The sequence below is a fragment of the Thioalkalivibrio sp. ALMg9 genome, from assembly GCF_000380625.1.
Classification (GTDB): Bacteria; Pseudomonadota; Gammaproteobacteria; order Ectothiorhodospirales; family Ectothiorhodospiraceae; genus Thioalkalivibrio; species Thioalkalivibrio versutus.
On sequence record NZ_AQYC01000009.1, the window covers coordinates 741,416 to 799,086 of the forward strand.

At 65.2% G+C, this 57,671-nt stretch carries 47 protein-coding genes and 1 tRNA gene (1 of these 48 cut by a window edge); 27 read left to right on the forward strand and 21 right to left on the reverse strand.

The window, feature by feature from the left end:
• The first annotated feature begins 232 nt into the window (after positions 1–232).
• Positions 233–1,003, forward strand: a complete 771-nt coding sequence (locus F792_RS0112605; RefSeq protein ID WP_018169904.1) for a hypothetical protein — start codon at positions 233–235, stop codon at positions 1,001–1,003.
• Positions 1,004–1,216: 213 nt separating this feature from the next.
• Positions 1,217–1,717 carry a heme-binding protein gene (locus tag F792_RS0112610; RefSeq protein ID WP_018145527.1) on the forward strand — a complete coding sequence of 167 codons (501 nt, stop codon included), beginning with the start codon at positions 1,217–1,219 and terminating at the stop codon, positions 1,715–1,717.
• 73 nt (positions 1,718–1,790) lie between these two features.
• Here the strand turns inward: F792_RS0112610 and F792_RS0112615 are convergent, their stop codons facing one another.
• Positions 1,791–2,423, reverse strand: coding sequence for a MarC family protein (locus F792_RS0112615; protein WP_018169905.1), 633 nt, complete (start codon positions 2,421–2,423; stop codon positions 1,791–1,793).
• Between the two features lie 144 nt (positions 2,424–2,567).
• Between F792_RS0112615 and F792_RS0112620 the strand changes: the two genes are divergently transcribed.
• Positions 2,568–4,676, forward strand: a complete 2,109-nt coding sequence (locus F792_RS0112620) for a TonB-dependent siderophore receptor (protein WP_018169906.1) — start codon at positions 2,568–2,570, stop codon at positions 4,674–4,676.
• Between the two features lie 44 nt (positions 4,677–4,720).
• A complete protein-coding gene (locus F792_RS0112625) occupies positions 4,721–5,800 on the forward strand; it encodes a lipoate--protein ligase (RefSeq protein WP_018169907.1) in 1,080 nt (359 codons plus the stop codon).
• Positions 5,801–5,903: 103 nt separating this feature from the next.
• Here F792_RS0112625 and F792_RS0112630 read toward each other — a convergent pair whose 3' ends face one another.
• Positions 5,904–6,257: a metalloregulator ArsR/SmtB family transcription factor gene (locus F792_RS0112630; RefSeq protein ID WP_018169908.1), complete on the reverse strand. Its 354-nt coding sequence runs from the start codon at positions 6,255–6,257 to the stop codon at positions 5,904–5,906.
• A gap of 255 nt (positions 6,258–6,512) precedes the next feature.
• Here F792_RS0112630 and F792_RS0112635 point away from each other — a divergent pair, with 255 nt between their 5' ends.
• Entirely contained in the window at positions 6,513–8,468 is a 1,956-nt protein-coding gene (locus F792_RS0112635; protein ID WP_018169909.1) for a DEAD/DEAH box helicase, read from the forward strand.
• Between the two features lie 76 nt (positions 8,469–8,544).
• Here F792_RS0112635 and F792_RS0112640 read toward each other — a convergent pair whose 3' ends face one another.
• On the reverse strand, positions 8,545–9,063 hold the full coding sequence (locus F792_RS0112640) for a DUF302 domain-containing protein (protein ID WP_018169910.1): 519 nt from the start codon (positions 9,061–9,063) through the stop codon (positions 8,545–8,547).
• Between the two features lie 181 nt (positions 9,064–9,244).
• Positions 9,245–9,865, reverse strand: coding sequence for a methyltransferase domain-containing protein (locus F792_RS0112645; protein WP_018169911.1), 621 nt, complete (start codon positions 9,863–9,865; stop codon positions 9,245–9,247).
• 72 nt (positions 9,866–9,937) lie between these two features.
• On the opposite strand from F792_RS0112645, the gene F792_RS0112650 reads away from it, so the two are divergent.
• Both F792_RS0112650 and F792_RS0112655 read left to right on the forward strand, forming a co-directional pair.
• The gene (locus tag F792_RS0112650) at positions 9,938–10,645 is read left to right on the forward strand and encodes an MBL fold metallo-hydrolase (RefSeq protein ID WP_018169912.1); all 708 of its coding nucleotides are present in this window, start codon (positions 9,938–9,940) and stop codon (positions 10,643–10,645) included.
• Positions 10,646–10,919: 274 nt separating this feature from the next.
• Positions 10,920–11,420: a PRC-barrel domain-containing protein gene (locus F792_RS0112655; protein ID WP_018169913.1), complete on the forward strand. Its 501-nt coding sequence runs from the start codon at positions 10,920–10,922 to the stop codon at positions 11,418–11,420.
• Positions 11,421–11,670: 250 nt separating this feature from the next.
• Here the strand turns inward: F792_RS0112655 and F792_RS15030 are convergent, their stop codons facing one another.
• Complete coding sequence (locus F792_RS15030; protein WP_026304820.1) at positions 11,671–11,883, reverse strand: CsbD family protein; 213 nt, start codon at positions 11,881–11,883, stop codon at positions 11,671–11,673.
• A gap of 384 nt (positions 11,884–12,267) precedes the next feature.
• Between F792_RS15030 and F792_RS0112665 the strand changes: the two genes are divergently transcribed.
• The 4 genes from F792_RS0112665 (at position 12,268) to dinB (ending at position 15,622) form a co-directional block, all read left to right on the forward strand.
• Positions 12,268–12,822: an outer membrane beta-barrel protein gene (locus F792_RS0112665; protein ID WP_026182098.1), complete on the forward strand. Its 555-nt coding sequence runs from the start codon at positions 12,268–12,270 to the stop codon at positions 12,820–12,822.
• A 522-nt stretch (positions 12,823–13,344) separates the two neighbouring features.
• Positions 13,345–13,896 carry a hypothetical protein gene (locus tag F792_RS0112675; protein WP_018169916.1) on the forward strand — a complete coding sequence of 184 codons (552 nt, stop codon included), beginning with the start codon at positions 13,345–13,347 and terminating at the stop codon, positions 13,894–13,896.
• Between the two features lie 272 nt (positions 13,897–14,168).
• Positions 14,169–14,245, forward strand: a tRNA-Arg gene (locus F792_RS0112680).
• A 120-nt stretch (positions 14,246–14,365) separates the two neighbouring features.
• Positions 14,366–15,622: a DNA polymerase IV gene (gene dinB, locus F792_RS0112685; RefSeq protein WP_018169917.1), complete on the forward strand. Its 1,257-nt coding sequence runs from the start codon at positions 14,366–14,368 to the stop codon at positions 15,620–15,622.
• Positions 15,623–16,313: 691 nt separating this feature from the next.
• Here dinB and F792_RS0112690 read toward each other — a convergent pair.
• The gene (locus F792_RS0112690; RefSeq protein WP_018169918.1) at positions 16,314–17,207 is read right to left on the reverse strand and encodes a response regulator; all 894 of its coding nucleotides are present in this window, start codon (positions 17,205–17,207) and stop codon (positions 16,314–16,316) included.
• A gap of 304 nt (positions 17,208–17,511) precedes the next feature.
• Between F792_RS0112690 and F792_RS0112695 the strand changes: the two genes are divergently transcribed.
• From F792_RS0112695 to F792_RS0112710, 4 genes are all read left to right on the forward strand, one after another.
• Positions 17,512–19,275 (forward strand): EAL domain-containing protein, encoded by a 1,764-nt coding sequence (locus F792_RS0112695; RefSeq protein WP_018169919.1) that lies wholly within the window; start codon positions 17,512–17,514, stop codon positions 19,273–19,275.
• Positions 19,275–20,645, forward strand: coding sequence for an ATP-binding protein (locus tag F792_RS0112700; protein ID WP_018169920.1), 1,371 nt, complete (start codon positions 19,275–19,277; stop codon positions 20,643–20,645). The genes F792_RS0112695 and F792_RS0112700 overlap by 1 nt, the downstream gene beginning before the upstream one ends.
• A 46-nt stretch (positions 20,646–20,691) precedes the next feature.
• Positions 20,692–21,198, forward strand: a complete 507-nt coding sequence (locus tag F792_RS0112705) for a transposase (protein WP_018169921.1) — start codon at positions 20,692–20,694, stop codon at positions 21,196–21,198.
• A 381-nt stretch (positions 21,199–21,579) separates the two neighbouring features.
• On the forward strand, positions 21,580–23,331 hold the full coding sequence (locus F792_RS0112710; RefSeq protein WP_018169922.1) for an EAL domain-containing protein: 1,752 nt from the start codon (positions 21,580–21,582) through the stop codon (positions 23,329–23,331).
• 101 nt (positions 23,332–23,432) lie between these two features.
• On the opposite strand, the gene F792_RS0112715 is transcribed toward F792_RS0112710, so the two are convergent.
• The gene (locus F792_RS0112715) at positions 23,433–26,054 is read right to left on the reverse strand and encodes a PAS domain-containing sensor histidine kinase (protein ID WP_026305975.1); all 2,622 of its coding nucleotides are present in this window, start codon (positions 26,052–26,054) and stop codon (positions 23,433–23,435) included.
• Between the two features lie 806 nt (positions 26,055–26,860).
• Here F792_RS0112715 and F792_RS0112720 point away from each other — a divergent pair.
• The 4 genes from F792_RS0112720 (at position 26,861) to F792_RS0112740 (ending at position 38,905) form a co-directional block, all read left to right on the forward strand.
• Entirely contained in the window at positions 26,861–35,503 is an 8,643-nt protein-coding gene (locus F792_RS0112720; protein WP_018169925.1) for a GH36-type glycosyl hydrolase domain-containing protein, read from the forward strand.
• Between the two features lie 408 nt (positions 35,504–35,911).
• Positions 35,912–37,681, forward strand: a complete 1,770-nt coding sequence (locus tag F792_RS0112725) for an EAL domain-containing protein (RefSeq protein WP_018169926.1) — start codon at positions 35,912–35,914, stop codon at positions 37,679–37,681.
• Between the two features lie 638 nt (positions 37,682–38,319).
• The gene (locus F792_RS14735; protein WP_018145506.1) at positions 38,320–38,478 is read left to right on the forward strand and encodes a DUF3309 family protein; all 159 of its coding nucleotides are present in this window, start codon (positions 38,320–38,322) and stop codon (positions 38,476–38,478) included.
• Positions 38,479–38,590: 112 nt separating this feature from the next.
• Positions 38,591–38,905: a BON domain-containing protein gene (locus F792_RS0112740; protein WP_018169928.1), complete on the forward strand. Its 315-nt coding sequence runs from the start codon at positions 38,591–38,593 to the stop codon at positions 38,903–38,905.
• 419 nt (positions 38,906–39,324) lie between these two features.
• On the opposite strand, the gene F792_RS0112745 is transcribed toward F792_RS0112740, so the two are convergent.
• The 4 genes from F792_RS0112745 to F792_RS0112760 all read right to left on the reverse strand — a co-directional run bounded on the left by F792_RS0112745 (position 39,325) and on the right by F792_RS0112760 (position 44,642).
• Positions 39,325–41,871, reverse strand: coding sequence for a chemotaxis protein CheB (locus tag F792_RS0112745; protein WP_018169929.1), 2,547 nt, complete (start codon positions 41,869–41,871; stop codon positions 39,325–39,327).
• A gap of 22 nt (positions 41,872–41,893) precedes the next feature.
• A complete protein-coding gene (locus F792_RS0112750; protein ID WP_018169930.1) occupies positions 41,894–42,502 on the reverse strand; it encodes a PAS domain S-box protein in 609 nt (202 codons plus the stop codon).
• Positions 42,503–42,638: 136 nt separating this feature from the next.
• The gene (locus tag F792_RS0112755; protein ID WP_018145502.1) at positions 42,639–42,815 is read right to left on the reverse strand and encodes a CsbD family protein; all 177 of its coding nucleotides are present in this window, start codon (positions 42,813–42,815) and stop codon (positions 42,639–42,641) included.
• Between the two features lie 786 nt (positions 42,816–43,601).
• On the reverse strand, positions 43,602–44,642 hold the full coding sequence (locus F792_RS0112760) for a fatty acid desaturase (RefSeq protein WP_018169931.1): 1,041 nt from the start codon (positions 44,640–44,642) through the stop codon (positions 43,602–43,604).
• Positions 44,643–45,327: 685 nt separating this feature from the next.
• On the opposite strand from F792_RS0112760, the gene F792_RS0112765 reads away from it, so the two are divergent.
• The 3 genes from F792_RS0112765 (at position 45,328) to F792_RS0112775 (ending at position 47,363) form a co-directional block, all read left to right on the forward strand.
• A complete protein-coding gene (locus F792_RS0112765) occupies positions 45,328–45,981 on the forward strand; it encodes a Crp/Fnr family transcriptional regulator (RefSeq protein ID WP_018169932.1) in 654 nt (217 codons plus the stop codon).
• Positions 45,982–46,305: 324 nt separating this feature from the next.
• On the forward strand, positions 46,306–46,626 hold the full coding sequence (locus F792_RS0112770) for a rhodanese-like domain-containing protein (protein WP_018169933.1): 321 nt from the start codon (positions 46,306–46,308) through the stop codon (positions 46,624–46,626).
• A 5-nt stretch (positions 46,627–46,631) separates the two neighbouring features.
• Positions 46,632–47,363: a glycosyltransferase gene (locus F792_RS0112775; protein ID WP_018169934.1), complete on the forward strand. Its 732-nt coding sequence runs from the start codon at positions 46,632–46,634 to the stop codon at positions 47,361–47,363.
• Positions 47,364–47,394: 31 nt separating this feature from the next.
• Here F792_RS0112775 and F792_RS0112780 read toward each other — a convergent pair whose 3' ends face one another.
• The 5 genes from F792_RS0112780 to F792_RS0112800 all read right to left on the reverse strand — a co-directional run bounded on the left by F792_RS0112780 (position 47,395) and on the right by F792_RS0112800 (position 50,604).
• A complete protein-coding gene (locus tag F792_RS0112780; RefSeq protein WP_018169935.1) occupies positions 47,395–48,216 on the reverse strand; it encodes a universal stress protein in 822 nt (273 codons plus the stop codon).
• A gap of 15 nt (positions 48,217–48,231) precedes the next feature.
• On the reverse strand, positions 48,232–48,525 hold the full coding sequence (locus F792_RS0112785) for a CC/Se motif family (seleno)protein (RefSeq protein ID WP_018169936.1): 294 nt from the start codon (positions 48,523–48,525) through the stop codon (positions 48,232–48,234).
• Positions 48,522–49,613, reverse strand: coding sequence for an ACR3 family arsenite efflux transporter (gene arsB / locus F792_RS0112790; protein WP_018169937.1), 1,092 nt, complete (start codon positions 49,611–49,613; stop codon positions 48,522–48,524). Before arsB ends, F792_RS0112785 begins: the two co-directional genes overlap by 4 nt.
• 29 nt (positions 49,614–49,642) lie before the next feature.
• Entirely contained in the window at positions 49,643–50,113 is a 471-nt protein-coding gene (locus tag F792_RS0112795) for an ArsI/CadI family heavy metal resistance metalloenzyme (RefSeq protein ID WP_018169938.1), read from the reverse strand.
• Between the two features lie 113 nt (positions 50,114–50,226).
• Complete coding sequence (locus F792_RS0112800) at positions 50,227–50,604, reverse strand: helix-turn-helix transcriptional regulator (protein WP_018169939.1); 378 nt, start codon at positions 50,602–50,604, stop codon at positions 50,227–50,229.
• Positions 50,605–50,837: 233 nt separating this feature from the next.
• Here F792_RS0112800 and dapC point away from each other — a divergent pair, with 233 nt between their 5' ends.
• Genes dapC through F792_RS0112820 form a run of 4 tightly spaced genes read left to right on the forward strand, consistent with a single transcriptional unit; the run spans position 50,838 to position 53,785 of the window.
• On the forward strand, positions 50,838–52,031 hold the full coding sequence (dapC, locus tag F792_RS0112805) for a succinyldiaminopimelate transaminase (RefSeq protein WP_018169940.1): 1,194 nt from the start codon (positions 50,838–50,840) through the stop codon (positions 52,029–52,031).
• Between the two features lie 45 nt (positions 52,032–52,076).
• Positions 52,077–52,898 (forward strand): 2,3,4,5-tetrahydropyridine-2,6-dicarboxylate N-succinyltransferase, encoded by an 822-nt coding sequence (gene dapD, locus F792_RS0112810; protein ID WP_018145491.1) that lies wholly within the window; start codon positions 52,077–52,079, stop codon positions 52,896–52,898.
• Complete coding sequence (locus tag F792_RS0112815) at positions 52,891–53,244, forward strand: ArsC family reductase (RefSeq protein WP_018169941.1); 354 nt, start codon at positions 52,891–52,893, stop codon at positions 53,242–53,244. Before dapD ends, F792_RS0112815 begins: the two co-directional genes overlap by 8 nt.
• Before the next feature lie 13 nt (positions 53,245–53,257).
• A complete protein-coding gene (locus tag F792_RS0112820; RefSeq protein WP_018169942.1) occupies positions 53,258–53,785 on the forward strand; it encodes a DUF2062 domain-containing protein in 528 nt (175 codons plus the stop codon).
• A gap of 7 nt (positions 53,786–53,792) precedes the next feature.
• Here the strand turns inward: F792_RS0112820 and F792_RS0112825 are convergent, their stop codons facing one another.
• From F792_RS0112825 to F792_RS0112835, 3 genes are read right to left on the reverse strand one after another with little or no spacing between them, the layout of a single operon-like run.
• On the reverse strand, positions 53,793–54,014 hold the full coding sequence (locus tag F792_RS0112825) for a hypothetical protein (protein ID WP_018169943.1): 222 nt from the start codon (positions 54,012–54,014) through the stop codon (positions 53,793–53,795).
• Positions 54,002–54,784, reverse strand: a complete 783-nt coding sequence (locus F792_RS0112830) for a type III pantothenate kinase (protein WP_018169944.1) — start codon at positions 54,782–54,784, stop codon at positions 54,002–54,004. Before F792_RS0112830 ends, F792_RS0112825 begins: the two co-directional genes overlap by 13 nt.
• Positions 54,777–55,583, reverse strand: a complete 807-nt coding sequence (locus tag F792_RS0112835) for a biotin--[acetyl-CoA-carboxylase] ligase (RefSeq protein ID WP_018169945.1) — start codon at positions 55,581–55,583, stop codon at positions 54,777–54,779. The genes F792_RS0112830 and F792_RS0112835 overlap by 8 nt, the downstream gene beginning before the upstream one ends.
• A gap of 113 nt (positions 55,584–55,696) precedes the next feature.
• Between F792_RS0112835 and F792_RS0112840 the strand changes: the two genes are divergently transcribed.
• Positions 55,697–56,440 (forward strand): lytic transglycosylase domain-containing protein, encoded by a 744-nt coding sequence (locus F792_RS0112840; protein ID WP_018169946.1) that lies wholly within the window; start codon positions 55,697–55,699, stop codon positions 56,438–56,440.
• A gap of 296 nt (positions 56,441–56,736) precedes the next feature.
• Here F792_RS0112840 and F792_RS0112845 read toward each other — a convergent pair whose 3' ends face one another.
• Both F792_RS0112845 and F792_RS0112850 read right to left on the reverse strand, forming a co-directional pair.
• On the reverse strand, positions 56,737–57,066 hold the full coding sequence (locus tag F792_RS0112845) for a DUF2007 domain-containing protein (protein ID WP_081620151.1): 330 nt from the start codon (positions 57,064–57,066) through the stop codon (positions 56,737–56,739).
• Between the two features lie 49 nt (positions 57,067–57,115).
• Positions 57,116–57,671, reverse strand: partial view of a hypothetical protein gene (locus tag F792_RS0112850; protein WP_018169948.1) — the 3' portion only. It continues 62 nt past the right edge of the window; 556 of the gene's 618 nt are visible here — the last part of the coding sequence; its start codon lies beyond the right edge, outside the window; the stop codon is at positions 57,116–57,118.

Here is a 57,671-nt window from a genome sequence, read left to right on the forward strand (position 1 = left end):
AGCCAATCAATCGGGCCGGGCCATCCGCTGTTCATGGATTGCTTCGCCGCTGCGCTACCCGCAAGCCCGGCTCATCCAGCGTTTTCCCCAAGGGGCGGCATGCCGTCATGCACACCCTGTTCATCAAACATAGCAGGCCAGCCACCCGATCTTCCCGCCCGGGCACCGATTGATCGCGACGCCCCGCTCGCCTCCCTTACAATGAGCCTACATCTGCTGTTCAGGATCGCCTGTGATCTCGCTCATTCCCCGCCTGTTTCAACGCGCCCCGGCCCTCGATCCCGAAAGCCGGGCCTGGATCCACGCCATCTTCGATTGGGCCGGGAACGAACCACACCTGGGATCGATGCTGCGCAAGGCCCACCTCGTTCTGCCCACGGCCGAGCACTTCCCCGGGCAAGCCGACAATCGCCAGGCCATGGCTCAACTGGTGTTCGATCGCGTACTGGAACATGGCGGGCTCGGAGACAGCCCGTTCCGGCTTGTGCACCCTGGAAATCTGATGGACGATCCCATCCCCTGGGATGCGATGAATACGGCCCGACCGAGCCGCAACCCGGCGGAACCCCAGCCGGGGGGCGTCGGCATCCGCTACGACCCGGAGCTCGTCGCCCATTCCCAGGCGCTGATTGCCCACTTCGCGCGCGAGATCGCCTTGCGCCTGCTCGCCACGGCTGGCGAGCCCCCACCCGCCCTGGAGGGTAACGAGGCCCATATCGCGGAACTCCTCGCCACCCAGATGGGCTTCGGGGTCATGCTGGCCAATACTGCCTTCCAGGTCCGCGTGAATCAGTGCGGTGCCTGCAAGGGGCCGAGCGCCGAACGCGAAACCGCACTCTCGCGCGACGACCTTGCCTACGCCCTGGGGTTGTTCTGCCGGCGGCACGCCATCCCGCCGTCCCGAGCGAGGGCTCACCTGAACACCCCGTTGCGCCCGGCCCTGCGCCACGCATTGCGCGATCTCGCTCGTCGCGAGCGTGAAGCCGCGAGCGGCGCCGCCTGATCGGCCCGTCCTACGGGCCCCAGCTGCACAGCCGCCAGGCGTGGCGTTATTCAATCCGTTTTATAAGACTTCTTCCGTACCTTACTGTCGAATAGTCAGATTTACCTGATCGAAAGTGGATACCACTTAGCGCGGCGTCACGGCGCGTTGAAGAGCGGTGCCCGGGCATCTAGTTATCAGAGTTGCGAAACCACAGCTTTCTGGAGGCCCATCATGACCACCCTGCGTTACTGCCTTGCTGCCCCGATCTTCCTTGCGTTTGCCGCCGCGCCGCTGCACGCCAGCGAGGGTACCTTCGACACCCCGACGCTGATCCCCGAGCTTGCGGTCAAGGCCGCAGAGGCCGCGGTCGAGGCCTGCCGCGAACGCGACACCCAGGTCACTGCAGCCGTGGTCGACCGACATGGCACCCCCCAGGCCCTGAAGCGCGACCGCTTTGCCGGCCCGCACACGGTGGATACCGCCATCCGCAAGGCCTGGACCGCCGTCAGCTTCCGCACCGACACCCTGGAGCTTCGCGAGATGACGGAACCGGGAGAGGCCGGCTATGGCATCCAGCACCTGCCGGGCGTCAGCACTCTGGGCGGCGGCAAGCAGATCACCACCGGTGGTCGGATTGTCGGCGGCATCGGCATCTCCGGCGCCCCTAGCGGACAGGTCGATGACGAATGCGCGGCAGCCGGCATCGACGCCATCACCGAAGACCTGCTCTAACCCCACCATCTGCCGGCGGGGCCTTCTCGCGCGAGCGGAGGGCCCCGTTCATCGCATGACCACGCCAGCCGTTTCAGGCGCCGAGCAAACCGCTTCGCTGAAGCCCGTCGAAGATAAACTGCATCGCGAGCGCGCTCAGCAGCACGCCCAGGATGCGCGTGAGCACATGCGCGCCGGTCACGCCCAGCCAGTGCTGCAGACGTGACGCCACCAGCAGGCACACCAGCGCAAGCACCATAACGGCCACCAACGCCCCGAGCACCACGGCCTGGGCCATCCAGTCGCCCTCGGCCCGGCTCATCATCAGGATCGCGGCCCCCATCGCGCCGGGGCCGGCCAGCAAGGGCGTGGCCAACGGAAAGATCGACAAGTCCTTGCGGGTGCGCGCCTCCTGCGTCTCGGCCGCCGTGGCCGACACCGCGCCCGAGCTGCGGGCAAACACCATGTCGATGCCAATCAACAGCAGCAGGATCCCGCCCGCGGTGTACAGCGCCGCCAGCGAGATCCCCAGCAGCGACAGCAGCGCCTCCCCGACCAGCGCGAACAGCAACAGGATGCCGCCCGCGACCGCCGCCCCGCGGATGGCCATGGCACGGCGCTGGGCTGGGTCCACGCCCCGACTGAGGACCGCGAATACCACCGCGACATCCACCGGCCCGATGGTCACGAAAAACGTGGCCAGCGCGACGATTCCCAGTTCCAGCATGGCGGATCCCTCCTCTGGCGGCTGTTCTCCAACGGCCATGACATGCCCGGAATGGGCCTGGCCATCCGGGGTTTAAGTTGCCCTTCGTGATCGACGAACCTACTTTAGCGCGTTCTGAAACGCTTATTGGGGAGCCATCGAGTCATGAAACGTCGTGTTGTCGGTCATCTGACGCTGGCCAGTCTGCTTGCATCACCCGCCCTCGCTTATGCCCAGGAGGCCGCTCAGACACTGGGCACCGTATCGGTTACGGCCACCGGATACGAGACCCTGATCGACGAGACGCCGTCCTCCGTCACCGTGATCGAGGCCAGCGAAATCCGCAACCGCGAGGCCCGCACCCTGGGCGACCTCCTGCGCGGCCAGCCGGGTGTCGCTACGGCCGTGGACGGATCGGTGGGCTCCGATCCGATCATTCGTGGCCTGAAGCGCGACCAGGTGCTGGTTCTGGTCGATGGCGTGCGCATCAATGCGATGCAGCCGCCGGCCCGCGGCTCGCTGGCTTCCTATGTCAACGTCGACCTGATCGAACGCATCGAGATCGTGCGCGGCCCGGGCTCCGTGCTCTACGGCGCCGGTGCCATGGGCGGCGTGATCAACATCATCACCCGCGGCGGCGATTTCACCGACGAACCCGAGACCCGCGGCTTCTCCCGCCTGGGCGTCACCTCGGTCGACGAAGGCATCCGCGGCGCGGTCGGCGTCACCGTCTCCAACGACCGCAACGTGCTGGACCTGTCCACCGCCTACCTGAACACCGACGACTACAAGAACGGCGACGGCGACCGTCTGCGCGACTCCGGCACCGAACAGAACGCCTACCACCTGCGTTACCGCGGCAAGCTGGCGCCGGGCCACGAGGTCCAGTTCCGCGCCCAGCGCGACGAGCGCAAGGACGTCTGGTACCTCGCCTCGCGCACCTTTACACCGAACGACGGGCAGCGACCGGAAGGGCTGAACACGCACTACACCCCGCGCCAGACCCGCGACCTCGTCGAGTTGAGCTATGAAGGCGAGTTGAACGGTGCCTGGGCGCCACGGGTGGAGGCGTCGATCTATCGGCAGGAGCTCTCCCGCGGGAATTACGACTGGAGCGAACGCCTGCAAAAGGACTACCGGACGTCCGATACCGACTTCACCACGGACGGCCTCCGCGTGCAGACCGAACTGGTCCCCACCGATGACCAGATCCTGCTGGTCGGGGCCGAGGCCTGGCGCCTGCGCGCCAGCCCGGTGTCCTACGTGGGCTTCCCACCGGACTATGAACCGGTGAACCGGATGCCGCTGGTCGAAAACGGGAAGATCGAGTCTGCCGGCGTCTTCGTACAGCACGAGACCTACCTCGACTGGGCCACCGTCAATGTGGGCGCTCGCTATGACGAGGTACGGGGCAGCGCCGACTCCGCCATGGGGGTCACCGCCCCTCTGGACAAGACCGATCGGAACCTGAGCTGGTCGGCCGGGCTCACCTGGCACCTTCATGACGCCTTCAACCCGTACTTCAGTCTGTCCGAGGGCTATCGCTCCGCGAGCCTGCTGGAACGCTACCTGACCTATCCCTACAGCGATGGGTACACATGGAACAGCGACCCGCAGCTGGATCCGGAACGGAACCGCACGTTCGAAGTGGGTGCACGCGGCCAAATCGGCGCGACCTCCTACACCGTATCCGCCTATGAAAGCCGCATCCGCAATTACATCGGTGGCGTAACGATCAGCAGCGACGAGAAGGACACCATCAATCTGGACGAGGCCCGCATCCACGGCATCGAGGCCCTGGTGGAACACGCGTTCACCGACGCGATCACCGGCTATGCGAGTGGCACGTGGATCCGCGGCGAGAACCGCGACCGCCGCTTTGACGAGCCGCTGACCCAGATGCCCCCGCCGGAGGCCACGATTGGCCTGACCCAGTCGACTGCAAAAGGCTGGCAGTGGGATGCCCGCATCCGGGCAGTCGCCAGTCAGAGCCGCACCGCGGACCGGTTCACCGCCAATGAGGATTTCCCGGACGGTACCGAGCGCAACACCTCCGGTTTCGCCACCGCCGACCTCGCCGTCGGCTACCGCTTCGGGCCCAGCGCCGGCTTTCGTTCCAACGAGATCACCTTTAGCGTGACCAACATCGCCAACAAGACCTACCGCGAGCACGTCAACGAGATGACCGAGGCACGCCTGGACCCGGCCAATGGCGTACAGGACATCTGGGCCCCCGGCCGCAGCTTCGGGCTCACCTGGAACGCCGAGTTCTAGACCGGCCGCAGACATCGCCCCCAAGACAAGACAAGGACAACACCATGCGTTTACGCGTAATCGATTTCGGCCAGCAGCCCGCCGTGCGGTCCCAGGCGGTCTACCACGGCATCGCCGAGGCCATGGGCAAGGACGATGATCCGGTGCTCACCCTGGTCAACCCTGACGACCCGTATGTCTGCGTCGGGTTGCATCAGGAGATCGCCCTGGAGGCCGACGAAGACTTCTGCAAGGAACAGAACCTGCCGATCATCCGCCGCCACGTCGGTGGCGGTGCGGTGTATCTGGACCACAACCAGATGTTCTTCCACTTCATCTATCCGTCGTCCAAGGCCCCGCGGATCGTCTCCGACATCTACAAGAAGTTCATCGACCCGGTGATCAACACTTACCAGGACCTGGGCGTGAACGCGACCTTCCGCCCGGTGAACGACATCCACGTGGACGGACGCAAGATCGGTGGCACGGGTGCCGCCAGCATTGGCAACGCCACCGTGATGGTCGGCAGCTTCATGTTCGACTTCGACACCGCGACCATGGCGCGTTGCCTCAAGGTCCCTTCGGAGAAGTTCCGCGACAAGCTGCGCGCCGGCATGGAGGACTACATCACCACGTTGTCACGCGAACTGGGCGAGATGCCGGCCCGCGAAACCGTGCGCGATGCCTTCCTGAAACGCGTCGCCAGTGATCTCGCCGTCGAAGTCGAGATGAGCGAGCCCACCGCCGAGGAAAATGCGGCCATCGAGGAACAGGTCGCCGAACTGACCGACCCGGAATGGACCTACCGCAAGGGACGCAAATTCGTCGAGATGGGCGTGAAGATCGCCGCCGGAACCCACCTGACCGAAGGTGCCCACAAGGCCCCCGGCGGGCTGATTCGGGCCCAGCTGATGGAAAAGGACGACCACATCGCCGATCTCCTGCTCTCCGGCGATTTCACGGTCTTCCCGGAAGACGGCATGGATCGCATCGCCGACGCCCTGCACGGCCAGCCACTGGAAGAAGAAGCCCTGCGCACTGCTGCGACCACCTGCATGCAGGAGATCGGCCTGGACGCCCCGGGCATCGAAGCCAGCGACATCGCGACGGCGATCCTCGCCTGCGTCCACCGCGAGCCTCATTGAGCGGTCACGCGCAAGGCTTCGCATCCAAACAGAAACGGCCGGACCACCCTCTTGGTGGTCCGGCCGTTTTGACGTTATTGCAGCTTTCTGCGTACGACGATCCTCAGGCCGAATCCAGGCACTCCGCACGACTGGGCGCGGTGTTGAGCCGGTCGCGATCACTTGTGTACGGCTCCGTTCGGGAGGCGGCACGATCCGCAGTCTTCAGGATCTCCGCGGCCCATTCAGGAAGCTCCGGCGAGAGCCGATAATAGATCCAGTTGCTCTCGCGCCGGGTACGCACCACCTGATAATGGCGCAGAGCGGCCAGGTGACGCGATACCTTCGGCTGGGACATCTCCAGAGCGTGGGTCAGCTCGCAGACACACAGCTCCCCTTCCGCCTGCATCAGCAAGAGCGAGCGAAGCCGTGTCTCGTCGGCCAGCAAGTTGAACAGGTCCGTAGGGGTAAGCGACATACCGTATCCAGCAAAAATCCTTGGACGAACTATATCCCGACAGCTCAAGTGGAACAACGAATAGGCGTCCCCACGATTCCGCCCCCGTCCAGGACGAGCAAGCCGGTTGCGGCATTTCGAACATCCCGCCGCATCTCCCTGGAAGATGTCCGATGTTTTCGCTCGTTACGTCTTCGATTCGTGTATGATGCGGGGTTGGCAGTTGCCATCCGATTTTCGCCGGGCCTTCGTTTCCGGCCTGTGTGAGTACCCTCAATGTCTGATTCCCCCTCCTTCTCCCAGCTCGGGCTTTCCGAGTCGCTGGTTCATGCCCTGTCGAACATGGGCTTCACGACCCCGACCCCGGTCCAGGCCGCCTGCATCCCCGCGCTGCTGGAAGGCCGCGATGTTCTGGGCGAGGCCCAGACCGGCACCGGCAAGACCGGCGCCTTCGGCCTGCCGCTGATTGACCTGATGGACGCCGGCAAGCGCGCGCCCCAGGCACTGGTGCTGGCCCCGACGCGCGAGCTGGCCAACCAGGTCGCCGGCGCCCTGACTGAGTTCGCCCGCGAGTTCTCCGGCATCGATGTGCTGCCCGTCTACGGCGGCCAGCCGATGGGCGAACAGCTGCGCGCCCTGCGCAAGGGCCCGCAGATCGTGGTCGGCACGCCCGGCCGCGTGGTCGACCACATCAAGCGCGGCACCCTGAACCTGGACGCCCTGCGCGTCGTGGTGCTGGACGAAGCCGACGAAATGCTGCGCATGGGCTTTGTCGAAGAGATCGAGTGGATCCTGGAACAGACCCCCGAAGCGCGCCAGACCACCCTGTTCTCAGCCACCATGCCGGCGCCCATCCGTCGTATCGCGCACCGCCACATGCGCGAACCGGAAGAGATCCGCATCGGCGCCGGCAACGAGGCCGGCACCGACATCGACCAGAGCTATTGCCTGGTCGATGCCCGCCACAAGGTGGAGGCCCTGACTCGCCTGATGGAGACTGAGGCAGACCTGGACGGCGCGGTCGTCTTTGCCCGCACCAAGGCCTCTACGGTCGAGATCGCCGATTCACTCGGCCAGGCCGGCATCGCCGCGTCCGCGCTGAACGGCGACATGGAACAAGGCGAGCGCGAGCGTGTGGTCAGTGACCTGCGCGACGGCCGCCTGGATGTCATCGTCGCCACCGACGTCGCCGCCCGCGGCATCGATGTGCCGCGCATCAGCCACGTCTTCAACTTCGACGCCCCCGGCGATGCCGAGGTCTACGTCCACCGCATCGGCCGTACCGGTCGCGCCGGCCGCAAGGGCCGCGCCATCCTGTTCCTGGAGCCGCGCAAGCGCCGCATGCTGAAAGACATCGAACGCCTCACCGGCAAGCCGGTGCGCGAACAGCCGGTGCCCGACCGCCAGGCCGTACAGGCCCGCCGCGAGACGCGCTTCGCCGAGCGCGTTCAGGCCCTCCTGGGCAGCGAACAGAACTCCGGACACGAAGCCCTGGTCGATCGCCTGCTGGCCGACAGTGGCGTATCCGAGCGCGAACTCGCCACCGCCCTGGTCGCACTGGCCACCGCCGGCAGCCCGCTGGATGCCAACGCCACCAAGGGCGCCGATCCGCTGCTGGCGGCCGCCCGTGCCCCCTATTCCGAGCGCGGCGACAACCGCCGGGACAGCAAGCCCCGGGGCGAGCGTCCGTCGCGCGGCAAGGATCGCGAACCGGAAGCCGACATGGTGCGCTACTACATGCCGGTCGGCCGCAACAACGGCGTGGCGCCGGGTGCCATCGTTGGCGCGCTGGCCAACGAGGGCGGCCTGAACGGCCGCGACATCGGCCGCATTGGCCTGCGTGACGACCACAGCCATGTGGATCTTCCGGCGTCGCTGGACGAAGCCGCGATTCGTCGCCTGGGCAACATCCATATTGCCAACCGCAAGCTGGAACTGACCCTTCAGGCCCCGCGCCCGGGCCAGGCCGCGAATCAGGACGACGCTCGCAAGCCTGCGCCGCGCAAGACCGCCAAGCCGCGCAGTGACAAGCCGGAGACCAGCGGCAGGTCCAAGCCGACCAGCAAGCCCACACCGGCCAAGCGCGGCCCGGCCCCGGGCAACGGCAAGCGCCCGGCCTATGCCGCCGCACCCGGCAAACGCCCCGTGCGCAAGGGTACCAGTGGGCCCAAGAACACCGGCTCGCGCGCGGACGGCACGCTGATGATCAAGCGCAAGGCCGCCAACGGCTAAGCGCGGCAACTCAAAGGCGCGTGCCAGACAACGCCCGCGGCCTCCGAAAGGAGCCGCGGGCGTTTCATTTGGACGTTCAGAAATCTCCGGTGCGCCCCGCCTCGACGATGCTGTAGATCGTGTCGCGCACCTCGCGGGCCACGACCTCGAGATCCTCGGGGAGATCCGTCGCATGCAGCATCATGTCCATGTTGGTGGTGACGATCCAGCCCTGCCCCTCGTCATCCTCCACCACTGCGATACGACAGGGCAGAAAGCTCGCATAGATGATGTCGTGCTTCACCATCTGGTTGGCGATCAGGGCATCACAGAAGGCGAGAATACGCATGTAATTGCCCTCGCCGCCCATTGCCTGCACCTGATCCGACAGCGGCAAATCGGCGACCTCCTGGAAATTGCGCAGATTGGCCCGCAATTTCATCGACTCGATGGCCTCGTCGATGCTGACACCATCTTCGATCTTGAAAATCTCGGCACTCTGCCGAACCATCTGCTGCAACGTTTCAGGATCCAGCGCCTCGTCCCCCTCCGTCGATTCGGACGCGGTCAGCGGAAGCGGCAGCAACAACAACAACACGAGCATCCAGACTTTCATCGCGCACTCCTGATTCGGGTGGACGGGAGAGCCCGCCGGCCGAAAGCCCTTGCGGCCCTCCCTAGTGCGAATCTAGATCATGCGCATGCACTTCACCGAATCTACCGCGCCTGGACGCGGGAGATTCGCCATCGGCGCCGGGCCCTGCACCGGCCCGGCCGATACGAGCCACAGCAGCGCCTTAACGCCGGATCAAAGAGAAGAGCTGCTCGTACTTGCCATTGGTGTGGTCGGTCCGGCCCACCTCGTCCTGCCAACCCCAACGATCGGCAGGAAACAGCTGACGCATCGTTGGCACTGCGCAATGGTAGGGCGGCCCGCCCTCGCGACCGGTCTGCATGAAACACGCAAACAGTTCACCGCCTTCACGCAGCCAGCCATGCAGCTTCGCCTCGTAGGCCGACCACTGCTCGGGCGCCAGGGCACAAAGAGATGTCTGGTCGTAGATGCCGTCCACTGGCCCCTCTGGTTGCCAGGCGAGCATGTCCGCCTGCACCACCTCCGCTTCCAGCCCGGCCTGCGCCAGTTCGCGGCGCAAGTGCCCTACCGGCGTAGGCGCCACATCCAGCCCGATCACACGGAAACCCCGCGAGGCCAAAGCCGGCACCTCGTGCCCAAAACCGCAACCGGGCACCACAATCCGCGAACCGGGTCCCAGCGCGGTGACCTCCAACCACCGCTCCAGCGAAGGGCTGGGCGCGCCGCGATCCCAACGGGTCGAACCCGCCTGATAGCGCGCCTCCCAGTCGGTCTCGGCATCCAGAACTTCGGAATCAACTGGCGAACCTTCGGAAATTGGCATCACTCCCCTTCTCGGCACAGGATAGGAAATGCATAGACCCTACCAAACCACGAATAACTCCCGGAGACCTCGATGGACCGTACTCAACTGCCCTATCGCATCCACCGCCAGGAACTCGGCCCGATGGAGAACTTCGTCTATCTGATCGAGGACCGCGCCAGCCATCGTGGTGCGGTGGTCGATCCAGCCTGGGATCCGGAGGCGATCATCCGTCAGGCCCGCGAAAATGAAGTCGACATCTCCGACATCCTGCTGACGCACAGCCACCACGACCACATCAACGGGGTCGAGGCAATCCTTGAACAGTATCCAAATGCGCGACTGCACCTGCTCAAGCCCGAGGCCGAGTTCTGGGGCAAGGAGCTGGAACGTCCGGAACTGCACCACGGTGGCGACGAGATGCGTCTGGGCGACACCGAGATCCGCTTCCTGCATACACCCGGCCACACCCCCGGCTCCGCCTGCTTCCACATGCCGGCGGGCGACGACCTGATCACCGGCGACACCCTGTTCGTCTTCGGCTGCGGCCGCTGCGACCTGGCCGGCGGCGATCCGGAACAGATGTTTCACACCCTCAACGGCCTGCGCGAGGGGCTTCCGGCCCATACCTGCATCCACCCGGGCCACAACTACGCGGAAAAGGCGGAATCCACACTGGCGGAGGAGGATGCGGGCAACCCCTTCCTGCACTTTGACGACAAGGACGCCTTCGTCCATTACCGCATGCATGAACACGACCGAGTACGCAGTACGCCCTATCACCCCATCCCGAGGGGATAAGGACGGCGGACGGGGCCGGAAAGCCACAACACACTCACCGCGACGGCTTGCTTGCTGCCTCGGGGCCCATCGGGTCCACCGTGCATCCCGTCGATGCGAGCGCAGCTGGATAGACTTCCTGGCTACGAACCAGGTGTGTGCCTCAACGTACAGACGTGGGTGACAGCGCTCCGCAACATCGTTGGTGCGTTCGCATCGCTGGGTCCAAGTGCCCGCGTGATGCACGCGACATCGACTTCCGGATTGAACGCCGGACCCATCAAGGAGCGACACCATGAAAACACTTGCCTCACTCAAACTCGCCGCGGCCACGGTCCCCATCTTCGTCTTTGGCCTGGGCGGTGTCATGACCGGCGCGATGGCCGGCGAACACGAGAAGGACTCGGACGACCACGAGGTGATGGAAGAACGTGGCGCCGAAGGCTACGACCGCGACGCCATGGAACAACCACGTGCGGACGCCCGTGACGATGCCCCCCATATCCAGCGCATGCCGGACCAGGGGCTGCACGTCTCGGACCTGATGGACCAGAAGATCCATAGCCGTGAAAGCCAGGACGAGATCGGGGAAGTCCATGACCTGGTCGTCGATCAGGACGGCCGTATCGTCGCGGTCGTGATCGGCACGGGCAGCGGCGTTCTCGGCCTCGGCGGAAAGGACGTGGCGATCGCCTGGGACCGTATCGAGCGTACGTCCGAAGACGGAGAGGTCAAGCTTTACATCGACATGAATGAAGACACGCTGCAGGAAATACCGGAATACGAACGCGACTAACGCGTTGGTTGTCCTCGCCCCGAGGGGTACCACACTCCTCGGGGCCACCGACTCGCTACGCAGCCATTGGTTATCTCGCGCGTCCGGGTGGGGCCCAGCTCTTGCGCAAACCCCGTGCGCCACCCAAACCGCGTAGCCAGTTTCCAGCTAGCAGGGCCGCCCACTACTACGCCACCGCCCCGGACACACGCCAATCACCGAAACCTGGAGGTGAGCCCCGGCGGGCCAGGCCCCACCCACGGCTGGCGGTTCAGTGGTGGACCCGACTCACCTTCCTCTCGAACTCTACGAGCTGCCCTTCGGCCGCGGCCCGGCTCACGCCATACCGCTCCTGGATACAGCCCACCAACTCGTCGCGCTCCCCCGCCACGGTTTCCAGTTCATCGTCGGTCAGCTTGTCCCAACGCGCCTTGACCTTGCCCTTGAACTGCTTCCAGTGATCTTTCGCGATATTCCAGTTCATCTCGCACTCCTCCGAATGGCTGGTCGGCCTGATTGCCGCCCGATCCAGAACCCTGCGGAGCACACCCGTGCCCGTCTGTGCGGGACCGCACAAACCCGCCCGAACTTCACGCGCAACGTCCGCCTCCGTTCTACCCATCAAGGGTCCTTCCCATCTTGAAAAGCAGGATTTGGATCCACGGTTCCGCAGAACCCAGGGCTCTGTTGATTTTCGCCAACCAGAACACAGCGCGTCCGGATGTCTATGTGCGCCACCGTACAGATACCCCATCTCTGGAAACGTAATCTGATCCCGAGTATCGACCGGGACCATCCCGGCCACGCCCAGAACCCACCGAGACACCCCCCATCCCGCCCCGGATGGGAACCAATCAGGAGAAACCTAATGACCAAAAGGCTAATCGCGCTCACGCTCTGTCTGGCCGGAACACTCCCCCTCGCCGTCCAGGCCCAGCAAGCAGGATCAACGGCGAACTTTGGACCTTCCATGGGCGACCGCGAGTTCTCGCTTTCCGGAAGCGGCAGCAGTGACCGCAAGTTCGACAGCACCAACTTCGGTATCTCGGGCGATATGGGCTGGTACCTGCGCGATCATTTGATCGTCGGGGTCCGCCAGAGCATCAACTACGCCGACATCGAGGGCGAGAACATAACCAATGACTTCTGGAATGGCGCCACGCGCGGCTACCTCAACTTCCAGACGACGGACGGCCGTCTGCGTCCCTTTGGTGGTGGCAGCCTGGGCTTCATCTACGGCGACGGCGTCAAGGACAGCGCGTTCGCCGGCCTGGAAGGCGGCCTGAAGTATTACGTGCTGGAAAACACCTACGTCCTGGGCCGCGTCGAATACCAGTGGTTCTTCAGCCGCTCCAGTGATGCAGAAGATGCCTTCCGCGATGGTGCGTTCGCCTACACCGTAGGCCTCGGCTACAACTTCTGAGCCTTCTTGCCCGGGGTAGGGGCAGTTCGAAAGAACGCCTGCTGCCCTGCCCCGAGGCACACCACGATCAGGGGGCAGCCGCCCCCCGCCACCATCCAATCGGGCCGCAAAGTCGCTTCATAACTGCTCGAAGAGCAGGTTGACAGAGACTTCTGTGCGTCCACGATCAGGCCCCTTTCGTTCACTACCCAATGCACAGCGCCCTTGTCTCGGACGACATGGGGCGACACCGCGAGAACACGCAAACGCGCTTCAATCAGCGTCTCGCTGAAGATCCTTTTGAACACCTCATATGACGTATCGAAATCATCGTTACGCCATTGATCTCTCGTATTTTTTCTGTCTCCCGTTACCTGAAACCCAACGCGCCCGGGGGCGAATGTGCGGCAACGTACAGATGCCCTCTCGGTTGCGACCGCAATCTGCCGTTTCGGATGCAAAGCGGGCCCTCCCGGTCGCGGTCGCACTCCAAAGTGCTCTGCGCCATGCCAACGCGGCGGGTAACGTTTCAGGAGGCAGGTAATGATGAAAAAGGTAGCCGCAGTCATGCTCTGCCTGGCTGGACCGTTCACCCTTTCCGTCCAGGCTCAACAAGGATCAGCCGCCAACTTTGGGCCCTCCATAGGCGACCGCGAATTCTCGCTTTCCGGAAGTGGCAGCAGTGACCGGAGGTTCGACAACACCAACCTCGGCATCACGGGTGATATAGGCTGGTATCTGCGTGGTCACTTGGTCCTCGGCGTCCGCCAGAGCATCCACTACGCCGACCTCGAGAGCGACTTCCTGACCAATGACTTCTGGAGCGGAGCCACTCGAGGCTATCTCAACCTTCAAGACACAGACGGCCGGATCCGTCCCTTCGCTGGCGGGAGCCTGGGCGCAGTCTACGGCGACGGGGTCAACAACAGCGGGTTCGCCGGATTGGATGGGGGCTTGAAGTACTACCTCCTGGAGGACACCTACGCCCTGGGTCGCATTGAATACCAGTGGTTCTTCAGCGGCTCGAATGACGCAGAGAATGCGCTCCTCGATAGTGACTTTTCGTACACTGTCGGACTTGGCTACAACTTCTGATTCGCGTCCGGGACCGGGGCTTTCGGGCGCACGCTCGAATCGTGAAATCCACACCGGAACAACGGCGCACCGGCCATGCCTCCGTGGGCTTCGGCGACATGCAGAATTTCGCCCACGTCCGCATTCGTGAACGCGACGGAGTGCGAAGTACGCTATATCGCCCGATCGTGCACGGCTGGGAGAGCCAGGCAGACCAAGCCGAACGCAAAGAATACCCCGCGACGACTTGCATCCTTCGGGACCAATCGCGATAATGCGCGCCTTCAGTCGATGCGCCCGTAGCTCAGCTGGATAGAGTACCTGGCTACGAACCAGGTGGTCGGAGGTTCGAATCCTTCCGGGCGCGCCATATTCCAGAGAAAAGGATCAGTGACTTACCGTCGCTGGTCCTTTTTTCGTTTTGGGCCAGGTCACGCCCCGTGACACTCTCGTGCCACTTCTGTGCCCCCCCCCGAAAATCAAACACAACATGAAGGATATTGGCTGCACTGTGGTGAAAGCGGAACGCGAAACACGCGAGGCCTTTTCGGTTGATGGAAAATACCGTCAACGGGAGGAGACCGCTCTGAGTGTTTTGGACCGCTGCATTGCACATCTCGACATGGACGCCTTTTTCGCTTCCGTGGAATTGCTGCGCTACCCGCAACTGCGGGGCCAGCCGCTCGTGGTCGGTGGGCGCCGTATCGAAGCCCCGGCTGTGGGCGACGGCGGCGGGGTCCAGTTCACCCGCCTGCGCGACTACCGCGGCCGGGGCGTGGTGACCACCGCGACCTACGAGGCGCGGGCCCTCGGCGTGCATTCCGGCATGGGATTGATGACCGCTGCCCGTCGCGCGCCGGATGCGTTCCTGCTGCCGGCCGATTTCACGGCCTACCGGCACTACTCGGGGCGATTCAAGATGGCCGTCGCGTCCCTGGCGCCGCAGATCGAGGACTGCGGGATCGACGAGATCTACATCGACCTGACGTCCTACCGCAGCGGCCCTGCGCGGATCGCCCGCCGGATCAAAGAGGCGGTGCGTGCCGCGACGGGGTTGTCCTGCTCGATCGGAATCGCTCCGAACAAGCTGCTGGCGAAGATGGCTTCGGAGTTCGACAAGCCGGATGGTCTCACGCTGGTGGGTCCGGCGGATTTGGCTGGCCGGATATGGCCGTTGAAGGCGAGCAAGATCAACGGGGTCGGGCCGAAGTCCTCAGAGCGCCTGGCGCGTCTGGGCATTCACACCATCGGCGATCTCGCCCGAGCAGAGCTCGGGTCTCTGCAAGAACACTTCGGGTCCAACTACGCCACCTGGCTACACGCGGCCGCACGCGGGCGGGACGACCGGCCGGTGGTGACAGAGGCCGGGCGCAAGTCGGTCAGCCGGGAAACGACGTTCGAACGCGACCTGCATCCGCGTCATGACCGCGCGCAACTCACCGAAACCCTTGTGGCCCTCTGCGAACGGGTGGCCGTGGATCTCCAGGCGCTGGGCGTGCGCGGACGGACCGTGGGCATCAAACTCCGCTATGAGGACTTCCGCACGCTGACCCGCGACCACACGCTGCCCGAGCCAATCGACGAACCGGAAGGCCTGCTGGCCGCGAGCCGGGAGTGCCTGCGCCGGGCGCCTCTGGAGCGGCCACTGCGGCTGCTGGGCGTACATGTCAGCGCCCTGGTGCCGGTTGGCAAGGGCGGTGAAGATCCGGGACCCTGGGCCCAGGGCGAGTTGGCCTTCGAGGAGTGAAGCGCTTGGCGTCTGGCAAGGCGCGGACGCCGAGTCGCAAAAAGCGTTGCGCCGGGGAATGCACGCTATCGACGCGGTTCCGCGCTAGTCCTGCCCTTTACCCATACGTCGCGCAGACCCATCAATGCAGGGCGATGTCATCCGATTTCATCTCTCAAAGCGTAGGCGTAGGCGTAGGCCGTCGTGGTGAGTTTGGCGTAGCCGTGCCACATCAGTGGGTATCCGGGCGGCGTTACCTTTTTGGCCTGGAGGTTCGGCGAGGGATGGCTTGGGTAGCCCCCAACCCGTTGGGGCGACCGGAAGGGATGCTCTCAGTCCGCTCACCTCCCTGTCCAGACGGTTCCACATAATGGTCGACCGACTCGTGTCCGACGAGCGCTAGATACTCGTTTGGGCGGGACACCCCCTGTGACACCGTAGTCGACGTCTTCCGTTCTTGTTTGTCCCATCTCAAGAACAAGGCCGCGCCGATTTTCCGGGGGTTACGTTATTACCAGGGTACCGCGATCCCACTTGAGGTCGCTTTAGCCTGTTTCCCGAAGTATGGAAAATTCTGGCTACGAACGAAGTCGGGCGCGCCATATTTTCGAAAGAGGGCATCCACATCCGGTGCGTTTTTTCCTTTCTTCGGGCTGCAGGGAATCTGTAACCACTCACGCCAAGACCCAATGAGATGCCAGGGAGAGTCACGTCACAGCGATGCCAGGTAGGCGCGCATCGAGGCCAGGCCCTTGTCCGTCAAAGCGACACGCATTCGCCGGCGATCTCCTGGATCGGGATACCGAGTTGTCAGACCGAGACGCTCGAGGGTATCCAGGTAGCGGGAGGTGGTCGTCAACGGCACTCGCGCGCCTACCGCGAGGCTGGAGACATAAGTCGCATGGCCAGTCAGGTGGTTATGGGTCAGATCGAGGAGCATGTCCCAGGCCGGATCGGAAAAGAGATCGGACGGGAAATGCTGTAGCCGTCGTCGCTGCAGGGCCAACACCTCTCCGACACGTTCCAGCATCTCGCCGTCCGACAGATCGATTTCGTCCGGTTGCGTCGAGCCTGCCCCGCGCCTGTGGCTGGTCGACCCGAACGCCTTCAACTGGCGGTCCATATCGCGCATCTGTTTGCGCAAATGCTCCATCGCGGACGACACGTTATCGACAAAGCCACTTCTCTCGCGCTCTTCGCGTGCCCGGCGGATCGCCCGGGTGACCGCTCCGTGCAGGACTTCGCGACTGACCGGCTTGCTGAGCACGTCCTCAACATCGTGGCGCAGCGCCGTCACGGCCGCATCCGCATCCAGGTGACCGCTCATCACGACGATGCGAGGGCGCGCGCCATCCTCCGCGATGTCATGTATGGCGCGGATGAGCGCGAAGCCATCCATGCCCGGCATTCGAAGGTCCACGACAACGACCAGAATGCCGGGGTGTCCCTGCAGCCATCGCAGGGCCTCACGTCCGTCCCTCGCCGAAACGCACGGGATATCCGAAAGCGACAGGCTGCCCTGGAGTTCATCCAGGACATCGGGGTCGTCATCGACCAGTAGCGCAATCGGGGCAACCGCCGATTCGGCAAGTGACGTCGTGTTCATGCGGAGCGTTATCCATTGCCGGGTTGAAGTGTTATACCTGCGCGCTCAATGCATCATCAATGCATTGGCTCGTCAAAAGCACTTCTTTCATTCTGGAAAGACGCTCACAAGGTACCGCGAGCAGCACCCGCCTCTATTTGCCGGCTAAAGCCACTGGATAAGCGGACCCGCGCGGGGCAATCCCACGAAGGTGCCTTGCATCGCATCGCCACAATGGCCCCATTCTGGCAGAAGTCTCATTGTCGCTCGCTTCCGCTTGGCGGCTGGTTCCGTATGCTGGAGCCGACACGAAACGATCGTCGAAATGACCCCGGGGCTCAGCATGACGCCAGTGGACCACACGCAGCCTGCCACCATGCCCAGCGCGCCACTCATGCTGATTGTGGACGATGTGCGCGAGATTCGGGAGGAACTGATCGCCAGCGCCGGCCTTCATGGCATCGCGGCCCATGGAGCCCCCGATCTGGCGGAAGCACGGCGCCGCCTGAGAACGGCTCGCTACGACCTGATCCTGCTCGACCTGAAGCTCTCGGAAGGGGACGGGCTCGCCCTGTTGCCCGAACTCGCACGGATGGAATCAGCGGCACCCGCGCTGGCGTTTCTGTCCGGACTCAACGCGGACATCCTGGGCGCCGCGGGCGACGTGGCGGCCCAACTCGGGCTGAACGTGCTCGCCCCACTCGGAAAACCCATCCGGCGCGCATCCCTGACCGCGTTGTTTCGCCAACTGGAACAAGAGCCTCGCTCCCGCCCCGGGGTCGAGCTCCCAGCCACCATAGGGCGGCGCGAATTCACCGAAGGGCTCGCACAGAGGCGGCTGATCCCCTATCTCCAACCCCAATACTGTCTTCGCAGCGGTCGTTTGCTCGGATTCGAGAGCCTGGCTCGCTGGGAGGTTTGGGAACTCGGCCAAACGCTGACACCCGTGGCATTTGGGGCCTATCTGGATGACCCAGAGTTCGCATGGCCCGTATTCGAACAGATCTTCCGCCAGGTCCTGCACCACGCCTCCGCCCTGCAAGAACGGTTCGGCGCTCACCTGCGCTTTGCCGTCAACGCCGGTGCAACGATCTTTGGACACGCCCGCTTCCCGGGCGATCTGGTTCGGGCATGCACCGAGGCGGCTCTGCCCGTTCATTCACTCACCATCGAACTGACCGAGAGCGCACCGTCACTCAGCGTCGAGCAGCGCCTGGGTCTCGCCCGGGCACGCATCGCGGGGTTCGGGATCTCTCTGGATGACTTCGGTGCCGGCTCGGCAGGTCTGACACGGCTCGCCCAGTTGCCCTTGACCGAAGCCAAGGTGGATAGCTGGTTCATCCGCAACGCCACAAGCGACCGGCGCCGTCAGGCCCTGTTGCGGGATATCGCCATCCTTTGCAACCACCGGGCCATCGAGAGTGTCATCGAAGGGATCGAGGACCAGGCAATGCTGCAGATGGCCCAGCGGTTTGGCTTCGGTGTCGCACAGGGATACCTGTTCGGGCATCCAGTGCCGATCGAGCACGCCATGGAGTGCGCCGATCACTTTGCCCTGAACACGGAATCCACCTCGAAGAGCGACGCCCCGAACCGGACCATCCGCACGACGGAGGTCTCCCTGGAACCCGAGGCCCTCGTTTCATCGCATGCAGAGACGACCCACGAACCATCCGCCTGGTGCCTGATCGTCGACGACGATCCCCATATTCGCGAAGAGATGTCCGCGATTCTTACCGGCGAAGGCGTGACGTGCTGGCTGGCCGGCAGCGTCAGCGATGCCGAGTGGCAACTGGCAAACATCGACGATGTGGCGGTCATGTTCATCGACATCGACCTGCCCGACGGCAACGGGCTGCAGTTACTTCAGCATCCGGTCTTTCTCGACCGTCAGCTCGCACCCATTCCCATCATCCTGACCGGGCATGGCAACGAGACGACCGCCAACCAGGCCCGCGAGCACCATGCCGAATACCTTGAAAAACCGGTATCGCGAGAACAGATCCGCACGGCATTCAGGCGGGCCTGCGCGCGCTCGCCGTCGCGAAACACCTGTCGATCCTCTGCCACCGCGGCGCTGCACCACTGATGAACCCCCGCCTGCTACGCATCGGCTTGTTGCTCGCACTTGTGATCCCGATCGTGATGTTCGGGATCCCCTGGGCCGGCCACACCGTCATGGCTTCGCCTCCATCGACCGGGGGCCCCTGGTACGTACTTGGGGGCCTGGTGGCGGGGCTTGCCACAGCCTGGCTGATCGGGTTTCTGGGCTTCGACGTAACGAGCCCCCATACCGCCGGGCAAGAGAGTGACAGGCCCAGGCCCGCCGATGGGCCTTCCACAGTCGAGGCAACGCAACGTCATCAACTGGCGTGCCTGACCGGCCTCCCCGCCCCCCTCGCCCTGTGGAGCGGGACGCTGCAGCCGCAGGGGCGCCCCAGGGTGGACTCCGTCAGCGATGGCTATACCAGCCTCACCGGACTGAATGAACCTCCGGACGACTGGTTCGGGACGGCCGTGGAAGAGGACGCATCGAACATCGAGTGCGCCCTGGAAACGCTGCGCGCACAGGGCCGCTGTGAAGTCGACTATCGTATCCAGCTTCCTGACGGGACCCTGCGCTGGATCCACGAGCGACTGGCCATTTGCGACAAAACAACGGACGGACCCTGGACCATCGCCGGGCTCGCCCTGGATGTCACGGGCGCCCGCCTCGGTCCGCAACGCCTGCTCGAAAACGCTCGCATGGCCACCATGGGCCAGATCGCACTGGGATTGACGCACGAGTTCAACCAGCCGCTTCAGGTCATCCAGCTAGCGGCGGACAATGCCCAGGAATTCTTGCGCAAACCCGGTGGCGGTCAGCCACCCTCCTACGCCGTTGCACGGCTCGAACGGATCATGGAGCAGACCGAGCGGGCGGCCGAACTGATCCGCCTGTTGCGGTTGTTCGGACCGCAGGCGACAGCCCTTCAAGCCATCCAGTTGCGGGATGCGGTTGACCATGTCCTCACGTTGATGGGGCAACAACTCGAGATGCGCGACATCCGGGTGCAGTGTCAGTTCGCGGAGCTACCCGCAGTCCACGCCGCACGCGGTGATCTCGAACACATTGTGGCCAACCTCCTGTTCAATGCCCGCGATGCGCTGGAGACAAAGCCTGGTTCCCGCATGCGCAATGGACAGGACACCATCTGGATCACCACGTCCCGCGAGATATACAACGGTGCCCCCTGGGCGGTGCTTGCGATCCAGGACACCGGTTGTGGTCTCCCCGAGGGGCCTTCGGCGCGCCTGTTCGAACCGTTCTACACGACCAAGGAGCAGGGCCTCGGACTGGGCCTCACGCTCGTCCAGGGGATCGCACAGGCGCGCGGTGGCCATGTCGAACTGGCATCCACGAGCGGTGGCGCCCGCGTCTCGGTTTATCTACCGCTGCCCCCCAACGCACAACCGTAAAAACATCCTTTCCGTCCGCCTTCTACCATTCGAGGAACCCAAACCGATGGCCTTGCTCACTTGGCCCCGCCCGCTGACCGATGACCCGGCCTGCATGACCCATCGTGCGCTTTTTCTGGACCGAATCGAACGCCTGCTTCCGTGGGAGACGCTGATCCAGCAGCTGATCGATGCCGGCGTTGCCGAGGATCACTTCCCGGCAGGGCTGAACACCCACCTGCGCATCCATTGCCTGCAACAGTGGTTCACCTATACCGACCCGGCAGTCGAAGAAGCCCTGTACGAAATTCCCCTTTTCTGTGCCTTCTGCGGGACCGAAACATCGGTCGAAGGCAAACGGATCAACGAATTCAGAGACACGCTGGACGGGCTTGGACTGCTCGACTCACTGCATGATCGAGTGAACCAGACGCTACAAGGCGCCGGCCTGACGCTCAAGCCCGGGCGGGTCGAGGATCCGGTCCTTTTGCGCGACCCGGTGGCAGCCGGGCTGGGCGATCCCCTCGCGCTCTCCCCGCGTCCGGAAACCTCCGTCCCCATGGACCGTGCCTAATGCGCCAAGGGCATCCCACCAGACTGGGACAAACATGCCTGGATGATTGGCTGCGGCGGCAACATGCTGGAAGCAGGACGAGCATTCGGAAACACGGAGACTCGACATGCCTAGCCGCGACGCGAGGAAACGCGCCATCCACCGCACCCATGTCAGGCCCAGACCACCGGCAGGTCACACTCAGCTGGGTGGCATGCGTCGGCTGCCGGCATGGTTCACGAAGCGCCATGCCCACCGGACTGCCCCCCTGCAGCACCTATTTGCTCCACTTTGGGTCGATTTTCTCCGGCAGTCGACCCCACGTGGAACGGGATGTCGGCGATGAAACCCTGGCTACGCCCTGTCCAGCGCCTGCGCGACTGGAACCCCTCGCTCTCGGGGATGACCGACCTCGTCCACGCCCTGCGCCGCAACCCGAAAGAGTCGGCGGCGCTCGTGGTCCTGGTGTTCGTCAGTAGTCTGGCCTTTCTCTACGTCGACGACAGCCAGCAGGGCACCTTCACGCTATTCCTGTTTGCCCCCGTTATCCTCGCAGCCCTGGCGTTTGGCATCTACGGAGGTTTTTTCGCAGCTCTGTTTGCGGCCGCGCTGATCGCTCCCTATTCCGCCCTGACCCTAGCGCCGGAACACGCCTGGCTCTGGCTGGATTGGGGCATCCGCGCCACGTGGCTGACCGTGATCGGGGTGCTGGTCGGTATGCTCTCCTGCGCGGTCTGTAACCTCGAGGGCCGCGTCAACCTGCTGCGAGGGCTCAATCCGGAAAATGGCGACCCCGATTACGAGTCTGCGCAGAAACACGTCGAGGTTCTGCTGAGCAGCACAACCGGTCGTGACCAGTACGCGAATGTCACGGAGGTGCGGGTAGCGAATTTCAAGGCGTTGCAGCAGCGCTTCGGCACACGGCGCATGGATGAAGTCATGCAGGTTCTGGCGGAGCGAATCCGCCTCGTGATGCCCGCGGGCACCTTCGTCAGTCATTCGGCCCCGGACTCGCTCTCCGTAGTCAACAGCTCGCATGCACCCTGGAACCCCGCCGAGCAGACCGAGCGACTGCGCTCGGTCCGCGAGACCCCGCTCCAGATTGACGGGCTCGAGATTCATACCGAGCTGGTCTCAAGCACGGTCAGCCAACGCATGGAACCGCTCGCAGCGAGCCCCGGCATGGGCGATACGGCCGCCCCGCTCTCCAACATGAGCGACGCCGCAAGCCGCCTGCTGGCGCGTGCGCGCGATGCGCTGACGGCCGAGTCCGATCTGAACTCCGGTGGACCCGCCCCTTCTTGGCACGGCGACACGCAACTGCTGGGCGAGATCGCCAAGGCCATCGAGGACCAGGAAATCCAGGTGGTCTATCAGCCGGTCCTCGAGTTGCGCAGCCGCAAGTTCCTCAAGCTCGAGGCCTTGCCCCGCTGGAACCATCCCATCCGGGGACTCATCCCGCCCAGCCGTTTCCTGCCCCTGATCGAACACGCGGGGATGGTCCAGCATTTTGCCCGCTGGGTAGTCGAGGACGTTGTGGAACGTCTGGCCGAGTGGAAAGCCCAGGGTTACGAGCCCGTCGTTTATCTGGACCTGCACCCTCACATGCTGCATGACCACACCTTCTTTGGAGAGGTGGCGCGGCAGCTGCGGACCCATAACCTATCCTTGGCACAACTGGGCTTACAGATCCACGAACGCTACGTGATGTCCTTGAAAGGTCGGCAACTGCGGCATCTGCGCCATCTGCGAGCGTCCGGCATGCGCTGTGTTGTAGACAGCTTCCACGGCAAACATGTGCCGCTCACCCACTTGCGCACCCTCCCCCTGGACACGATCAAGCTGGATGCCAAGGCCCTGTGCTACACCTCCGGGAAGCTGCAAGACCCGCGCTCCATCCAGGCCATCGTGCGGATGGCGCATGACCTAGGACTCTCGGTGATTGGCGCCGGGATCGAGAATCCCACGCAACTCGGCGAATTCGTGCAGCTGGGTTGCGACGAACTCCAGGGTCCCCTGCTCGGCAAACCGCTCGAACATACCCAGATTGACAGCCTGATGGATGTTCAGTATTCCCAGATCAAGCCGCTTTCGCCCACCCTTGTGCCCGAGAGCGAAGAAACGGAACTGGATCCAGCCTACTCGTCACATTGAAATGGCGTGACCGGAGAGCGGACCGCCGCTGGCGCACGTCCGGCATTCAAAGACCAGCGGCGGCGGCACTCGCTCACCGATGACCGCGGCTCGCCCACTGCTCAGCCCCCTTTGTGCAGCGCCTGATGCATGGCGGTCAGGAGCTGTGCCTTGCGATAGGGCTTGCGTAGCACCGGTGCAGAGCTTCCGGACGGATTGCCCACCATCGGCTCGTCACCGGTGTAGCCGGACGCCATGACGATGGGCAGGCCCGGTCGCACCTCGCGGGCTTGCGCAACCACATCGGTTCCCGACAAACAGCCGGGCAGCACCACATCGCACAACAACAGGTCGAGCTGCGCATCGCTCCGGAGAATCTCGATCGCCGTGTCGGCGTCCTCAGCTTCGCACGTCTGAAAACCCGCCTCGCGGAGAATGCCCGTCACCAGCTCCAGGATCTCGGGGTGATCCTCGACGATCAGGATGACCTGCCCCCAACCCTTGTCCAACACGTCCGGTACGGGTTCGACAATCAAGTCGGCCGGTTCGCTCGAAGCGGGCAATAACAAGGTAAAGGTGGTCCCGGACCCCGGCTCGGAGTTGACCTGAATCGACCCTCCCGACTGCTGGAGGAAACCGAACACCATGCTCAGACCCAGGCCGCTGCCCTGCCCCGTCGCCTTGCCACTAAAGAATGGCTCGAAGATACGGTCCAGCTCGTCCGGATACATTCCGGTGCCCGTATCCCGCACCGTTACCACCAGGAAATCGCCGTCGCCTGCGTCAGCGTCGAGCTCACCCACAGCAGCGTCACCGTCCGCGTTGCGCATCCCGATCTCCAGCACGCCCCCTTCCGGCATCGCATCGGCAGCATTGAAGGCGAGGTTCAGCAGGGCACTCTCCAGCTGACTTCGGTCCATATGCACCGGCAGGATTGATTCATTCGGGGTCAGGATGACCAGTCGGCTCTGCTGCCCGAGCGAGGCCTCGAGAATCGGCCGCATCTCTTCGAGGAGATCCTGGAAATCCAGCCTCTCGGGCAACAAGGTCTGGCGTCGGGCAAAGGCTAGCAGGCTTTGCGTGAGGTTCCGGCCGCGTTCCGCGGCCTGCTCGATGACCCTCAGCAGCCGAGCCGGTTGCGACCCTTGGGGCACATGCTCTGCGAGTCGATCGACGTTGCCCAGAATGACGGTCAACAGATTGTTGAAATCATGCGCCAGACCACCAGTCAGCCGCCCCGTCGCCTCCATCCGCTGCGCGTTCATCAGCTCGCGCTCCAGCCCCCGTTTCGCCGTGACATCGCGCTCGACCGACACCCAGTGGGTAAACCATCCCGTCTCGTCGGCCAAGGGCACGATATCCAGCTCCAACCACAGCTCCTCGCCGCTCTTGGTGTAGTTCAGGAGCTCGGCCCGCACCGGGCGCCACTGCTCCAGAGCACGCCGAATCCGGCGCAGTTCTGCGGGCTGCGTCCCCGGTCCCTGGAGCATGCGCGGCGTATTCCCAATGGCTTCGTCGCGCGTGTACCCGGTGCGTCGCTCGAACGCCTCGTTCGCAAAGATGATCCGTGGCCCCGGATACTCAATCGGCTCGGCTTCCGTGATCAGGACAATGTCGTTGATCCGCGAAATGGCCGCGCGCAGCAGCTTGAGCTCCTGCTGTTGCTTGCGCTCCTCGGTCACATCCAGAAGGTATACGGCCAAGCCGTCCGGCAATGGATAAACCCGCACATCAAGACACACACCGCGGGCTTCGAAATGGGCCTGAAAGGTGACCGCCTCCCTCCGCCGCATTGCCCGGCGAAACTGCACCCCGAACGGGTCGCTCGGCGAGAATCGCCCCTTGCCCCAGATGTAACGGGCCTCTTCCGGCCCGCCTGGCAACCCGAGCAAGCTCCTCGCCTTGAGGTTGGCGTAGGTCAGCGCATACTCCCGGTCCACCGTGAAGAATGCATCCGTGATGCTCTCGACGGTATCCTGCAGGCGAAGATCCAGCGCTCTAGCCTCCTCACGCAGTTGCACGAGTGCAGTGATCTCGACCCCCGACGCCAACCAACGCTGGACGGTCCCATCCGCCGACGTCTCCGGGATCGCCTGAACCAGATGCCAGATGTACTCGCCATCCGCCCGGCGAAAGCGCACCTCGCGCAGATAGGGCTCTCCGTTCTCCACACACCGGCCCCAGTGCTCGAACGTGGCTTCGCGATCGTCCGGATGGAAGACATCGCGCCAGGCGTTCAGAAATCCCTCCTTGGAGGTCCCCGTAAATCGCGCAAACTGGGCCCCGACATAGTCCAGCTCGCCATCCGGTCCAGCGGTCCAGACCTGGATCGGCATCAAGTCCACGAGCTGTTCGTAGCGCGCTCGTTCCTCACGCAGAGACTCCAGCCGCCTGCGCTCCCGTGCAAAGACGGACTGGTGGTAGTAAAAGACAAAGAACACCGCCAGCACAGCGGCCGTTGCTCCCAGCCGGTTCGCCAGCACGTACCCCATCGAAAAACCTTCTGGCGCGGGGGGCGACAGCAGGAGCCCGACCCAGATCGCACAAATGGTCAATGCGGTCACCGAAGCTAGAAAGCGACCACCTCCGGCATAGAACGCCAGCACAAGCAGCGGTATGTAGAGAAATCCGTGCGCAAAGCCGAGCTGCGTCACCCACTCGGTCGCCAGGATGAGCGCCATGCCGGAATACACCGTCGCGGCCAGGACCCAGCTCCGCGGCTCTGAAGCCTCCATGTTCGTCATTGCGTCCAACCACCTTCAAGCCAAATACGCATTGACCAACAAGCACCCCCGCGGATGAACCACCCCGGATTTTCGGAAACTCGCTGGTTTGGGGCACGCCGCGCGAGCGGACCTCTGAAGTCGTTGATGGTACTCCGCTTGAGTTCGACCCCGTTTCCGCGGGCCGTTTGCAAGGGGCTTTTTGTCGCTGCGAGTTCCAGTCGAGCCGATCGAGTGTCAGGCAGGTCAGGCCCCAGGCTAAACCGCACCTCCAGCGGGTCGCCGATCGGATGCGGGGCCAGACGAAGAAGGCGCCACGTCAGGCATGTGGGTCGCGCGGTCGAAACCACTTCTTCTCCTTTGCCAAATGCGGCGCTGACCAATGCATCAAGTCCATCTCCTGCCCAAACGCCATAGCCTTCAGCACCTGAGAGCACTCTCCCGCACCCACTATTCGGGAAACCCCTCTTCCCCCAGCCGTGCTGCGCTCCCCGCCCCTGGATCCCCCCCCCCAGAGGCGGGGTGACTTCTTGCCGGGTCCAGGCCTGATCCGACCGCTCCAACCGAGCCCCTCACGCCATCCGTGTCCCCTGCCCAGGCTGGCGGCCTCGACTTCCCGCTGGATCACGTTTGACGCCAGGCAACCGTGCGCTGGCGAACATACGGCGCTGACGCAAGGTGCAAGACTGAAGTCGTTGCCTACGACGGGGTAGGCCAGCCCGGCCCTGACCCACCTGCGTCCGGACAAGGAGAAGGTCATCGACATCAAGGCGTTCGGATCTTCCTCGCGTACGCGCGAGGCGCTTCGCCACGACCGCGACACCGAGTTGCTGCGTTCGGAGCTTCTGAGCGTCGAGCAGCTCAAGCGGCATGCGGTCACGCTGGCCGAGCAGCACCGTATCGATCCCCGCCCCGGACCGGACCGGCTGCTGCCGCGCCTGGCGGACAATGAACGGGTCCTGATCGCGGCCTACGACGTCATCACCGCGACCCGTGCCGAAGTACCGGGCCAGCGAATCGTGCCGGACGAGGCGTGGCTGCTCGACAACTTCTACCTGATCGAGCAGCAGATCGCGATGGCACGACGGCATCTGCCGGACGGCTACAGCCGGCAGCTGCCGCACCTGGCCGATGGCCCCTCGGCGGGCTTCCCGCGCATCTACGACCTGGCGCTGGGACTGATCTCGCACATGGATGGGCGGGTCGATCGCGACAACGCCACCGAGATGATCGCTGCCTATCAAACCGTCGAGCCCCTGAAACTCGGTGAGCTGTGGGCGTTCCCGATCATGCTCCAGCTGGCCTTGCTGGAGAACCTGCGCCGCGTCGGGGTGCGCATCGCCCAGCGTCGCGTGGAACGTGACGCGGCCATCACCTGGGCGGACCGCATGCTCGCGGCCGCCGAACGCGAACCCGCGCAGCTGATCCAGTTGCTGGCCGAGTTTGCCAGTGCCGATGTGCCGCTGACGGCGCCGTTTGTGGAGGAGTTCTACGGCCGGCTCCAGGCGCAGGGGCCGTCCATGGCCTTCGTGCAGACCTGGGTCGAGCAACGGTTGCAGGAACAGGGGGTCACCACTACCGGGTTGTCCGAGGCGTATGGACGCACGGCGGCAGCCAACCAGATTTCCATCGCCAACTGCATCGGCAGCCTGCGGTTCATCTCCTCGATGGACTGGAAGCAGTATGTCGAGTCACTCAGCGTAGTGGAACGGATCCTGAGCGAGGATCCAATGGGCAGCTACGCCGGCCAGGACTTCGCGACCCGCGACCGGTATCGCCACGTCATTGAGGAAGTGGCGCGCCACAGCGGCCGCAGCGAACCGACCGTCGCGCACGAAGCCATTGGTCTGGCGCAAGCGGCAGCCACACACCAGAACCCCCGCGACCGCAATGCGCATGTGGGCTACTACCTGGTCGACCGGGGACGTCCGGACCTGGAGCAGGCAGTGGGCTATCGGCCCTCGTGGAGATCCCGCATCCGCGGGGTGTTCCGGGAACACAGCCTGCCCCTGTATCTGGGGCCCATTGGGTTGCTCACGCTCCTCATCGCAGGGGGTGCGGCAGCCCTTGGGGGCTTCTTCGGCGCCGGTTCCGGGTGGAACTGGCTGCTTGCGCTTCCGCTCTTGATCGCCGCCTCGGCGCTGGCGATCGCCCTGGTGAACCTGCTGTACACGCGCGTTCTGCCACCACGGGCCTTGCCCCGCATGGATTTTTCCCACGGGATTCCCGACCGCCACCGCACCATGGTGGTCGTACCCACCCTCCTGGGAAGTCCGCAGGACGTCGATGATCTGCTCGAAGCCATGGAGATCCGCTATCTCGGGAATCGCGATCCCAACCTGTTTTTCGCCCTGCTGACGGACTTCCGCGACGCGCCCGAACAAACCATGCCCGGGGATGAGGCCCTGCTCGCCCATGCGCGCAGTGCAGTCGAACAACTCAACCAGACCTACAGCGACGACCGCCCCTGCATCTTTTACTTGTTCCACCGGCCCCGGGTGTGGAATCCGTTCGAACAGATATGGATGGGCCATGAGCGCAAGCGCGGCAAGCTGGAGCAGTTCAATGCGCGGCTGCGAGGCGAAGCCCTGACCGCCTTCTCCGATCTTGTTGGCGATCCGTCCGTGCTCGCTTCGATCCAGTACGTCATCACCCTGGATACCGATACACAGCTACCGCGCGACGCCGCCCGCGCCCTGATCGGCAATCTGGCGCATCCGCTCAACCGCCCGGTCTACGACCCCGACAAGGGTCGCGTGGTGGAGGGCTATGCGATCCTCCAGCCCCGCGCGATGATCAGCCTGACCAGCGCCGAGCAGTCGCACTTCAGCCGGTTGTTTGCCGGTGAGTCCGGCCTCGACCCGTATACCCGTGAAGTGTCGGACGTCTACCAGGATGTCTTCTGCGAAGGCTCGTTTATTGGCAAGGGCATCTACGACGTGGATGCGTTCCGCCAGGCCGTCGACGGACGCTTCCCGGAGAACCTGATCCTCAGTCACGACCTGCTCGAAAGCGGGTATGCGCGGTCGGCCCTGGTGACCGATATCGAACTGATCGAGGAACACCCGGCCAGTGTTGCCATCGAGGCCAGTCGGCGCCACCGCTGGATACGGGGCGACTGGCAACTGGCAGGCTGGCTGCGCCCGCGGGTACCGGGGCCGCCCGGCCCGGACGGATCCATGGGACCGCGCCAGCCGAACCCCCTCTCGGCCCTGTCGCGCTGGAAACTGTTCGACAACCTGCGGCGCAGCCTGGTCGCGCCCGCGCTGGTGCTCCTGCTTGCAGGGGGCTGGCTGCTGGGACCAGCGTGGCTGTGGACCCTGCTGGTCGTGGCCGTGGTGCTCCTGCCCACCCTGCTGTCCAGCATCATCGAGCTGATCGACAAGCCAACCGGACGCGACTGGGCGCCACACTTGAACCTGACCGGACGGTCGACCGGCCGGCCGCTGCTGCTTGCCCTGCTGACCCTGGCCTTCCTGCCCTACGACGCGCGGATCAGCGTGGGTGCGATCCTGCACTCGGGCATCCGCATGCTGTACACGCGCAGCGGTCTGCTGCTGTGGTACCTGCCATCGTACGCGCGCCGCAACGCCCGCCAGACGCCGGCCGGTTTTTTCCGGGAGATGGCGAGCGCACCCGGTCTTGCCGTCGTGCTGGGCGTGCTACTGGCCCTAACCGGCAGCCCGGCGGCGGTCTGGCTTGCCGCCGCCCCGATCCTGCTGCTGTGGCTGGTCTCGCCGGTGATCGGCTGGTGGATCAGCCGGCCGCTGAGCGTTTCCACTCCGGACCTGAGCGCCGATCAGCGGGCCTTCCTGCGGGCCGTGGCCCGACGTACCTGGCGCTACTTCCTGGACTTCGTCGGCCCCGAAGATCACTGGCTCCCACCCGACAATTTTCAGGAATCCCCCGCCTCGGCCATCGCCACGCGGACCTCGCCGACCAACATGGGCATGGCGCTACTGGCCGATCTGGCGGCGGTCGATTTCGGCTATCTCACGACCGGGGAATGCCTGGAACGCATCGGCAACACCCTGGGCTCGATGGAGCAGCTGGAACGCTATCGCGGGCATTTCTACAACTGGTACGACACCCGCACGCTGCAACCCCTCCAGCCGCAATACGTATCGTCGGTGGACAGCGGTAACCTGGCCGGCAGCCTGCTGACCCTGCAAGCCGGCCTGGAGGAACTGAAGCACCAACCGATACTGACCGCGAACGCGTGGCAGGGCCTACAGGACACCCTGGAGGTGCTCGCCGAACACTTGCCCCCTGCTTCCGCGCCCGAGTTGACGAAAACCGTCGGCCGGCTGCAGGAGACCCTGCGCACCCTGATGCTGAACGCCCCCCCGCAAACCCTGGAGGCCGCCACCCGTGCACTCGGCGAGCTTCACCGACTCGGAGGCATGCTCCTCGAGGAGCCGTCGCCAGGTACCGAAATCGACCCTGAACTGGATGCCTGGACGCAGGCATTCCAGCGCCAGGCCAAGGCCCTCCAGGAAGAGTTCGCGCGGCTGGTTCCCGCCACGTGGCCGGACAACGGCCTCCCGACGCGGGCGGAACTGGCCCGGGCGGATACTGGAGGTGGCGGGGCCCGGGCGCAGATCGACCGCATCGATGACCTGATCGGGCGTTGCAGCGCACTGGCGACGATGGATTTCGAGTTTCTCTACGACGCGCCGCGCGACCTGCTGGCCATCGGCTATGACGTCACCGAACGGCGGCGTGACCCATCGTGCTACGACCTGCTGGCATCGGAAGCCCGCCTGGCCAGTTTCCTGCTCATCGCGCAGGGACAGGTGCCGCAGAAACACTGGTTCACGCTCGGCCGCCTGCTGACTCGCCATGGAGGCGACATCAGCCTGATCTCGTGGAGCGGCTCCATGTTCGAGTACCTGATGCCGCAGCTCATCATGCCGAGCTACACCAATACCCTGCTGGACCAGACCGGCAAGGCGGCCGTGGCACGCCAGATCGAATACGGCCGTCAACGGGCAGTGCCCTGGGGTATATCCGAGTCCTGTTACAGCGCCACGGATCTCCATCAGGTGTACCAGTACCGCGCCTTCGGCGTGCCCGGCCTCGGCCTGAAGCGGGGGCTGGGCGATGACCTGGTGATCGCACCCTACGCCAGCGCCCTGGCCCTCACCGTGGCACCGCAGGACGCCTGCCGTAACCTCCAGAACCTGGCGGATCAGGGATTCCTCGGCGCCTACGGGTTCTACGAGGCGATCGACTATACGGCGACCCGGGTGCCGCACGGCAATCCGCATGCCGTTGTGCGCTCCTTCATGGCGCATCACCAGGGCATGAGCCTGCTCGCCTTTGCCCATGTCCTGCTCGATCAGCCAATGCAGCGCCGTTTCATGTCCGATCCGCTGGTGCGGGCGACCGAATTGCTGCTCCAGGAACGGGTGCCAAAGAAGGGCGCCACCGTGCACCCGCACGCCGCGGAGGTCAGTGCCGCCGCTCGACCCTCCGGCGCGGACACCGGTTCGATCATGCGCATGTTCACCGACCCGGACACGCCGATGCCCGAGGTTCATCTGCTGTCGAACGGTCGTTACCACGTCGTGGCGACACATGCCGGCGGCAGCGCCAGCCGCTGGCGCGACCTCGCCGTCACCCGCTGGCGCGAGGATGCCACCACCGATGGCTGGGGCACGTTCATCTACCTGCGCGACCGCGACAGCGGCACCTACTGGTCGACAGCCCACCAGCCCACCCTGCGCCCCGCCGACCACTACGAGGCAATCTTCGTCCAGGGGCGGGCGGAATACCGCCGCCGCGACCACGCGATCGAGGCCCACACCGAGATCTGTGTCTCGCCCGAGGACGATGTCGAGATCCGCCGCGTCACCCTCACCAACCAGTCGTCCAGTACCCGCCACATCGAGGTAACCAGCTACGCGGAGGTGGTGCTGGCGCCGTTGAACAACGACCTCGCGCACCGCTCGTTCAGCAATCTGTTCGTGCAGACCGAGATCCTGCCGGAGCGCCAGGCGATCCTCTGCACGCGGCGCCCACGCACGCCGGGCGAACAAGTGCCCTGGATGTTCCACCTGATGGCGGCCCCGGGTGCGACAACCGACGAACCCTCCTACGAGACCGACCGTGCCCGCTTCATCGGCCGCGGGCGCAGCGCAGCCAACCCGCTGGTGCTCGACAACCCGGACAGCGAGGCGACCCTTTCCAATACGGATGGGCCGGTGCTGGACCCCGTGGTCGCGATACGCCGCACCCTGACCCTGGCGCCCGACGAGTCGGCCAGCGTGCAGATCATCTCCGGGGCCGTGGACACCCGCGAGACCGCACTGGCCCTGCTGGAAAAGTATTGCGACCGCTACTTTGTCGAGCGGGCATTCGAGATGGCCTGGTTCCAGAGCCAGGAGGTGCTGCGCCACATCAATGCCACCGAAGTCGATGCCCAGCTCTTCGGCCGCCTGGCCAGTTCCGTCGTCTACGGCAACGCCCTGCGCCGCACCAAGCCCGCCACCATCGCGCGCAACCGGCTGGGCCAGTCCGGGCTGTGGCGCTTCGGCATCTCGGGGGACCTGCCCATTGTCCTGTTGCACATCCGCAACCTGGATCGCATCGGCCTGGTCAGGCAGATCCTGCAGGCCCACACCTACTGGCGTCTGAAGGGCCTGGCCGCGGACCTGGTGATCGTGAACGAGGACTTCTCCGGCTACCGCGCCCTGCTCCAGGATCAAATCATGGGGCTGATCCACGCCGGACCCGAGGCGCAGGTCGTCGACCACCCCGGCGGGGTCTTCGTGCGGCGTGCCGAAGAACTGACCGAGGACGAACGGGTCCTGCTGCAGACGGTGGCGCGGATCGTCTTCAGCGACACGGCCAAGACCCTGAGCGAAGAGATGGACCGGAGGCTGTCGGCCAAGTCGCTGGATCGGCGGGTCTCGAACAAGGGACGATCGGTGGATCGGCGCCGCTCGAAGCCGGGCCGATCGGTGGACCGGCGCGTGACCGCAACGCGTGCCTCCGATCTGCTGGAACCCGCCAAGCCTGCCACCCCCGAAGCGGTTCATCCGCTGGCGTCACGCGAGCGGGTATTCAGCAACGGGCTGGGCGGCTTCACCCCCGACGGGCATGAATACGTGGTCACCCTGGAGCCCGGCCAGACGACCCCGGCGCCGTGGGTCAACGTCATCGCCAGCCCCCACATTGGCACGGTCGTCAGCGAGAGCGGCAGTGCCTACACCTGGGTCGAGAACGCGCACGAGTTCCGCCTCACCACCTGGCACAACGATCCGCTCTCCGACGCCAGCGGCGAGGCCTTCTACATCCGCGACGAGGAGACCGGGATGTTCTGGTCACCCACGCCGCTGCCAGCCCGCGGCCAATCCGGCTACGTATGCCGGCACGGGTTTGGCTACAGCGTGTTCGAGCACGCCGAATCGGAGATCGCCTCGGAGCTGCATACCTACGTCGCCATGGACGCTCCGGTGAAGATCGTACGGGTCAAACTGAGCAACACATCGCAGCGGCCACGCAGCCTGTCGCTGACCGGGTATTGGGAACTGGTGCTCGGCGAGTGGCGGCACGCGAACATGATGCACATCGTCACCGAAGTCGATGCGCAAACCGGGGCGCTGCTGGCCCGCAATGCCTACGGCCGCGAATGCGCCAACCGGGTGGTGTTTGCCCATGTCGGCGGACGCGAGCGCTGGATCAGCGGGAGTCGCAACGAATTCATTGGCCGCAACCGCTCGCTGGCCAGCCCGGAGGCGATGCGCCGTAAGCGGCTGTCCGGCAAGACCGGGCCCGGCCTCGACCCGTGCGCCGCGCTCCAGACCCGGATCGAACTGGCTGCAGGAGAGGAACAAGAGATCGTGTTCGTCTTCGGTGCGGCCGCCAACGCCGACGAGGCGCGCCAGTACATCCAGCGATTCGGCGGACGCGCCGGCGCGCGCCACGCACTCGAAGCGGTCTGGGAGTTCTGGAATCACACGCTGGGCGCGGTGCATGTGGACACCCCCGACCCCGCCCTGAACGTGCTGGCCAACGGCTGGCTGGTGTATCAGACGATATCGTGCCGGCTGTGGGGCCGCAGCGGCTATTACCAGTCCGGCGGTGCCTACGGGTTCCGGGATCAGTTGCAGGACACCATGGCGCTCGTCCATGCCACGCCCTGGCTGGCCCGCGAACAGCTGCTTCGCTGTGCCGGACGCCAGTTCCCGCAGGGCGACGTGCAGCACTGGTGGCACCCGCCCAACGGCCAGGGCGTGCGCACCCGGTTCTCCGACGACTACCTGTGGCTGCCCTATGCCGCCTGTCGCTACGTGGCAGCCACCGGGGACACCGGCGTGCTCGACGAGTCCATCGCGTTCCTGGAGGGCCGCGAACTCCATGCGGACGAGGAGGCCTATTACGACCAGCCGCAGACCTCGTCGGAATCGGCCAGCCTCTATGAACACTGCGTGCGCGCCCTTCGGCACGGGCTGCGTTTCGGCGAGCACCACCTGCCGCTGATGGGTTGCGGCGACTGGAACGACGGCATGAACCTGGTCGGCAACGAGGGCAAGGGCGAGAGCGTATGGCTCGCGTGGTTCCTGTTCGAGAATCTCGAGCAATTCGCCGACCTCGCGCGCAACCACGGCGACGCGGACTTTGCCGAGTTGTGCACCGCGCAGGCCGAAGCGCTTCGCGACAACATCGAAGCCGAAGCCTGGGACGGTGCCTGGTACCGGCGCGCCTGGTTCGACAATGGGACTCCGCTGGGTTCGTCCAGCAACGAGGAGTGCCAGATCGATTCGATCAGCCAGAGCTGGGCGATCCTCTCCGCGGGTGGCGACCCGCTGCGCGCCCGCCAGGCAATGGCGGCGGTGGACACGCGCCTGGTGCGACGCGACGCGCGGATCATCCAGCTGCTCGACCCGCCCTTCGACCACTCCGACCTGGAACCGGGGTACATCAAGGGCTACATCCCCGGTGTGCGCGAGAACGGCGGCCAGTACACCCATGCCGCGATCTGGACCACGATGGCATTCGCCAGGATGGGCGACACGGAACGCGCCTGGGAGTTCTTCGCCATGCTCAATCCCATCCACCAGGGCAGCACCCCGGAGGCGATCGAACGCTACCGGGTCGAGCCCTACGTGATGTGCGCGGATATCTACGGCGCCCCACCGCACACCGGCCGCGGCGGCTGGACCTGGTACACCGGGGCGGCCGGCTGGATGTACCGGCTGACGGTCGAGACCCTGCTGGGCCTGCACCTGGAGGCCGACCATCTGCGCATCACGCCCCGCATCCCTGCGGACTGGGACGCCTACCGCATCCACTACCGCTACCGCGAGACGGTCTACCACATCACCATCCGGCCGACCGCGGAACGCGAAGGTCAGGCGACCCGCATGACCGTGGACGGTGTCGAGTGCCCGGATTCACGCATCCCATTGGTGGACGACCACCAGGAGCATCATGTCGAACTCCATCTCGTTACAAAGGCGTGATCGCGCCCACACCAACCAGCGACCGATGCCGCATGGCCCACACGGCCCGGCCCATCGGCCCGGAGGGATGGCACCGCCCATTGAACCGGCCGCGTGTTCGCTAGCGCACAGACCCCCTGGAGGGTCGGTGCCAGGGTTGGGCATGAGCGTTCGACCCCGCGCGGACACCGCGCCGCCCTGCCATCTGCATGCGTCCGGTCGAATCGTTTGTGATGAATCTTTACACCTGGTGGTACACGCAGACGGCCACGAGGCGTGCCGAACCCCGAATGCGACAGGGACGATACCATGAGGCTTGAGTACCAGATGAGGGATGAGTACCAGACCAAGAACGCATTGCGGCGCGCGGCGGAGGCCCGCCTCGCAAGGGTCGCTTCCCGGGAGCCCCCCGAATCGACCCAGGCGCTCGTGCACGAACTCCGGGTTAACCAGATCGAACTGGAGATGCAGAACGAGACCCTGCGTCAGGCCCAGCATGAACTGGAGGAATCGCGTAACCGCTATGTCGATCTCTTCGAATCCGCCCCGGTGGCCTATGTCATCCTTGCGCCCGATGGCCGGTTGACCGACGCTAATCAGCTCGCCACCCGGCTCCTGGGCCTCACCCAGGCACAGTTGCTTGAACATTCCTTCGACCAGTTCATCGCTTCCTGCGACCGGGAGCGGTGGCAGGAACGGGCCGCGGCCGTGTGGGCGGGCCGCCTCGACGCACCCCAGGAGCACGAACTTCTACTCCAGAATGCGGAGGGCTCACAGTTCCCGGCCCAACTGCAATGCGGCGTGCTGGACCGCTCCCACACCGGGACCACCATGCGCATCGCGTTCTTCGACATCACTGAGCGCGCCGAGGCCGCGGCAGAGATCCACCGGCTGGCCTATTTCGATGCGCTGACCGGCCTTCCCAACCGTCGGCTCCTACTGGACCGCCTGGCCCAGACGCTGGCGGCATCCGAGCGCAAGGGCCTCTACGGCGCGATCGTGTTTCTCGACCTCGACGATTTCAAGGTGCTCAATGATACCCGGGGTCACGACGCCGGCGATCGGCTCCTCGCCGAGTTGGGACAGCGCCTGCGTGCCGGGCTGCGCGAAGGCGATACCGTGGCGCGCATGGGCGGAGACGAATTCGTGGTCATCCTGGATGGCCTGGGGCCGACGCGGGACAGCGCCGCCCTGCTCGCCCAGAGCGTTGGCGAGAAACTGCGTCAAAGCATTGCCGAGCCCGTCAATCTCGGCGACTTCGCGTTCCACTGCACGACCAGTATCGGCGTGCGCCTGTTCGGTCCGGGCGAAGCCGAAGAAGAATTGCTCCAGCATGCCGATCTGGCCCTGTACCGGGCGAAATCGGCCGGACGTAACCGGGTAATCTTCTTTGACCCGTCCATGCAGGCAGTGCTGGATGCCCGGGGCATCCTGGAGGACGCACTGGGCCAGGCGCTAAGCAAGGGACAGCTCGAACTGCACTACCAACCCCGGTTCGATGGAACACGGCGCGTGGTGGGGGCCGAGTCGCTGCTCCGCTGGCGACACCCGAAACACGGATTGATGGCGCCTGGCGCCTTCCTCGGGATGGCCGCGCAGACGGGTCTGATCCTGCCCATCGGACGCTGGGTGCTGGAGATCGCCTGCGCCCAGCTCGCCGCCTGGGCGCAGGATCCCACTACCCGCGAACTTACCCTGGCGGTCAATATCAGTGCGCTGGAGTTCCGGCAGGCCGATTTCATCGATCAGGTCCGCCAGGCACTGGAGTCCACTGGCGCCAATCCGGAAAAGCTGACCCTGGAGCTGACCGAGGGCGCGACCCTCGACAGCAGTGAAGCGACCATCGCACGGTCGTGCCAGCTTATGGACCTTGGCGTTCGCTTGTCGGTGGATGACTTCGGACGGGGGTGGTCGTCCCTGTCTCGCCTTACACGGCTGAGGCTGCAGGAAATCAAGATCGACCGATCGCTGGTGGCCAACATGGGTCAACCGGGCAATGACGCCACCCTGGTTTCGGCCATCCTCGCCCTGTCCAAGAGCCTGGGGCTCGCGACCGTTGCCGAAGGCGTGGAAACCGAGGCACAGCGCCGTCTCCTCGCCGATCAGGATTGCGATACCTTCCAGGGTTTCCTGTTCAGCGCGCCACTGCCACTGGATGATTTTCAGCGGCTATTGCGCAAGGCAGGGCCGCGCCCTTAGCCGTTGCGGTGAGCAGTGCTCGTCGAGGTTCTGTTCCGCATTTTCTGTCGCAGCCGTTCCTGCCCGCTCCAGATTCTCGCAAGGGCACTCCTGGAGAAGGTAGTGCCATCGCCCCCCTCTGCGCAGGTACCCATGCGGTCGAGGGCGTCACCGGCGGCGTTTCCGAGCTCGTTGGCGGTCATGATCTCTCCTGTCTCCGGACTGAAAGCGAGTTCCACAGCGCGGACGGCCCGTCTCGTCCAGGCTCCCCCGAGTAGAAAACCGACAGCCCGCTACCCGGGCTGACCCGACTTAGGGAAACGCTACCGAACAAGAATGCCATCCCCCCGGGGACGACTCTGTTCGCCGCCGAACAAAATACCCTTCCGTGCACTGCCCCTCCGATCGCCCACCGGCCCAGGCGTGGTCTACCCGCCCCTTGGTCCACACGGGTTGGGTGGCCCACGCGCCGGGTGAACTCAAGCCCGCACGCCTGCTCGCCGGCCCCGCCTTACTGCCTGGCCTTTCTCGCTTCGGGGAAGACCCGCGATGTGTGCGGGATCGTACAGACAGCCCATCGGGCACGCGCCAGACTTTCTCACAGGTGCTGGTCAAGAAGACCCGGCCACAAAACGGCCCACAACACTGAGGGAAACGCCATGACACTGGGAACCATTCTGCTCATCGTCCTTGTCCTGCTGTTGATCGGCGTGATCCCGACGTGGCCGCACAGCCGGAACTGGGGCTATGCCCCGGGCGGGGTAATCGGCGTGGTGCTGATCATCCTTCTCATCCTGCTACTCACCGGCCGGATCTAGTCCCGATCGTTACTGCCGACGGACATGCCGCCACCGACACCCCGAAGCCCAGGCAGCACCAGACCGACACCGTCCACGGTGACTTGGTCCATACCCATCTGGAGAACAAGAAATGAGACAGTTGCGATATTTACCCCCGATCTTCCTGACCCTTTTGCTGGCCCTGCTCCTCGCGGGTTGCGCTGCATCGAATGAAAGACAGACTGTCGGCGAGTACGTCGACGACAGCGTGATCACCACCAAGGTGAAGGCGGCATTGTTCAACGAGCCATCCCTGAGCGGCTTCGAAGTCAGCGTCGAGACCTACGAGGGCCGCGTGCAGTTGAGCGGCTTCGTCAGTTCCCAGGAGGACATCAACAAGGCCGTCGAGATCGCACGTGGCGTCGAGGGCGTACGGTCGGTCGAAAACGACATGCAGCTCAAATAGCGGTCGGACCCCGCTACGCACGCTCGGCCACCCTGCCGAGGCCGCGATCGCGGTGACGCGCCGCCACTCGTCCATGCTCCATGACGGCCCGCCCATTGGGGCGGGCCGTCATCGGTTTGCCCTGGGGAAACACTGATTAATGTACACGTTCGCGCTCGAGTCGCTTTTGCGTGCGAACAAGGCGCGGTGACTGCCGTGCAGTCATTCTGCACAAGGGAGCCGCAACGCCGTTCCCACGCCCGTTTTTGTCAACAACGGGCGCCCGAGCCCCTGCGCTCGATAGCTCGTGGGGTTGGCACCCCCTGTTCCCCGATCCTGCGTTGCGCCGCTTGCGGGTAGAACCACTACCCGCTACACGACGCGCCTTGTCTCGGCAAACAGGGGGCACCAACGCGGGCGTGCGATAGATCAGCGTCTCCCTAGTCCCGCAACCCGGCTTCCAGCCTCTTGGTCTCGGTGATATCGACCATGGTGATCACCACCCCGTCGATCACGTTGTCCACCCGCCGATAGGGCATGATGCGGACCGTGAACCAGCGCCCATCGTCGGTCGTGATCTGTTTCTCCGAGACGGCCAGGGTGCGCAGGGTATCGCGGGCATCGTCATGCAGTTCCGGGTATTCCAGGCTGGTGGTCAGATCGCTCAGCGGCCGGCCGACATCGCTCTCCCGGAGTCGGAAGACTCGGGCCGCCTGATCGGTATAACGCCGGACATCCAGATTCTGATCCAGGAACAGGATGGCGATATCGATGCTATTGAGCACGTTCTGCATGTCGCTCTGCGCGAGCGCGAGATCGTCCAGCTTGGCCTGCAGCTCGGCATTGATCGTCTGCAGTTCCTCGTTCATGGACTGCATCTCTTCCTTCGAGCTGTTGAGCTCCTCGTTGGACGATTGCAGTTCCTCGTTGGCGGATTGCAGCTCCTCGGTCGCAGCCTGCGACTCTTCCCGGGCCGTGCGCGCCTCCTCGCGCAAGGCCTCGATCTCGGCGCGGTATTGCTGCAGCTCGGCGGCATGCGCGGCCGGCATTGCCCCCTTGCCCTTGTTCCTGCGCCCACCCTGCCCGGCCGTGCTCGGGGCCAGATCGCGGAATACGATCATGGTCATGCCCCGCAAGGGGGATGCGTCATGAAAGGCATGCACGGTGACATCGACGCGCTGCACTCCGGCGTGCGTGGGCACCTCCAGGCTATGCAAGTGCACGGGGCGGTCGGCCTTCGCGGCCTTTTTCAACGCGCTGGCCAGAGGTCCACCCAGGCCTTCGCGCGCCATGGCGAAGATATTCCAGTTGGCCTTGCCGGCGGCCGGCTCGAGGTACTTTCCGGTATGGCCGCTGACGTAGACGATATCCCCATCGGCATTGAGCACGACCGCGGCCGGCGCGTATACCTGCAGCAGGACCTGATCGGCCTCCGCCTGCAGCGCATCGGTGGGTTGGGAGGAAACCTCGGATGGGGACACGGGACGCTCCTTGCTCGGGCCGGACAGGGGCGGGAAGGCATGAGGCAGGAAATCGCGCCCACCCATGTAGGTGTGATCCTGGCGCTGATAGAACCGCAGCCGCGACTCGATCGGCGTGAACAGATGGTTGAATTGCCCGACGGTCTCGGAAGTCCCCAGAAATAGTACGCCACCCGGGCGCAGACTGTAGTGGAACAGGGGCAGCAGCTTGCGTTGCAATACTGGCCCAAAATAGATCAGCAGGTTGCGGCAGGCAATCAGGTCGAGCTTGGTGAATGGCGGATCGAGGATCACGTCATGCTGGGAAAACAGCACCATGTCCCGAATGCCCGGTATCACCTGATAGTGGTGTTCATGGGCGGTAAAGAAACGCGCCAGCCGTTCGGGCGACACATCGTCCGCGATCGCGAGTGGGTACCGGCCCCGGCGCGCGGTCGCAATGCCGTCCGGGCTCAAATCCGACGCGAAGATCTGCAGCGTGACGGCAGGCGGCGGCTGCGATCGCTCCATGACCTCGGTGAACACCATGGCCAGCGAATAGGCCTCCTCGCCGGTCGAACAACCAATCACCCAGGCGCGAAGCTTCTCTGCCCCCTTCTGTCGCTCCAGAAGCTCGGGCAGCACCGTATCCGCCAGATACTCCCAGGCGGCGGGATCACGGAAGAAACTGGTCACGCCGATCAGCAGTTCCTTGAACAGCAGTTCGGCTTCCTGCGCGTTGTGTTCGAGGAACGCTGCGTACTCCTCCAGCGAGGCGATGCCATGGATGGCCATGCGCCGTTCCGTCCGGCGCTGCAGCGTGCTGGGCTTGTACAGCGAAAAGTCATGGCGAATCCGCTGCTGCAACGCGGCAACGATCCGTTCCAGAGGCGTGGAGATGGCCGAGGGGAGCGCCTCGCCCGAAACGGCGCTCGCCTCGCGCACGACGGCCAGGATCCGTTCCGGCAGCTCGCTCGGCGTCGCCACGATATCGGCACACCCCGCATTGATCGCGCTTCGGGGCATCGAGTCGAACTGCGCCGATTCGGGGTCTTGCACCGCCGTCAGGCCGCCCACGGCCTTGATCGCCTCCAGGCCCGCCGTTCCGTCCGAGCCCATACCGGAGAGCACGACACCGATGGCGCGTTCGCCTTGCCCACCGGCCAGCGACGAAAACAGGATATTGACTGGCAAGCGCATGCCCCGTGGCTCTGCGGGTGCGCCCAGGTGCAGCGTCGTGCCGACCACGGTGAGTTCCGTGTTCGGCGGAATCACATACACGTGACCGGGCTCGACGCGCATGCCCTGTTCGGCCGCACGCACCGGCATGGCGGTGACCCGTTGCAGCAGTTCGGGCAGCAGCCCCTTCTGGGTGGGATCAAGATGCTGCACCACGACACAAGCGATGCCGCTGTCCGGCGGTATGCGGTGCAGGAACTCCTCCAGCGCAACCAGACCGCCGGCCGATGCCCCGATACCAATAATGCGCACCGCCTCCGGAGCATCGACAGGGGAACGGTTACCCATACTCAGCGCCTCCCGGGCAGACTCATCGCGGCGATGATTCGCACCTCGAGACGATCAGCAATACGTCCTCGCCCCCCGGGCCCAGGCTCGCGGTCATTCGCAAAAGTTCTGCGCCATCACCCCCTCGGCTGCTGGATTCAACCGAACAGCAGACGCCCCCGGCGCCTTCCCGGCACGCATCAACCACGCCCTGGATCGCCGACTGGCTGCCCTGCGCGAACCACGACGCCAGGGGCTCGCCCTCGAGTCCATCCGGTGCCGTACCGAGCAGCTCCGCTCCGGCGCGATTGCCTTCGCGGATTCTTCCATCGAGCCCGACAACCAGGTACCCCACCGGCGCAAACTCATAGAGACTTCGATAACGAGCCAGGGCCTGGTCCAGCTCCTCCTGGTCAGTTCTCAGCTGGAAATTCTGCAGATCCAGCTCGACCTGGTGGGTCTGCAGTTCACTCAGCAGCCTGAGCGCATCCGCGGCGGTATCGGGGTCGCTTGCCAGGCGGTAAAGGAGCGTCAGCGAATCCGGGCCCACCGTCCAGCCACCGGTAGGCGGAGCCGAACCCTCTTTAAGCCGGGACTCGGCCTCATGGCGCAATTGCAACTGTCTCTCGAACTCCGGGCTCAGCTTCCGCATCGGTCCTCCAGTCAAATCCATCCCGAGGTCACCGCCCCTGGTGCGCGCATAATAGCCCGGTGCCGGGCCGCTCTGCTTCCCGGCGGACGCACCGCGATCGCAGCTGGTGACCGGTGTCACTCGCGGAAAGTCCGGGTCAGGTGGAATCCTTGATGTCCTTCTTCAGGTCGCCATATCCCGCCTGGAGCTTTCCACCCGCCTTCTGAGCGCTTCCTTTCACTTCCAGTTCCTTGTTGCCAACGACCTTGCCGGCGGTCTGCTTTGCCTGGCCCTTCGCCTCTTCGACGCGGCCCTTGATCTGGTCCTTGTTCATGTCCTTCTCCCGTTAACGGTTGTCGATAGGAGTCACGTCCGGGATAGCCGCCCGGCCCATCCGTCATTCAGTTACGGGGGCCCCGGCCCGCGTCCCGGATGCGGTCTCCGGCGCGCTCAAGCGACTCGCCCACGTTCTCGGCGTTTCGCTAGCGCCAAGCTACGCGGGCCCCGAGCCCTGCGTCTGTCTGCTGCCGAACACACCCCGGCAGCAAGACGCAGCCTGCCCCGAGCAAGACGCAGCCTGCCCCGAGCAAGACGCAGCCTGCCCCGAGATTGGCATTCGGCAGTGCGGGCGTCTGTTCGCCACAAGGCGGACAATGCGGCGAACACTCAGCGCTCGCTGCCAGCTCGAATGAGCCCCGAAACTCCCTGTGCGGTGCCGCACCGACGGGCCATCCGGCCACGCATACGCTTAAAGGCGAATCACCGGGTTCGGACAGCCTGTCGCCGAACCCGTCCAAACCAAGGAAAAGCTCATGAACCAGATCATTTACATCGTCGGCGCCATCGTTATCGTCCTGTTCATACTGGGATTCTTCGGACTCCGATAGGCCTCGCATCGTCGCGGCGAAGGGTCCGCCTTCGGCTTTGCCGGGCTGTACCGCACAGCCCGCCGGCCATTCAGGGAGCGATCACAGGCCCCATCCGCCGGACAGGGTGCAGCCCGGGCACTCTGTCCGGCATGGCCGGTTGCGCGCCAGGGAGACCCTGATCCATTCGCACGTCCGCTCCCCGTGCGCGACGCAGCCGTCGAGCGCCCTGCCGGAGACCCCGCTCTGCATGCCTACGCGCGTACCGGAGGCGTCTCCGTGCTTGCGTGTTCGAAGGGGACCAGACGTTCCCGCTCCTCGTCCCACAGGGCGAGCCGGGCGCAATGGAGGCTTTGCTTCAGCGTGACACGGCTGATCTTGCGAAGCTGCGGATGGTCTTCCAGCACCTCGGGCAATCGGTAGAATGGAATGCGGCTGGCGAGATGATGGACGTGGTGGATCCCGATATTCGCGGTCATCCAGCGTAGCGGGGCGGGCAGATCATAATAGGAGCTGCCGTAGAGCGCCGTTTCCTGGAAGCTCCACGCCTCGTCGTGCGCCCACCGCGTATTCTCGAACTGGTGCTGGACATAGAACAGCCAGACACCGATCGCGCCCGCCAGAACCGCGATCGGCAGGTGCACCAGGAGAAAGGTGCCCGCACCCACCAGCCACATCATCCCAACGACGACCAGCGCAATGCCTGCATTGGTACCCATGGTGCTCAACCAGGGCATCCATCCCGCGCGCAGGAACCCGACGGGTAGGCGGTTGCTCAACATGAAAAGGTACACCGGACCCAGCCCGAACAGGATCAGCGGATGCCGGTACAGCCGGTAACGCAGGCGTTGCCAGGCAGACAGGGCCTGGTATTCCCGCACACTCAATGTATCGATGCTCCCCTCGTCCGCCCGATCCAGATTGCCCGAGTGCGCGTGATGGAGGGCATGCGTGTGGCGCCAGAAGTCGTAGGGCGTGAGCGTGAAGATGCCCAGCGCCCGTCCCACCCAGTCATTCGCGCGCCGGGACGGGAAGAATGACCCGTGCCCGCAGTCATGCTGGATCATGAACAGCCGCACGAGAAATCCGGCAGCGGGAATGGCCAGCACCAGGCCAACCCAGTAGCCGGCGCTCACACTGGCCCAGGTCAGAAACCAGAAAAGGCCGAACGGGATCACGGTAACGACCAGTTCAAACACGCTGCGCGCGAGAAGCGGCGTCCGATACGCGGACAGTGCGCGCTGTAACGCTCGGGGATCATCGGCGGGTTCGACAACCGCTGCTTGTGGCTCCATGCTGGGACTCCGTACTTGGCTCGACTCCGGCGGCCGGGTTCGCACCCCACCGCCGGCGAGCCGGTTTCTAACACCGGGCTTTCGGTCTCGATCCAGGAGCGGGTCCGAAAGCCGTACACTTCCAGCCTATAGTGGGGCCAGGCGCGCTCACCGTATGTTCGATCCCACACACTGCGCCCGCAGTACCATGGCAGTTTCGCCCCCTCCCCCCACGAACCTTGTCGTCTGTTCGCCTCCGCGAGTCCGTGCAGACACCCTGGTCACGCCACTTGGACACGCACATTGAACGTGGAACGTCCAAACCTCTGTAGCACCCGGGTGTTACTCGATCTGCCCGCCATTCAGGCTCGGCTCCGCGTGGCCCGGGGCGACACGCATGCGAGTGGACGCCCCCCGAAAGAATCCCGTCGGGTTTACGTTTACGTGAATAGAGCGTTGACGCCCAGCATCCGTGAGGCTATTAAAGCAACATGGCTTGGTAATGATCGAATCCATGAACACTTCAGCCAGCAGCGATGGGGCACCGTCGCGCTTGCGGCCACCGGGGGGGGCTTATGTACTGATTCAACCTTCGGGCAGGGGGGCCAGGATGCCGTACTCCGATAGACTTCGCGCGAACGAGTTGCTCGCAGGACTTCCGCTCGACGATTACGCGCATCTTTCCCCGCACATGGAGGCGGTACCCATGCCGTTGGGGGAAGTCCTCGCCGAGCCCGGACACCCGATGCGCTACGCCTACTTCCCCACCACCGCCATCGTGTCCCTCCTCAACGTGATGCAGGATGGCGCAACGACCGAAGTTGCCGTGGTTGGATACGAGGGCATGATCGGGGTCTCCTTGTTCATGGGCGGCGAGAGCACATCCAGCCGCGCTGTCGTGCACAGCGCCGGACACGGGTTCCGGCTGAAGGCCCAGGTCCTGAAAGACGAGTTCACCCACGGCGGGCACATGCAGCAATTGCTGTTGCGCTATACCCAGGCGCTGCTGACCCAGATGGCACAAACGGCGGTATGCAACCGCCACCACACCCTGGACCAGCAACTCGCCCGCTGGCTGCTCCTGAATCTCGACCGTCTGCACGCGAACACCCTCGAAATGACCCAGGAACTGATCGCCCATATCCTGGGCGTGCGCCGGGAAGGCATCACCTGCGCCGCCGGAAAACTGCAAAAAGCGGGCCTGATCGAGTACCACCGCGGGCACATCACCGTGCTCGACCGGCCCGGTCTGGAAGCGTGTGCCTGTGAATGTTATGCGGCGGTGCGGGCGGAATACCATCGTCTGCTGTCGACGTCGCCTGATCTGCAAACGGGAGGCCGATTAAGCGTGTCTCGCTGACAGCCCCCGCGATCGCCATGGATTCAGAGCCTGGTACCGGGCCCATCCACCACGAACGTCGCGGGCCCGGGTGCCATTCGCATGCTCTCGCACGCCTCCCCATCGCCGCAGTTATACAAGAACCGCCGCAACCTCCAGCCAGCCCTCCTGCCGCAAACCACACGATACGATCCCGGGCGCCTCGACCCGCCGTACCCATGAATGGGCGTCTCCCTCCGCGACGGCATGCCGGTCGATCCCCCTCGACGCGGTAATGATCGTGTTTCTTGCGCCCCGGCCCGCCGCACCCTAGCGTGGCGGGCTTACTCAGGCACGGATCGACCCATGCGCCAGATGTCTCCCCGAGAACTACAGGACTACCTCGCCCAGGCGGAGCACCCGCCGTTGCTCCTGGATGTACGCGAGCCCTGGGAATACGAGCACTGCCACATCGGGGGCTCGCAACTGCTCCCGATGGGCCAGATCCCGACGGCCTATCAGGATCTGAACGCCGAGGACGAGATCGTGGTGATCTGCCACCACGGGGTGCGCAGCCAGCAGGTCTGCGGATTCCTGGACCGGGCCGGATTCCAGCACGTGATCAACCTGACCGGCGGCGTCGATGCCTGGGCGCGCGATGTCGATCCCCACATGCCGACCTACTGACCCGCGTGTCCCGCAGACCGGCCCTGTCGATCATCATCCCGGCCTGGAACGAGGCCGAATGGCTGCCGCGCACCCTGGCGGCGGTGCAGGAAGCGCTATCCGGCATTGACCGGAACAGCGAGATCATCGTGGTCGACAACGCCTCGACCGACCGCACGCCACAGATTGCCCAGGCCGCGGGATGCCGCGTCGTGTTCGAACCCGAGCGCCGCATCAGCCGCGCCCGCAATGCCGGCGCGGCCGCAGCCTGCGGCGATTACCTCCTGTTCGTCGATGCCGACACCTGGCCCGACCGCGCCCTGTTGCAGGCAACACTGGACGCGCTGGACAGCGGCGAGGTCTGTGGGGGTGGCGCTCGGGTGACCTTCGACCACCTCAGCCACCGGATCTATCGCTGGGGTGCCACCGCGTGGAACACCCTCTCCGCGCGCCTGGCTCTGGCGGCTGGCTGCTACGTCTTCTGCACCCGCGAGGCCTTCGCGGCGGTGGGCGGCTTCAGCGAGGCCGTGTACGCGGGAGAAGAGGTGTTCCTGTCCCGCGCGCTGAGACGCTGGGGCCGCGCGCACGGCCAGCGCGTTGAGATCCTGGAAACGCCCGTACTGACCTCCGGCCGCAAGGCGGACTGGTTCCATCCGGGCCGCCACGTCCTCGTGGTGACGCAGGTCCTGCTGTTCCCCTGGAGCCTGCGCTCACGCCGCCTCAGCTGGTTCTGGTACACCCGCCCACGCCGGCATTAACAAAGCACATCGAACTCCAGAACTTGGCCTCTCAGGATGATGGCACCAGCAGCGTCAGGCGCCGGGCCTGGCGGCATACCGCCTCGGCCGTGCTGCCCAGCAGCAGGTCCGTGACCGGGTTGCGGCCGCGCTTGCCAATGACCACGAGATCCGCGGCCTTTTCCTCGGCCACCCGACCGATCACGACCGAGGGCTTGCCCTGGCCGACGAGCACGGTGTCGAAGGGGCGCTCACCGGCCCGCTGCGCCAGCCCCTCGACGTGGGCCTCGATGGTCCGGCGCTCCTCGACGCGTTCGGGATCATCGCCCCAACGCCCGACCGCCACCACCACCCCGCGCCGACACTGAGGCAAGACCTGCAGGAAGACCTCCTCGGCAGCCGCTGCGGCCTTCGAGCCATCCGTCGCCAGCAAAGGGCGACACACCGGGGCCTCGGCCAGTGCCACATCGCCGCCGGTGGGTGCCAGCAGCAGCGGGCGCCGGGCGCGGCGCGCCAGATCCAGCACCGTGCTTCCGAGCAAGATATCGCGCAGCGAGCTGTGACCATGGCTGCCGGCCAGGATCACGCCGGCACCACGCTCTCGGGCCACGCGCTCCAGTTCGGAGGCCACGGCGCCCGCGCAGACGGCCGTATCGATCTCGAAACCTCGCTCACGAAGCCGGGCGGCCATTTCCTCCAGGCGCTCTTCGTAATACGGGCCATGCCCCAGCTCGGGGGCCTGGGTGTACCCCCCGACCAGCACGTGGACCAGGGTCAGCCTGCGGCAGCCCAGCGCTCGCAGGCGTTCTAGCTGGCCCTCCAGACGGGCCGAGGCGGGCGAGAAGTCCACTGCAACCAGAATATGTTCGAACATCGCGCTCTCCAGCCTTTAGTTTTGGCTTTGGCCCATTTCGCCTTCCACCACCAGCCGGCGCCAGCGAAACAGGCCCTCCCCATCAATACGATAGGGACCCGCACCGAGATCATCGGCGACGAAGACCCGAACGCCATCGATCTCCCGGACGGTATAACCGTCCGCATTACGCGGTGCGCCCGGTTCGGCCACCGGCACCGCGGCCTGGCCGCCACAGCAGCCGTGGCGCGTAGACAACCGCAGCGTCACCTCGCCGCCCTGCCCGGCCAGCCAGTCGCGTGCCGCATCGGTCAGGGTAACCGTGGTCATGCCGGTTTCCCCTCGGTGTCCGCCGGGAACCAGTGGCGGGTGCGATTGGCGATGCGCACCAGCGCCAGCATCAGCGGCACCTCGACCAGCACACCCACCACGGTCACCAACGCCGCACCCGACTGCAGGCCAAACATCGCGATCGCCGCGGCCACCGCCAGCTCGAAGAAGTTGCTCGCGCCGATCATCGCGCCGGGGGCGGCCACCGCATGCCGCACGCGCCACGCCTTGGCCCAGTAATAGGCGATGTAGAACACCAGGAAGGTCTGGATGATCAGCGGGATCGCGATCAGCACGATATGCCCCGGGTTCTCCAGGATGCGCTCGCCCTGGAAGGCGAACAGCAGGACCAGCGTCACCAGCAGGCCGATCGGCGTGACCGGGCCCAGACGTTTCATGAACACGTTGTCGAACCACTCGATGCCCTTTTTGCGGATCAGCCAGATGCGCGTCAGGTAGCCGGCGACGAACGGAATGACGATGTACAGCAGCACCGACAGCGCGACCGTGTCCCAGGGCACGTGGATGTTCGACACGCCCAGCAGGAGCACCACGATGGGGGCAAAGGCGAACAGCATGATGATGTCGTTCACCGCCACCTGTACCAGCGTGTAGGCGGCGTCGCCGCGGGTCAGGTAGCTCCAGACGAACACCATCGCGGTACACGGCGCCGCGCCCAGCAGGATCGCCCCGGCCAGGTATTCACGCCCCAGGTCTTCCGGGATCCAGGCGGCATACACCACCATGAAAAAGAACCAGGCGATCGCGAACATGGTGAACGGCTTGATCAGCCAGTTCACCGAGGTGGTGATGGCCAGGCCCTTCGGCTCCCGGCGCACGCCGAGGATCGCGGAGAAGTCGATCTGCACCATCATCGGGTAGATCATCGCCCAGATCAGGATGGCCACCGGGATGGAGACCTGGGCGTACTCCCACTGCGACAGGGTCTCCGGCACCACCGGCAGGAACTGCCCCAGGGCGACGCCCGCCACGATGCACAGCGCCACCCACACGCTCAGGTAGCGCTCGAAGATGCCCATGCCTTCCTTCGTCGAGATCTCCTCGACGGAGGCGTTCCAGTCGGTCATTGCTTCCTCCGTATCTCCTGGGTAACGCGTCAGCAGCAACCCTTGGCTTCATTGTCACTAGCTGGCTCGCACGAGACGGTTGATGTCCCTTCCGGTACACAGCAGTCACCGGTCCCTTCATCCTGTGCGCCGAACATCGGGATGCTCCCGAGCGTTTGATAACTCTCCCACGCGATCCCGGCCGGATCGGTAGTCCAGTACTTGTCGGATTGCGCGTAGCAGCAATGCGTGCCCATCTCCTCGCGCACGTCCGCGTCGATGGCGTCCAGACGCTGGCCCAGCTCGTCGAGCTCGCCCGCCTCTTCGGCCTGGATGCCGAGGTGGTTCAGGCCCACCGGCGCACCGCGGGCCGACACCGCGAAATTCACCCGCGGGTCCTCCAGCATCCATTTCGCGTAGTCGCCCTTGACCACGCTCGGCTGGGCCGCGAACAGCTGCGAGTAAAAGCGGATCGCCGGTTCCAGTTCCGGCACGGAAACGTGCAGGTGCATGCGCTTCATGGATCATGACTCCTTGATTCCCTACATTTCGCGGATCGGCCCGGGGTCCCACGGGCCATCCCGGGTGAACCCGGTCCGGCTCGGTTGTTGCGGTCCCCACCCGGGCGCGTGGTCTATCGGACGTGCCGGCCCGGCACTGGCAGAGCCGCTGTGGCTTCCGTATCCCCTGCACAATCCAGGGCCGCAGGCAACGCGCAGCTGTCGGAGTCGGCCGCACAGCAGTTTTCGGTCAGGTAGGCGACCAGGTCCTGCATCGCGTCGAGATTCACCCGATAGCGCTGGTAGCGCCCTTCCTGCGTGACGGTCAGCAGACCCGCCTGCGTCAGGGTCTTGAGGTGAAACGAGAGGTTCGTGCGCGGCAGTTCCAGGGTTTCGGCGATCTCGCCGGCGACCCGCCCAGCGTGGCCATAACGCACCAGCAGGCGCACGATATCCAGGCGAATGCCGGAGGCCAGCGACTCGAACATGTGGGTGGCGGTGACCTTATCCATAGGCCGATATTTCAACGATCCTTGTATCGTTGTCAAGTCACAGGACCCAGGCGCCGTTGCCGCGGGCGCGCACCTTTTTCTCAAGAACCGCCCGATGCCTCCCCGCTCAGCCTGCAGGGTCTGCGCCGGGCCACCCGGTCGCCGCCGGTCTGTCGGGGTTTTCCCGCGGGGCATCGAGGCCCGGTATACTGCGCGGTCTTCCGTTCAACTCCGACCACGACGCCCGAGCCGCCATGAACCCGCGCCTGGACCGGCTACAGCCCTATCCGTTCGAACGCCTGCGCCGGCTGTTCGCGGACCTGCAACCGCCTACGGACCGGGAGCCCATCGCACTGTCGATTGGCGAGCCGCGTCACGCACTGCCCGATTTCGTCGAACCCGTCCTGCGGGCCTCCCTCCAGGGCTTCAACCACTACCCGACCACACGCGGCGAACCGGCCCTGCGCGACTCCATCGCGGCGTGGCTGCAACGGCGGTTTGACCTCGGCAATGTGGACGCGGAACGGCAGGTGCTTCCGGTCAGCGGAACGCGCGAGGCCCTGTTCGCGATTGCCCAGGCGGTCGTGGCGGAGAAGCCCGGTGCCCGCGTGCTGATGCCGAATCCGTTCTACCAGATCTACGAGGGCGCGGCGCTGCTCGCCGGGGCCGCGCCGGCCTTCTACGACCTGGCGCCGGAGAACGGCTATCTGCCCGACTTCTCGGCGGTCGACCCGGCCACCTGGGAGGCCGTGCAGCTGGTCTACATCTGCAACCCGGGCAACCCCGCCGGGGCCTGCATGTCCGAGGCCGCGATGCAGGATCTGATCCGCCTGGCCGAGCGCCATGACTTCATCATCGCGGCGGACGAATGCTACTCCGAGATCTACCACCCCGATGGCGAGCCGCCGGCCGGCCTGCTGGGGGCCGCGGCGCGCATGGGCAACGCCGCGTTCGACCGCTGCATCGTCTTCCACAGCCTGTCCAAGCGCTCCAACCTGCCGGGGTTGCGGTCCGGTTTCGTGGCCGGCGATGCGGCCCTGCTCGACCGCTTCGCGCTGTACCGGACCTACCATGGCTGCACCCTGCCGCCGCCGACCCAGGCCGTCAGCCGCGCCGCCTGGTCAGACGAGGCCCACGTGGCCGAGAATCGTGCCCTCTATGCCGAGAAATTCGCTGCGGTGGTCCCGATCCTGGAATCGGTAATCGACGTGCGAGCACCCGCCGCCGGCTTCTACCTGTGGCCGCGCGTGCCGGATGGTGACGACGAGGGCTTTGCCCGACGCCTCTACGGCGAGGCGGGGGTCACGGTCCTGCCGGGGCGCTACCTCTCCCGGACCGACCCGGAGACCGGGCACAATCCCGGGGCCGGGCACGTGCGCATGGCGCTGGTCGCCGCGCCCGCCGCCTGCATCGAGGCGGCCGAGCGGATCACCGCGCTTTATCGTTAACGCCACTCATCAAATTATTTTTCATTGCCTTAAAGGGAATACCTAATGTCCGATATCCAGAGCACCATCGAAGCCGCCTTTGAACGCCGCGCCGACATCAACCCGCGCAACGTGGAAACCAACGTCCGCGACGCCGTGAACGAGGCGCTGGATATGCTGGACACCGGCCGTGCCCGCGTCGCCGAGAAGAAGGACGGCGACTGGGTGGTGAACGAATGGCTCAAGAAGGCCGTGCTGCTGTCGTTCCGCATCTCCGAGAACGAGTTCATCAAGGGCGGCTTCACCAACTACTACGACAAGGTCCCGTCCAAATACGCGGACACCTCCAGCCGCGACTTCCGCGAGGCCGGCGTGCGCGTCGTGCCCCCGGCCACCGCCCGTCGCGGGAGCTTCATTGCCCCCAACACCGTGCTGATGCCGTCCTACGTGAACATCGGCGCCTATGTCGATGAAGGCACGATGGTAGACACCTGGGCCACGGTCGGCTCCTGCGCCCAGATCGGCAAGAACGTACACCTCTCCGGTGGCGTGGGCATCGGCGGCGTACTGGAGCCACTGCAGGCCGCCCCGACCATCATCGAGGACAACTGCTTCATCGGCGCGCGCTCCGAGGTGGTCGAGGGCGTGATCGTCGAGGAAGGCGCGGTCATCTCCATGGGCGTGTACCTGGGCCAGTCCACCCGCATCTACGACCGCGAGAACGACGAGATCCTCTACGGCCGCGTGCCGGCTGGCTCCGTGGTCGTCTCGGGCAACCTTCCGTCGAAGGATGGCAAGTACTCGCTGTACTGCGCCGTGATCGTGAAGCGCGTGGACGAGAAGACCAAGGCCAAGGTGGGCCTGAACGCCCTGCTGCGTGATGTCTGAGATCGCGCTCTACGGCATCGCCAACTGCGATACCGTCCGCAAGGCCCGCCGGTCGCTGGATGCGGCCGGCGTGGGCTATCGTTTCGTGGACGTTCGCAAGGACGGGCTGGCGGCGGATCGGCTGCGCGGCTGGGTCGATGCCGTCGGCTGGGAGACCCTGGTCAACCGGCGCGGCACGACCTGGCGCCAACTCCCGGACGATCAGCGCGAGGGACTGGATGCGGAACGCGCCATCGCGCTGATGCTCGAACACCCGGCGCTCATCAAGCGGCCCGTCATCGAACAGGACGACGCGATCACCGTCGGCTGGACACCCGAGACTGCGGCCCGGTGGGGAGCAGCCTGAGGCACCCGCGGCCATGCTGAGGCGGGCCAGCATCCGTTGGCGGGCCTTGCGCTGGCGCGCCCACAACTGGCTGGCCCGTCATCCGCGCCTGCATTCCGGGCTGCATGCCGCCGGGAGCATGAAGAGCGGCCCGGAGGCGCTGGCCCGCGGGGTCGCGATCGGGCTGTTTATTGGCCTGACCCCCACGGTCGGCTTCCAGACCGTGTTGATGATCATTCTGTGCATTGCACTGGCGGGCAATTTCCCCACGGCGTTCGTGGCCTCGTTCGTCAGCAACCCCTTCACCGCCGCGCCGCTGTATTGGGGCTTCCACGAACTCGGCGAGGCCGTGTTCTACTATGTCCCCCTGATCTCGCACGACCCCGACGCCTGGTATCTGCAGGGCATCGGGGACGAGATCACCTATACCCTGATGGGCAGCCTGCTGATCGCCACGCCAACCGCCATTGCCGGCTACTGGGCCTCCCGCCGCCTGTCGGCCGCCTGGCAACGCCACCGCGCCCGGCGCCGTGCCGAACGCGCTGCACGGCGGGAGCGTTAGAGAGCCACTACGGGACCTCGCTCCGAAGTCGTTCACGCCACACCGAATCACCCGGGTCCGGGTCACCAGCAGGCGCCTCCAGCCACGCATCCAGCAGCTCCACCTCGCCACCATTGCGCTCCAGCGGGGGCACGTCGGCGTAGGGATCGGGGTTGAGGCGGCCGTCATGCCAGGCCCAGGTGAAGTACCCCAGGTTCACCAACGCGAGAAACAGGATCAGCCAGCGCATTCGGCGCTCTCCCAGCGCGACAGTTCCCAGAGGCCGTCCAGCACCAGGTTCGGGAAGATCGTGGACTCTGCACGCAGCACCGGCGCCAGCCAGTAGGCATCGCCCCCCGTCAGCCAGCAGGCCGCGCCCGCCCGCTCCGCGGTCCGTGAGCGCGCGATCAACCCATCCAGCGCGCCGGCCAGCCCCAGGCTCCATCCGCGCTCCAGGGCCTCGGTGCTGTTCAGGCCCGGCGCGGTCTCCAGGTCATCCGGCCACTGCGTGGCCTCGCGCGGCGCAATGCGATCTGTCAGACGCGTCTGCAGCGCCTCCCAGCCGAGCTGGCGCCCCGGCAACAGATAGCCTCCCGCATGGCGACCGTCCGCCTCCAGTACATCCACGGTGACGGCGGTGCCGGCATCGACCAGGATCATCGGCGCATCGCAGCGGGCCCGCGCCGCGACCAGCGCGCAGTAGCGATCGACGCCCAGCTGCCCCGCCGCATAGTCGATCCGCAGGCCATGCGGGCCGTTCGCCGGCACCGTCACCGCGTGTACCGGCGCGTCGATCCCGGCAGCCGCCAGTTCGACCGAGAACGCCGCCTCGCGCTCGCCGGGCCCGACCCGCGACAACCAGACGGCCGTGAGCGGGGCCTCGCGCGCCATCGAGGCCAGGCCACGGACACAACCGGCCGGGTCACGATTCGCCCCGGACCCCAGCACTTCGCCCTCCGCGTTGCGCACCTGCCACTTCACACGGGTACTGCCGATATCCACCAGGGCAATGTCAGACATGTTCGCAACTCCGTACCGAGACCTCGCCCGAATGCAGGTGCCGGATCGCACCGTCGTCGAACTGCACAACCAGGCAGCCACTCGCCGGATCGATTCCATGCGCCTGTCCGCGGACGCCGTCATCCAGGATTTCGATCGGCCGGCCGCGCAGGCAGTCCAGCCGTACCAGCTCACGCTCCAGCGGCACAAGCCCTTCGCCCATCAACAGCGGATGCAGGCGACATTGCTCCGCGATCACCCGGGCCGCAAGCTCCAGGAGATCCGGAACCGGACCGGGGAGCTGGGTCGCGAGATCGGTCACCGCGCGGCCCAGCTCCAGGGCACCGGCGCCTTGCCGGTTGAGACCAATCCCCACCACCAGCCAGCCTGGCTGGCCACCACTCGCCGCGCGCTGCTCCACCAGGATGCCGCCCAGCTTGGCGGCATCGACCATCAGGTCATTGGGCCACTTGAGCCGCACACCTTCCAGGCCCAGCGCTTCCAGCGCACGGATGACCCCAACGCCAACCCCGACCGGATAGGCGGGCGGCACCCGCCCCTGCATGATGGGCCATGCCAGCGACAGCGCCAGGCTCGCCCCCGGAGGCGAATGCCAGACGCGACCGCGCCGCCCGCGGCCCGCTGTCTGGGCCTGCGCCACGCAGGCGCGTGGCAGATCGCCCGTCTCGGGGCGGGTCTCCAGCAGATAGCGGTTGGTCGAGTCCACCGACTCCAGCACCTCGACCGCCGGCGCCGTCACACCCGCCCCGTCGACCAGGCGTTCGACACGCGCTTTCAGGCGTGCGCTCTCCGGCGCCATAATGCAAACTGTGAACGCGCTCTCGGTCATCGGGATCAGTACTCGGCTCGCATCCGGGCCAGGGGGAACAGGGCTTGCATACAAGGCACCATGGTAAGCATTCCGGTCGGACGGTGCTGCGCCTGCTGATACTGGTGGCGGGGCTGGCTCTGGCCGGCACCAGCGCGGCCGAGCTCTACTCCTTTCGCGATGCCTCCGGGGCCCGGGTCCTGACCGACGAGCGCCCGCAGGGCGTTCCCTACGAGACCATCCGCTCGCCCGGCGGTGCCGGCACGGTCACCTCGACACCCGTCGGTGGAAACTGGTCACCCAGTCAGATCTTCGTGTTCCAGGGCCCGGGTGGAGAGCGCCTGATCACCAACCAGCGTCAGCAGAATAGCGGCATGGAGCTGATCGCCACCTACGGCCGACCCACCGCCCGCGCACGTTGCGGTGCCCGCGCCCGCAATGCCCTGGCCACCGGCGGTGGCGATTTCGCGGACCTCATCCACAACGCCGCCCACCGCCAGGGCGTGGACCCGGCGCTGGTGCAGTCGGTGATTCACGTGGAGTCCTGCTTCGATCCGCAGGCGGTATCCCGGGTGGGCGCGCACGGCTTGATGCAGCTGATGCCCGCTACCGCCGCCGATCTCGGGGTGACCGACCGCTTTGATCCCGCCCAGAATATCGATGGCGGCACGCGCTACCTGGCCGCCATGCTCGATCGCTTCGAGGGGGATCTGGATCTCGCCCTGGCCGCCTACAATGCCGGCCCCGGCGCGGTGGAACGGCATGGCGGCGTGCCCCCGTTTCGCGAGACACAGAACTACATCCTGCGCATCCGCGCCCAGTATGGCGGCAACGGGCGGCCGAACTGAGCCACCTCAGAGCTTAGGGAGACGCTGAGTTAATCGCACGTTCGCGTTGGTGCCCCCTGTTTCCCGAGACCAGGCGCGTCGTGCAGCGGGTAGTGGTTCTACCCGCAAGCGGCGCAACGCAGGATCGGGGAACAGGGGGCACCAACCCGACAAATCATTGAAAGAGCGGGCTCGGCCGCCCGTCGTTGATAAAAACGGGCGCGCGCACGGCGTTGCGGTTCCCTTGTGCAGAATGACTGCACGGCAGTCACCGCGCCTTGTTCGCACGCAAAAGCGACTCGAGCGCGAACGTGCGATTAACTCAGCGTCTCCCTAGGCTTCTCCCGCCCGCAGTTCCAGCACTGGGTGAACTGCGGCTCGATCACCTCGCCGCAGCGCGGACACTTCCAGTCGCGGCCGTCGTGTTCGGGCTCGCCCTCCAGGTATTCCAGGATGATGGCGCGCGCCTCCTCGGCCTGTTCCTCGTGCACGACCATGATGCGGGCCCAGGTCTCGGTCGGCGGGACTTCCCCGACGGCACCGTAAAGCCCGGCCTGGTTCACGTAGGCCGGGATGCCGGCCTCCTGCAGCAGGGTCTCGATGAACCCGGCCATCACCGGGTCGGCGGCAGAATAGACGGTCCTCATGATCGCGACCGTAGCACGCAGCCCGGACCCGGCGCAGCGGCGGCAGTGCCTACTGCACGGTGCCCTGGTTGGCAGCCTGGAAGTACTCCATCGCCTTCTGGATGGCGAAGAACGGGGCCTCGTCGAGGGCGATCTGCGTATGCGGCAAGTTGATGTCCGCGTAGTACTTGCGCATGGCCAGCACGTGGATCGGCAGCTCGCGCGCGAACATCGGGTTTTCGAAGTTGAAGTACTGCCCGAGCCCCAGCACGAGGTCCTGGCGTTCTTCGGCCGTCAGGCTCTCCGGCGACACCACGACATCCGGCAGCTGCCCGGCCTGGCCATCGACCGAGACCACCACCTGGCGATCGCCTTCGGCCGCGGCGGGGATATCGTCCCCAGTCACGAGCTGCAGGTTCTCGGACAGGTCCAGGTAGCCCTTGGACAGGATATGGCCGTGGGGCTGAAACACCTTGCTGGACATGTTCACTGCCCACAGCTCCAGGGTCTCCTTGAGGTCCTGGGCCGCCTGCACCTCGCCCAGGGCGAACAACTGCCGGGCGTAGAGGATGTCCCAGACCCAGACCTGACCGTATTCGGGCAGCTCGCCTTCGGCGACCACCGAG

Bases quoted from the DNA above. Each gene is read 5' to 3' on its own strand.
- F792_RS0112610 (WP_018145527.1), top strand. From the start codon at position 1,217: ATGACCACCCTGCGTTACTGCCTTGCTGCCCCGATCTTCCTTGCGTTT.
- F792_RS0112615 (WP_018169905.1), bottom strand. From the start codon at position 2,423: ATGCTGGAACTGGGAATCGTCGCGCTGGCCACGTTTTTCGTGACCATC.
- F792_RS0112620 (WP_018169906.1), top strand. From the start codon at position 2,568: ATGAAACGTCGTGTTGTCGGTCATCTGACGCTGGCCAGTCTGCTTGCA.
- F792_RS0112625 (WP_018169907.1), top strand. From the start codon at position 4,721: ATGCGTTTACGCGTAATCGATTTCGGCCAGCAGCCCGCCGTGCGGTCC.
- F792_RS0112630 (WP_018169908.1), bottom strand. From the start codon at position 6,257: ATGTCGCTTACCCCTACGGACCTGTTCAACTTGCTGGCCGACGAGACA.
- F792_RS0112635 (WP_018169909.1), top strand. From the start codon at position 6,513: ATGTCTGATTCCCCCTCCTTCTCCCAGCTCGGGCTTTCCGAGTCGCTG.
- F792_RS0112640 (WP_018169910.1), bottom strand. From the start codon at position 9,063: ATGAAAGTCTGGATGCTCGTGTTGTTGTTGTTGCTGCCGCTTCCGCTG.
- F792_RS0112645 (WP_018169911.1), bottom strand. From the start codon at position 9,865: ATGCCAATTTCCGAAGGTTCGCCAGTTGATTCCGAAGTTCTGGATGCC.
- F792_RS0112650 (WP_018169912.1), top strand. From the start codon at position 9,938: ATGGACCGTACTCAACTGCCCTATCGCATCCACCGCCAGGAACTCGGC.
- F792_RS0112655 (WP_018169913.1), top strand. From the start codon at position 10,920: ATGAAAACACTTGCCTCACTCAAACTCGCCGCGGCCACGGTCCCCATC.
- F792_RS15030 (WP_026304820.1), bottom strand. From the start codon at position 11,883: ATGAACTGGAATATCGCGAAAGATCACTGGAAGCAGTTCAAGGGCAAG.
- F792_RS0112665 (WP_026182098.1), top strand. From the start codon at position 12,268: ATGACCAAAAGGCTAATCGCGCTCACGCTCTGTCTGGCCGGAACACTC.
- F792_RS0112675 (WP_018169916.1), top strand. From the start codon at position 13,345: ATGATGAAAAAGGTAGCCGCAGTCATGCTCTGCCTGGCTGGACCGTTC.
- dinB (WP_018169917.1), top strand. From the start codon at position 14,366: ATGAAGGATATTGGCTGCACTGTGGTGAAAGCGGAACGCGAAACACGC.
- F792_RS0112690 (WP_018169918.1), bottom strand. From the start codon at position 17,207: ATGAACACGACGTCACTTGCCGAATCGGCGGTTGCCCCGATTGCGCTA.
- F792_RS0112695 (WP_018169919.1), top strand. From the start codon at position 17,512: ATGACCCCGGGGCTCAGCATGACGCCAGTGGACCACACGCAGCCTGCC.
- F792_RS0112700 (WP_018169920.1), top strand. From the start codon at position 19,275: ATGAACCCCCGCCTGCTACGCATCGGCTTGTTGCTCGCACTTGTGATC.
- F792_RS0112705 (WP_018169921.1), top strand. From the start codon at position 20,692: ATGGCCTTGCTCACTTGGCCCCGCCCGCTGACCGATGACCCGGCCTGC.
- F792_RS0112710 (WP_018169922.1), top strand. From the start codon at position 21,580: ATGACCGACCTCGTCCACGCCCTGCGCCGCAACCCGAAAGAGTCGGCG.
- F792_RS0112715 (WP_026305975.1), bottom strand. From the start codon at position 26,054: ATGACGAACATGGAGGCTTCAGAGCCGCGGAGCTGGGTCCTGGCCGCG.
- F792_RS14735 (WP_018145506.1), top strand. From the start codon at position 38,320: ATGACACTGGGAACCATTCTGCTCATCGTCCTTGTCCTGCTGTTGATC.
- F792_RS0112740 (WP_018169928.1), top strand. From the start codon at position 38,591: ATGAGACAGTTGCGATATTTACCCCCGATCTTCCTGACCCTTTTGCTG.
- F792_RS0112745 (WP_018169929.1), bottom strand. From the start codon at position 41,871: ATGGGTAACCGTTCCCCTGTCGATGCTCCGGAGGCGGTGCGCATTATT.
- F792_RS0112750 (WP_018169930.1), bottom strand. From the start codon at position 42,502: ATGCGGAAGCTGAGCCCGGAGTTCGAGAGACAGTTGCAATTGCGCCAT.
- F792_RS0112755 (WP_018145502.1), bottom strand. From the start codon at position 42,815: ATGAACAAGGACCAGATCAAGGGCCGCGTCGAAGAGGCGAAGGGCCAG.
- F792_RS0112760 (WP_018169931.1), bottom strand. From the start codon at position 44,642: ATGGAGCCACAAGCAGCGGTTGTCGAACCCGCCGATGATCCCCGAGCG.
- F792_RS0112765 (WP_018169932.1), top strand. From the start codon at position 45,328: ATGCCGTTGGGGGAAGTCCTCGCCGAGCCCGGACACCCGATGCGCTAC.
- F792_RS0112770 (WP_018169933.1), top strand. From the start codon at position 46,306: ATGCGCCAGATGTCTCCCCGAGAACTACAGGACTACCTCGCCCAGGCG.
- F792_RS0112780 (WP_018169935.1), bottom strand. From the start codon at position 48,216: ATGTTCGAACATATTCTGGTTGCAGTGGACTTCTCGCCCGCCTCGGCC.
- F792_RS0112785 (WP_018169936.1), bottom strand. From the start codon at position 48,525: ATGACCACGGTTACCCTGACCGATGCGGCACGCGACTGGCTGGCCGGG.
- arsB (WP_018169937.1), bottom strand. From the start codon at position 49,613: ATGACCGACTGGAACGCCTCCGTCGAGGAGATCTCGACGAAGGAAGGC.
- F792_RS0112795 (WP_018169938.1), bottom strand. From the start codon at position 50,113: ATGAAGCGCATGCACCTGCACGTTTCCGTGCCGGAACTGGAACCGGCG.
- F792_RS0112800 (WP_018169939.1), bottom strand. From the start codon at position 50,604: ATGGATAAGGTCACCGCCACCCACATGTTCGAGTCGCTGGCCTCCGGC.
- dapC (WP_018169940.1), top strand. From the start codon at position 50,838: ATGAACCCGCGCCTGGACCGGCTACAGCCCTATCCGTTCGAACGCCTG.
- dapD (WP_018145491.1), top strand. From the start codon at position 52,077: ATGTCCGATATCCAGAGCACCATCGAAGCCGCCTTTGAACGCCGCGCC.
- F792_RS0112815 (WP_018169941.1), top strand. From the start codon at position 52,891: ATGTCTGAGATCGCGCTCTACGGCATCGCCAACTGCGATACCGTCCGC.
- F792_RS0112820 (WP_018169942.1), top strand. From the start codon at position 53,258: ATGCTGAGGCGGGCCAGCATCCGTTGGCGGGCCTTGCGCTGGCGCGCC.
- F792_RS0112825 (WP_018169943.1), bottom strand. From the start codon at position 54,014: ATGCGCTGGCTGATCCTGTTTCTCGCGTTGGTGAACCTGGGGTACTTC.
- F792_RS0112830 (WP_018169944.1), bottom strand. From the start codon at position 54,784: ATGTCTGACATTGCCCTGGTGGATATCGGCAGTACCCGTGTGAAGTGG.
- F792_RS0112835 (WP_018169945.1), bottom strand. From the start codon at position 55,583: ATGGCGCCGGAGAGCGCACGCCTGAAAGCGCGTGTCGAACGCCTGGTC.
- F792_RS0112845 (WP_081620151.1), bottom strand. From the start codon at position 57,066: ATGAGGACCGTCTATTCTGCCGCCGACCCGGTGATGGCCGGGTTCATC.